The following is a 52,486-nucleotide window of genomic DNA, read 5'->3' as shown; positions in this document are numbered from 1 at the left end:
CGGCCGGGTCACCCTCCGCACCGCCGAACCCCTCGCCCTCGACCCGTACGACCGCTCGCGCCGCACCGGCGCCTTCCTCCTCATCGACCCCGCCGACGGCACCACCCTCACCGCCGGCATGGCGGGCGACGCCCTGGCGGCGTTCTCCCCGGTGGCCCCCGCGGCCGCCGGGGCCGACGACGAAGGCTGGGACTTCTGATGACCATGACGTGTTGTTGTCGCTGACCGCGACGCCTCGCCATCCGTCCCCGAGCCACCGCACCGCCACCGGGCCGCCGTGCGCGCACGCACCGCCCCGGACCGTTCGAGAGGAACGCCCCTCGTGTCTGTCGCAGTTCGTCGTGCCCTGGCGGCCGCCGCCGCCCTCCCCTTGCTGATCGGCGCGCTCGGCGCCTGCGGCTACGGCTCGGAGAAGAAGGAGGACCGGACCGCGAACGCGGCGAAGGGCGCCAAGCTCTCCGCCGACACCGTCCGCATCGGCTACTTCCCCAACATCACCCACGCCACCCCGCTGGTCGGCGAGCAGGAGGGGCTGATCCAGAAGGAGCTGGGCGGGACCAAGCTCCGGTCCACGACCTTCAACGCGGGCCCGTCCGAGATCGAGGCGCTCAACGCCGGTTCGATCGACATCGGCTGGATCGGCCCGTCGCCCGCCATCAACGGCTATGTGAAATCCAAGGGCAAGAGCCTGCGGATCATCTCCGGCTCGGCCTCCGGCGGTGTGAAGCTGGTCGTCGACCCCAAGAAGATCTCCTCGCTCGACGACGTCAAGGGCAAGCGGATCGCCACACCTCAGAAGGGCAACACCCAGGACGTGGCGTTCCTCAACTGGATCGCGACGAAGGGCTGGAAGGTCGACCCGCAGAGCGGCAAGGGCGATGTCTCCGTGGTCCGTACGGACAACAAGGTGACGCCCGACGCCTTCAAGGCGGGTTCGGTCGACGGCGCGTGGGTACCCGAGCCCACCGCGTCCAAGCTGGTCTCCCAGGGCGGGAAGGTCCTGCTGGACGAGGCCACGCTGTGGCCGGACAAGAAGTTCGTGATCACCAATGTGATCGTGTCGCAGAAGTTCCTCGACGCGCACCCGGACGTGGTCGAGGCCGTGCTGCGGGGCTCCGTGCGGACCAACGCCTGGATCAAGGACAACCCGGACAAGGCCAAGGCGTCCGCCAACGCCGCGCTGAAGAAGCTGTCCGGCAAGGAGCTCCCCGCCGGGATCCTCGACCCGGCCTGGAAGAGCATCGAGGTCACCGACGACCCGCTGGCGAAGACCCTGGACGAGGAGGCGGCCCACGCCGTCCAGGCGGGACTCCTGGAGAAGCCGGACCTGTCGGGCATCTACGACCTGACCGCGCTCAACAAGGTCCTCAAGGCCGAGGGCGGCAAGCCGGCCGACGCCGCCGGTCTCGGCAAGCAGTGATCAGCGACACCTCTCGAACGACACCCAGGAGGTGACCGGATGTCCCCGGCACTGACCACCGACAAGGCCGGCCCGGCCGAGGTCGCGGACGACGCGCCCGCCGCCGTCCGGATCGACCACGTCCACAAGAGCTTCGGCCGTCCCGGCGCGGCCCAGCCCGTCCTCGACGACATCACCCTCTCCGTCCGCCCCGGTGAGTTCGTCTGCCTGCTCGGCGCCTCCGGTTGCGGCAAGTCGACGCTGCTGAACCTGGTCGCGGGTCTGGACCGGCCGACCGCCGGCACCATCGAGGTGCCCGGCGGGCGCCCGGCCCTGATGTTCCAGGAGCACGCCCTGTTCCCGTGGCTGACCGCGGGCCGCAACGTCGAACTGGCCCTGCGGCTGCGCGGGGTGCCGCGCGCCGCCCGCCGCCCCGAGGCGGAGCGGCTGCTGGAGCTCGTACGGCTCGGCGGCGCGTACGGCAAGCGGGTGCACGAGCTGTCCGGCGGGATGCGGCAGCGGGTCGCGCTGGCCCGCGCGCTGGCGCAGGACAGCAGGCTGCTGCTGATGGACGAGCCGTTCGCCGCGCTCGACGCCATCACCCGGGACGTGCTGCACCACGAGCTGACCCGGATCTGGTCCGAGACCCGGCTGTCGGTGCTGTTCGTCACCCACAACGTGCGGGAGGCGGTGCGGCTCGCCGAGCGGGTGGTGCTGCTGTCCTCCCGGCCGGGCCGGGTGGCCCGCGAGTGGGCGGTGGACATACCCCAGCCGCGTCGCATCGAGGACGCGGCCGTCGCGGACCTGTCCGTGGAGATCACCGAGGAACTGCGCAAGGAGATCCGCCGCCATGGCCAGCACTGAGGCCCCCGCGCCCCGCCCGCCCGCGGAGTCCCAGGACCTGGCCGGCCTGGAGGCCGGGCTCGACGCCCTGGACTCCGTGCAGATCAAACGCACCCCGTTCACCCAAGTCCTGCTGCACAAGGTGCTGCCGCCGGTGCTGGCGGTGCTCCTCGTGGTCGCCGTCTGGAAGGTCCTGGTCCTGGCCGGGGTCACGGACGACTACAAGCTGCCCGACCCGTCGGCGGTCTGGGACAGCCTTACCGAACTGTGGGTCCAGGGCACCCTGCTGGACATCATCTGGACCAGCGTCTCGCGCGGTCTGCTCGGCTTCCTCGCCGCCCTCGCGATCGGCACACCGCTCGGCCTGCTGGTCGCCCGGGTGCGGTTCGTCCGGGCGGCCCTGGGCCCGATCCTCTCCGGCCTCCAGTCGCTGCCGTCCGTCGCCTGGGTGCCCGCCGCGGTGATCTGGCTGGGCATCACGGACTCGGCGATGTACGCGGTGATCCTGCTGGGCGCCGTGCCCTCGATCGCCAACGGCCTGGTGTCCGGCATCGACCATGTGCCGCCGCTCTATCTGCGGGCCGGGCGCACCATGGGCGCCACCGGGGCGCGCGGCGCCTGGCACATCCTGCTGCCGGCCGCCCTGCCCGGCTACATCGCGGGGCTCAAGCAGGGCTGGGCGTTCTCCTGGCGGTCCCTGATGGCCGCCGAGCTCATCGCCTCCTCCCCCGATCTGGGGCTGGGGCTGGGGCAGTTCCTGGAGAACGCGCGCACCGACTCCGACATGCCCGGGGTGCTGCTCGGCATCATCCTCATCCTGTTCGTCGGCATCGCCATCGACCTGATCGTCTTCAGCCCGCTGGAGCGCCGTGTGCTGCGCGTCCGAGGGCTGGCGGCGGCCGGCGGCCGGTAAGGGGCGGGACGGTGGCTCTCCTGCTCGTCGCGCACGGCAGCCGGGACCCCCGCCACGCGGCGACGATGGAGGCGCTCCGCGCGGTGGTGACGGTGCTGCGGCCGGGGCTCCGTACCGAGCTGGCCTATCTGGACTTCTGCGCGCCGGGCGTGCCGCGGGCCCTGGAGCGGCTGGCCGCGGACGGGGTGCGGGAGGTGGTGGCGCTGCCGCTGCTGCTCGGCCGGGCGTTCCACGCCAAGGTGGACCTGCCGTCGGTGCTGCGCGAGGCGGGGGCCCGGCTGCCCGGGCTGCGGATCCGGCGGGCGGCGGTGCTGGGGCCGTCGCCCCTGCTGACGGCCGCGCTCGAACGGCGGCTGTACGAGGCCGGGGTGGGCCCGGCCGACCGGGAGGGCACGGGGGTGGTGCTGGCCTCGGCGGGCTCCTCCGACCCGGCGGCGGCCGAGGAGTTCGCCGCTTTCGCCCGGGAGTGGCGGCACACGGCCGGCTGGCGCGCCGTCCGTCCCGCGTTCGCCTCCGCCCGTCCGCCCCGCACGGAGGACGCCGTGCGGGCGCTGCGGGCGGAGGGGGTGCGGCGGGTGGTGGTGGCGCCGTACGTCCTGGCCCCGGGACGGCTGCCGGACCGTATCGCGCGGGGGGCGGCGGGGGCGGATGTGCTGGCGGGGGTGCTGGGGGCGGCACCGGAGGTGGGGCGGCTCGTGGTGCGGCGGTACGAGGAGGCGGCGGGGGTGGTGTTCCCCGCCCGGCCTCTTCCCGAACTGTCCTCGACCGCCGGACGGGCCGGAAGACCGGGCCCGTCCGGCGTCTGAGGGCCGGATGTGCCTCCCCGGCACGAGAGCGGGCCCCCGATTCGTGATCGGGGGCCCGCGTGGTCACCGCCCCTGCCCGCTGTTCACGCCCGGCGCAGCGCGGAGCGGCCCGCGAAGCGCGCCGAGTCGCCCAGTTCCTCCTCGATCCGGATCAGCTGGTTGTACTTCGCCGTGCGGTCGGAGCGGGAGAGCGAGCCGGTCTTGATCTGGCCGCAGCCGGTCGCGACCGCCAGATCCGCGATGGTGGTGTCCTCCGTCTCGCCCGAGCGGTGCGACATGACCGCCGTCCAGCCGGCCTGGTGGGCCGTGGCCACCGTGGCCAGCGCCTCGGTCAGGGTTCCGATCTGATTGACCTTGACCAGGACCGAGTTGCCGACGCCGGTGCGGATGCCCTCGCGCAGCAGCGTCTCGTCGGTGCAGAACACATCGTCGCCGGTGAGCTGGCAGCGGTCGCCGACGCGGGCGGTCAGCTCGCGCCAGCCGTCCAGGTCGTTCTCCGCCATCGGGTCCTCGATCGAGACGACCGGGTAGGCGTCGATGAGCCGGGCCAGGTAGTCGGCGTTCTCGGAGGGGGTGCGGCGCACGCCCTCGCCGACGTAGTCGTACACGCCGTCGCGGAAGAACTCCGAGGACGCCGGGTCCATGACCAGGCCGATGTCCGTGCCGGGGCGGTAGCCGGTGCGCTCGACGGCGGACACCACGAAGTCGAGCGCCTCCTCGGCGGTACGCAGCGCGGGGGCGAAGCCGCCCTCGTCGCCGACGCCCGTGGAGTGTCCGGCGGCCAGCAGGTCGCGGCGCAGGGTGTGGAAGACCTCGCTGCCCATGCGGACGGCTTCGGCGAAGGTGTCCGCGCCCATGGGCACGATCATGAACTCCTGGAAGTCCAGTGGGTTGTCGGCGTGGGCGCCGCCGTTGACGATGTTCATCATCGGCAGCGGCAGGAGGCGGGCGTCGGCGCCGCCGAGGTAGCGGTAGAGGGGCTGCCGGTGGGCCGCCGCGGCGGCCTTGGCGGCGGCGAGGGAGACGCCGAGGATCGCGTTGGCGCCGAGCCGGGACTTGGTGGCGGTGCCGTCGAGGGCGACCAGCGCGGCGTCGAGACCCGCCTGGTCCGACGCGTCCCGGCCCCGTACGGACGCCGCGATCTCCCCGTTGACGTGGGCCACCGCGCGGTCGACGCCCTTGCCGTGCCAGCGCGCGGGGTCTCCGTCGCGCAGTTCCACGGCTTCCCGGGCGCCGGTGGAGGCGCCGGAGGGGACGGCCGCGCGCCCCAGGGATCCGTCCGTCAGGACGACGTCGACCTCGACCGTGGGGTTGCCCCGGCTGTCGATGATCCGGCGGGCGGTGACGGTCTCGATGGTGGCGTCGACGGTTCCGGCCGTATGTGCGGACATGGGAGGTCCTTCCCGTTGTCGTGTGCCGTGGCCCCGGCTGCGACAACGCTGGCGCTGAGCCCGACAGGACAAACCATACAGCAATGCTGCGCAGTTTTGCTGAACAGCATTGCTGTACAGCAATGCTGCGCAGGTCAGGTGCACAGCTTTGCTGACCAGCTTTGCCGACCAACGGGGTAAAGTGCCCTATGCCCACCTCGGAAGCCGCCGCCATCGCCGCCGAACTGCGCACCGCGATGGGCAGGCTCCTCCGGCGCGTCAAACACGAGGACAGCATTCCGCTGGGCCAGGCCGCCGTGCTCGGCGCGCTCGACCGCAACGGCGCCATGACCACCAGCGACCTCGCCACCGATCAGCGCGTACGCCCCCAGTCGATGGCCCGGGCGGTGGGGCTGCTCATGGAACAGGACCTGATCACGCGCCGGGCGCACCCCACGGACGGCCGCAAGTCGCTGGTCGAGCTGTCGGACGCGGGCCGGGCCGCGCTCGAAGCGGAGCGCGGCCGCAGGGCCGGCTGGCTCGCGCAGGCCATCGAGGCCGAACTCACGGACGAGGAGCGGGCGCTGCTGGCACGGAGCGCCGCCCTGCTGGAGCGGCTCGCCGCACGCTAGGCGAGCCGTGGGGGATGCCATGCCCCCTCACGACGGCGTCCGGCCCCGCCGCGTCACCTCACGCGACGGCGACGCGCAGCACCTTCTCGTCGCACGCGAGGATCACCAGTTCCCGCCCGGCCCGGCCCGTCCCCGGGAACGACACCGACACCCGTGCCTCGCCCGACATCCGCCAGCGCCCGCGTACGGAATCCGGGGCGTCCCCCCTCCCGAGGGGATGGTCGACGAACACACCGCCCTCGGCGAACTCCATCCCCCTCCTCCCCCGCGCCGGCGGGAAGGCGAACCCGTCCGGGCGGTAGACCGTCGCACCGGGCGAATCCTCCTCGAAGGAGTGCACCCAGTGCTGGAGGAGACCGGTGGGTGGCTCGGTCCCGATGCGCTCGTTCATGCCCCATCCGCCTCTGCCGTCGCCGAGGACACCAAGAAGCGGAAGAGCCTCTGGCACTTGCCCCCGGATTGTGTGATGCCCATCACTTACCTGGCCGAATGGGGGCTACGGTAATCGGTATCGGGCCCGACTTCCCCCACCACAGCCGCGCCACGCGGCCATGCGAGGAGGTCCGGCGTGACCGAGAACCAGGAGACCACGCGTGCGGGCAGGTCCCCCGAGAGTCTGCTCTGCGGGACCATGGAGGTCCACCGTCGGCTGCTCGACGAACAGCCCGAGTACGCCACCGCCCGCGTGGAGGTGGAGAACCGCGCCTTCGCCTACGAGCGGGGCGACGAGGCCACGGCCCGCGCCGGGGTGACCCGGATCCCCGTCGTCGTCCACGTCGTCCACCGCACCGACGCGGAGAACATCGGCGACGCGCAGATCCGCAGCCAGATCGACGTCCTCAACCGCGACTACCGCAAGCGCAACCCGGACGTCGCCCGGACCCCGGCCGTGTGGCAGCCGCTCACCGCCGACAGCAGGATCGAGTTCGCGCTCGCCACCCGTGACCCCGCCGGCCGCCCCACCACCGGCATCACCCGGACCCGCACCACGACGGTGGGCTTCGGCACCGACGACGCCGTGAAGTTCACGGCCCGGGGCGGCCACGACGCCTGGCCCGCCGACCGCTACCTGAACATGTGGACGTGCGTACTGCGCCGGGGCCTCCTGGGCTACGCGCAGTTCCCCGGCGGCCCGCCCGCGACGGACGGGGTGGTGATGCTGCACTCGGCGTTCGGCACGACGGGCACCGCCACCGCCCCCTACGACCTCGGGCGCACCGCCACCCACGAGGTCGGGCACTGGCTCAACCTCTTCCACATCTGGGGCGACGACGGCACCGGATGCAGCGGCACCGACCATGTGGCCGACACCCCCAACCAGGGCGGGCCCAACTTCGGCACCCCCGTCTTCCCGGTCGTCAGCTGCGGCAACGCTCCCGACGGCGACATGTTCATGAATTTCATGGACTACACCGAGGACGCCGCGATGTTCATGTTCACCCAGGGCCAGGCCGCCCGCATGGACGCCACCCTCGACGGGCCGAGGTCCTCCTTCACCTGCGCCACCGAGCCGGAGGGGCCCGCCTGATCCGGTACGGAGCACGGAAGTTGACGCCTGCAATATCAGGTCAAAGAGTGATGCGAACGCGTCACCGGGGTGGAAGTGGCTCCTTCGGCACGGCACCCGGATGCCAGAGTCCGGGTGCGGTGCCCGACCCGGGCACCCGTGCGCGAACTACCTGACACAAGGAGTTCTCCCGTGGGCAAGAGAGCCACCACGCTCCTCGCGACCGCCGCACTCGCCGCCATGACGCTCGCCGGACAGGCGAGCGCCGCTCCCTCGGACCACGCCTCCCCCGCCGCCGCGAACACGACGGTGACGCCGGGGACCCAGGCGTCCCAGACGCTCTACGCGCCGTTCGCCCTCAACCCCGGCGAGTCGGTCAGCTCCGACACGGCCCGGCTCGTCATGCAGTCCGACGGCAACCTGGTCGTCTACGACGAGTTCAACCGGGCCCGCTGGGCGTCCAGGACGGTCGGTCAGGGCTGGACGGCCCAGTTCCAGACGGACGGCAACTTCGTCGTCTACACCCGCAGCGGCCGCGCGGTCTGGGACTCCAAGACCGCCGGTCACCCGGGCTCACGCCTGGCCGTCCAGGACGACGGCAACGTCGTCATCTACGACGGCAGCCAGGCCATCTGGTCGACGCGCACCGCGCACTGACCGCCCGGACCGGGGTCCCGGCGGGCCGGGCCCCCTTTTGGGTCCGGTCCGCCGACGCGGGGGCGTCCCGCGCTCAGAACGCGTGCCAGCGGACCGCCGGGTCACCCTCGCGCAGGGACGCGACCCTACGGCCGAACTCGGCGAGGGCCGCCGGGTTGCCGGGGGCGTGCTGGGCGACCCACGCGCAGCTCGCCGTCTCCCGGGCCCCGCGCAGGACCGCGCAGCCGTCCCACTCCCGGACGTCCCAGCCGTAGGCCGCGACGAATTCGTCGTACGCCCGCGGGTCCAGGCCGTACCGGTCGCGGCTGAGGGCGAGCACCACCAGGTCGTGTTCGCGCAGGTCGCCGGAGAAGGTCTCCAGGTCGACCAGGACCGGCCCGTCCGGTCCGACGTGCACGTTCCGCGTCGAGGCGTCGCCGTGGATCGGGCCGGGGGCGAGGCGCGGGGTCAGCGCGGCGGCGGCCGCCGCGAAGCCGTCGCGGCGCTCGCGCAGATACGCGGCGTCGGCGGGGTCGACGGCGTCGCCCGCCAGCCGCAGCCACCGCTCGACGCCGCCGAGCAGCTCACGCCGGGGCAGCGCGAAGTCCGGCCGGGGCAGTTCGTGGACCAGCCGCAGCACCGCGGCGAGATCCCGAGTGCCGGCCGGACGGGCGGCCCCGGCGAGCCGGTGCCAGAGCGTCACCGGGTGCCCGCCGGCCTCCCGGACCACGGGCTCGGCCGCCCGTACGGCCGGGACGCCCAGCCCGGCCAGCCAGCCCGCGACGCGCAGCTCATGGGCGGCGCGCTCCCGCAGGGCGGCGTCCCGGCCCACCTTCACCACCAGGCCGCCCTCGGCGAAGACGGCGTTCTCGCCGAGGGCGAGGAGCGTCGCGTCCGCCGCGGAGACCTCGGGCACCGCCGCGGCGAGGAGCTCCCGCGCCCGGCGCTCCGTGAAGGGCACGTCCTTCGCGTCCGCTGCGTCCACCACGTTCGTACCTCACTTGCCTTCGAGCCGGTCGCCCCCAGTCTCCCCTCCCGTCGGACGGGGACGGCGGCCGGGGCCCGGAAATGAGATTGCACGATACGTATCGTCTCGCTTAATGTCGGGGCCATGAACCACCCGCAGCCTGCCCATATCGCCATGTTCAGCATCGCCGCCCACGGGCATGTGAACCCCAGCCTGGAGGTGGTCCGCGAGCTCGTCGCCCGTGGCCACCGCGTCACCTACGCCATCCCCGAGTCCTTCGCGGAGCTGATCGCCGGCACCGGCGCCGAACCGGTGATCTACACCTCGACCCTGCCGACCGACGCGGACCCGGACGCCTGGGGAAGCGAGCTCATCGACCACTTCGAGCTGTTCCTCGACGACGCGATCCAGGTGCTGCCACAGCTCGCCGCGGCGTACGAGGGCGACGAGCCGGACATGGTGCTCTACGACATCACCGCCTATCCGGCGCGGGTGCTGGCCCACCTCTGGGACGTACCGATCGTCCAGCTCTGCCCGAACCTGGTCGCCTGGAACGGGTACGAGGAGGAGGTCGGGAACGCGATGCTCGACCCCATCAAGCGGACCCCGCGCGGCATCGCCTACTACGAGCGCTTCACCGGCTGGCTCGCCGACCACGGCATGGACATCCACCCCGACCTGTTCATCGGCCTCCCCGACCGCTGCCTGGCCCTCATCCCGCGCGCCATGCAGCCGCACGCCGACCGCGTCGACGAGGTCCGCACCACCTTCACCGGGCCCTGCCGCGGCGACCGTTCGCACCAGGGCGTCTGGGAGCGGCCCGCGGACGCGGAGCGGGTCCTGCTGATCTCACTGGGCTCCACGTACACCAAGCAGCCCGGCTTCTACCGCGAGTGCCTGACCGCCTTCGGCGACCTGCCCGGCTGGCACGTCGTCCTCCAGATAGGCAAGCACGTCGACCCGGCCGAGCTCGGGCCGGTGCCCGCCAATGTCGAGGTCCGTTCGTGGGTGCCGCAGCTGTCCGTCCTGGAGCAGGCGGACGCCTTCATCACGCACGCGGGCATGGGTGGCTCACAGGAGGGGCTCGCCTGCGGCGTGCCGATGGTCGCCGTGCCGCAGGCCGTCGACCAGTTCACCAACGCCGCGCTGCTGGAGGAACTGGGGGTCGGCCGGCACGTCCCGGCGGAGCGGGCCGACGCCCGGACCCTGCGGGAGGCCGTGCTCTCGCTGGTGGACGACCCCGAGGTGGCCCGCCGGTCGGCGCGGCTGAAGGCGGAGCTGGCGGCCGAGGGCGGCACGCCGCGCGCGGCGGACCTCGTCGAGACGGAGCTGGCTCGGGCGGTCCCGATAAGGGGCTGATGTTGCATCAGCAATGAAACCGCCTGCCCGCAAAGGAAGTTATTACTGTTTCTTTCAAGTAAAACGTGACAGCCCGCGTCAAGTGAACTGTCCAATTTGCCGCCGTTCCAAGGGGTTTGAAGATACGCAAACACGTTGCGTATGTCACACCTGCGTGCGGATGTTGAATTGAGCGCGTCAACCCTGACAGGGTTTCGAACACCCGGAGCAAGAGCTTCCGTTGCTCCGGGTGCGTTGCGAAACGCGCAATTCCCCCCCACATCCGCACGAGGAGGAACCTCGTCATGGCATCACACAAGCGCGCCGGAAAGCGACGGCTCGTACTGGCGATATCCGCCGCGGCGGCCGTCACCGCAGGGGCCACCCTGCTCGCCCTGCCGGCCGGCGCCGCTCCCGCCGAGGGAACCGTCTACGGCACGGACGCCAAGGGCGCGATCGACGGCAGCTACATCGTCCTGCTGAAGGACGGCGCGAGCGCCAAGGGCGCCCACGCGGTCGCGTCCTCGCAGGACAAGAAGGACCTCGCCGCCCGCTACGGCGGCAAGCTCAACCGCAGCTACGACTCGGCCGTCCACGGCTTCTCGGCCAGCGGCCTCGACTCCACCGAGGCCAAGCGGCTCGCCGCCGACCCGTCGGTCGCCAAGGTCGTCCAGAACCACACCTTCAGCATCAACGCCACCCAGGAGGCCCCACCCTCCTGGGGGCTGGACCGCATCGACCAGGCCGACACCAAGGGCGACGGCAAGTACGACTACCCGGACGGCGCCGGCGAGGGCGTGACCGCGTACGTCATCGACACCGGCGTCCGCGTCAGCCACAAGGACTTCGGCGGCCGCGCCACGTCCGGCTTCGACGCGGTCGACGGCGACGACAACGCCGACGACGGCAACGGCCACGGCACCCACGTGGCCGGCACCATCGCCGGAACCGCGCACGGCGTCGCCAAGAAGGCGAAGATCGTGGCCGTCCGGGTGCTCGACGCCAACGGCTCCGGCTCCACCGAGCAGGTCGTCGCGGGCATCGACTGGGTCACCAAGAACCACAAGGGCCCCTCCGTCGCCAATATGAGCCTCGGCGGCGGCGCGGACGAGGCACTGGACGCGGCCGTGCAGAAGGCCATCGCCTCCGGCGTCACCTTCGCCGTCGCGGCGGGCAACGAGTCCACCGACGCGGGCAAGGGCTCCCCGGCCCGGGTGAAGGAGGCCATCACGGTCGCCTCCAGCACCGAGAGCGACCAGCAGTCCGACTTCTCCAACTTCGGCGCCTCGGTCGATCTCTACGCCCCCGGCTCGGAGATCACCTCCGACTGGAACGACAGCGACACCGGCACCAAGACGATCTCCGGTACGTCCATGGCCACCCCGCACGTCGTGGGTGCCGCCGCGGTCTACCTGAGCGGTCACAAGGACGCGACCCCCGACCAGGTCGCGGCCGCCCTCGTCCAGGGCGCCACCCCGGACAAGATCTCCAACCCCAGCGCGGGCACGCCCAACAAGCTGCTGAAGGTCGTCAAGTAGCCCTGGACGAGACGTAGCCGACGAGCAGCGGAGCCCACGGCTCCGACGCGTCCGTCGCATCCCGACACACACGGCCGGAAGGGCCGTCCGGCCGGTCGCCGCGCCCCACCCCCACGGGGCGCGACGGCCGGCCTCGCCGCGTTCCCCTCCGGTTACAGTCGGCCCGGTCAGCCCCTTTCGTATCCCGTATGACAGGAGTTCACCGTGACGGCCGCGATACTCGGCTTCGCCCTCTTCTCCCTCCTGGTGGCCATGGCGCCCGGACCCGACACCCTGCTCGTCCTCCGCAACTGCCTGCGCGGCGGCCGCCGTACGGGCACGGCCACGGCCCTCGGCGCGGCGGTCGGCTCCCTCGCCTGGGGCGTCGCGGCGGCCTTCGGCCTGGCGGCGGCGCTCCAGCGCTGGGACACGGCCTTCACCGTCGTACGGCTCGTGGGCGCCGCGTACCTCGTCCTCCTGGGAGCCCAGGCCCTGTGGGCCCACCGGCCGCGACGTGGCGCCGCCGCCGTCCGCATGGCCGCGGAGGAGGAACCGGCACCGGCGGGCCGGGCGCCCGGCGCGCCCGAGGCGTTCCGTCAGGGGCTGCTGAGCTGCCTGCTCAACCCCAAGGTGGGCGTCTTCTTCGTCGCCGTCGTCCCGCAGTTCCTGCCGGAGGACGGCTCGCCGTTCGGCACGACGCTGCTGTTCGGGGTCGTCGACGCGGTCGTGGCGGCGGCGTGGATGGTGCTGGTGGCGGTCTGCGCGGCGCGGATGGTCTCGTGGCTGCGGCGGCCCCGGGTGAACCGGAATCTGGAACGGGTGACGGGTGGGGTGCTGGTCGCGCTGGGGGTGGGGGCGGCGGCGGAGACGGTCTGAGGTGGTCTCGATCGCCGGACGAGCTGATTTTCAGCCCGTCCGGCGCTTGAGAACCCCGCGCGGCAGCGCGGCCGGGGGCCTAGGGGCTGGGCGGGACAAGGCCCCGCGCAGCGGCCACCACCCCGCACCCACCGCGACCCCGCCCCGTCACCCCTGCTGGTGCAACCCCCGCCCCGCCAACGACAAGAACGCCTCCCCCACCGCCTCCGACAACGTCGGATGCGCGTGCACATGCTGCGCCACATCCCCCGCCTCCGCGTCCCACCCCACGATCAGCTGGCTCTCCGCGATCATCTCCGAGACGTGCGGGCCCACCAGATGCACGCCCAGCACCCGGCCGCCACCGTCACCCCGCTCCGCGACCACCTTCACCACACCGCCCTGACCGTGCACCATGCCCTTCGCCACGGCCGTCAGCGGCATCGAGTTCACCTCGACCTCGTGCCCCCGCTCGCGGGCCTCGGACTCGGACAGGCCGACGGACGCGGTCTGCGGGCTGGAGTAGGTGACGCGCGGGACGGCCGCGTAGTCCACCGGCCGGGGCGAGCCGCCCGCCAGGGTCTCGGCGACCAGCAGGCCCTCGGCGAAGGAGGCGTGGGCCAGCCCCAGGGACGGCGGCGGCAGCAGGTCGCCCACCACATGGACGCCCGGTACGGACGTCTCCAGGCGCGACCAGTCGGCCGGGGCGACGAAGCCCCGCGCGTCCGTGGCCAGCCCGGCCGCCGCCAGGCCCAGCCCGTCGGTGACCGGCACCCGCCCCACGGCGACCAGCAGCCGCTCCGCCACCACGGTACGGAGCTCGCCGCGGGCGTCGCGGACCGTCGCCCGCACCCCGTCCTCCAGCACCTCGGCGCCCTCCAGCCGGGCGCCCACGCGAACGTCGACACCACGCTTCTTCAGACCCCGCGTCAGATGCCTGCTGACGTCGGCGTCCTCCAGCGGCAGCAGCCGGTCGGCCGCCTCCACCAGCGTCACCTCGGCCCCCATGGACCGGTGCAGCGAGGCGTACTCCACACCGATCGCGCCGCCGCCCAGCACCAGCACCGAGCCCGGCAACCCCGGCGCGAACAGGGCGTCGTCGCTGGTCACGATCCGCGAGCCGTCGGGCTCCAGGCCGGGCAGCGTACGCGGCCGCGAGCCCGTGGCCAGCACGACGCCGCGCCGGGCCGTCCACACCGCGCCCGCCTCGGCGCCGGAGTCGATCCGCACCGTCCGGGGCCCCGTCAGCGACGCCGAACCCCGCACCACCCGCACCCCGGCGTGCGCGAGGTGCCCCTCCACGCCGCGGTGGTTGCGGGAGACGATGTCGTCGCGGGTCGCGGTGAGCGCGGACCAGTCGACGGAGTCCAGCGTCGCCTTGACGCCCCAGCGCTCGCGCGCCTCCGCGATGCCGTCGACCAGCTCCGCCGCGTGCAGCATCGCCTTGCTCGGGATGCAGCCCCGGTGCAGACAGGTCCCGCCGACCAGATCGCGCTCCGCGAGGACGACGTCGAGTCCGAGGGCGGCGGCCCGCAGTGCGGTGCTGTAGCCCCCGGTACCGCCGCCGATGACGAGGACATCCGTCGCGTGCTCACGTGTTTCAGCCATGGCTCCACCCTGCGCCGTCAGGGATTATGAGTCCAACGCAATGTTTCGATCGATTCGATGAAGCCTCTTCATGAGCCATGAGGGGCTCTTCGTGAGCCCTCTTCACGGGGCCCGCCAGGGAGGACGCATGAGCCTGCGGCAGATGGAGTACCTCGTCGCGGTGGTCGAGGAGGAGTCCTTCACCCGCGCCGCCGAGGCGCTCAACGTCACCCAGTCCGCCCTCTCCCACCAGATCAAGGCCCTGGAGCGGGAGGTAGGCGGCCCGCTGCTGGAGCGGCGCCCCCGGGGCATCGGCCTCACCCCCATGGGCCGCGCCTACCTGCCGCACGCCGAACTCGCGGTGCGCAGCGCCGAACAGGCCCGGCGCGCCGCCAAGGCCGCCGCCGGCGCCGCCGGCGGCGAGCTGCGCATCGCCTCGCTGCACGCCCTCGCGGTCGGCGTCATGCCCCCGGTCTTCGCCCGCTGGCGAGACGCCCACCCCGCCGTACGGCTCCACCTCCACGAGTACGCGACCACCGAGGAGCTCCGCGACCACATGGAGCGCGGCATCGCCGACCTCGCGATCGGCCCCCGCCCCGACGGCTGGCCCGGCCCCGTCGTCTCCCTCGGCATGGAGCACATCGCCCTGATCACCCACGCCGACGACCCCCTCGCCGCCCGGCCCGGACCCGTGTCGGTGGCCTCCCTCGCCGACCGCGCGTGGGTGCGCTGCGCCCTCGAACCGGTGATCCAGGGGCGGCGCTGGCTCGACTGGGTCTGCGCCCAGGGCGGCTTCGCGCCCCGCACGGCCGTGTGGACCGAGCACTCCTCCACGGCCGTGCGGATGGCCGTCGCCGGGCTGGGGCTCGTCGCCGCCCCCGTGCACATGGCCCGCGACGTGCCCGGCGCCGTCGTCCTCCCCACCGACCCGCCCTGGTGCCGCGAGCAGACGGCCTTCTCCCGCGTCGAGCTCACCGGCACCACGGCCGCCTTCGCCGGCCTCTGCCAGGAGCTGGCCTTTCCGTAGCCGGCCGGTCAGCCGCGCACCGGCAGCGCCACCGGTCGGTCACGGACGGGCAGCGCCACCGGTCGGTCGCGCACCGGCAGTGCCACCCGTCAGTCGCGTACCAGCAGCGCCACCGGCCAGCCGTCCAGCAGCTCCGCCAGCCCCACCCGTCCCGTCACGGCACGGTCCGTCAGCAGCTCCCGCCAGCGGCCGCCGCCCGGCAGCTCCAGGGCCGTCCCCCGCCAGCCGCCCGCCTCCGCGAGCCGCCCGCGCAGCCGCGTCGCGACGGAGACGGCCGCCCCGGACCGGACGAAGGCCACGCAGTGCCCGGCCGCCGGGCCGAGGGCGGTCAGCGGGGTGTACGAGCCGTCGGCGCCGAACCACTCGGGGTGCGCCCGGCGCAGCCGCAGCGCGGTCCCCGTCAGCCGCAGCTTCTCGGCGGACAGGCCGGTGTCCCCGGCGCCGGGGAAGTCGGGCACCCGCCGGTTGTCGGGGTCGACCAGGGCGGTGCGCAGGCGCTCGGTGCCCATGTACACCTCCGGCACGCCCGGCATGGTCAGGTGCAGCAGCGCCGCGCCCAGCGTGTTGGCCCGTACCGCCGGGGCCAGGGCCTCCTCCAGCGGCCCGAGCTCCGCGTGGGCCGGGCCGCACGGCCCCGCGTGCGCGTACGCCTCCACCGCCGCCTCGTACGCGGCGTCCGGCTCGGTCCACGTGGTGCGCAGCCCGGCCTCCCGGACGCTCTTCAGCAGGGCCGGGGCCAGCCGTTCCGGGTCGGGGGTGCCGAGCCCGAAGACGCTCTGCCAGGCCAGCCACGCCACGTGCCGGTCCGGCGCGGCGTCCCCGGGCACCCCGCCGTCCGCCGAGCCGTCCGCCACCCGGTCCATCAGCTCGCCCCACCGGTGCGGGAATTCGCTCAGCGCGGCGATCCGGGCCCTCAGGTCGGCGCTGCGCTTGGTGTCGTGGGTGGACAGGACCGTGCCGGTGGCCGGCCAGTCGCGCTGGATCCGGGCGCAGTAGGCGTGGAAGTCGGCGGGCGCCACCGACGGGCGGTCCGGGACGCCGCCGACCTCCGTGGCCGAAAGCAGGGGCGCGTGCCGGTAGAAGGCGGTGTCCTCCACGGACTTGGCGCGCAGCGCGGACGCGGTCTGGGCGAACCGGGCGCAGAAGTCCCGGTGCTCCGGCCCGGCCCCCAGGCGGCCCAGGGCGGCGTCCCGGACGGTCTCGACCACCAGGGCCTCCTCCGGCACGGCGAAGGCCGCACGCGCCCCCTGCGCCGCCTGGTCCAGCAGTGTGGCGTCCACGGGCGTGACCGGCTTCCCCGGTACCGCGTAGGGCCGGTAGACGGGCAGCCGGACGAGGATCTCGCGCAGGGCGGTGCGCAGCGCCCAGGGGGCGTGGTCGCGCAGCGGCAGCGAGGTCTCGCAGACCCGTCCGGCGGTGCGCACCAGCCGTTCGACCTCGGCGGCGAGCTCATGGGTGATCACCTTGTACGCGGCGCGCCGCTGCGTCGCGGGCCAGTCGCCGCCCCGGTCGGGCGGCAGGCCGGTGAAGGCGCGGTAGCGGGCGCCCAGCTCGGCGGCGCCCGCCGGGTCGACGAACAGGCCGTCGAGGTGGCGCAGGGCGTCGTAGCCGGTCGTCCCGGCCACCGGCCAGCCCGCGGGCAGCCGCTCGTCGCCGCTGAGGATCTTCTCCACCACCGTCCAGCGGCCCTCGGTGGCCTCGGCGAGCCGGCGGAGGTAGCCGGCCGGGTCGGCGAGCCCGTCGGGGTGGTCGACGCGCAGTCCGTCGAGCACGCCCTCGCGCAGCAGCTGGACCACCTTGGCGTGGGTGGCGTCGAAGACCTCGGGGTCCTCGACCCGGACCGCGATCAGCTGGTTGACGGTGAAGAAGCGGCGGTAGTTCAGCTCCGTCCGGGCCAGCCGCCACCAGGCCGGCCGGTACCACTGGGCGTCCAGCAGCTCGGGCAGCGGCAGCCGCTCGGAGCCGGGTCGCAGCGGCAGGACGTGGTCGCGGTAGCGCAGCACGTCGCGGTCACCGCCGCCGTTCCCGCCGCCTTCCGTGGTGCCGTGTTCCACCCGGAAGTGCGCCAGCTCGTCGCCCAGCCGCCCGGCCAGCACCGGCAGCAGCACCTTCCCGCCGTGCTCCGACCAGTCGATGTCGAACCAGCGGGCGTACGGGGACGCCGGCCCGTCGCGCAGCACCCGCCACAAAGGGCCGTTGAGCCGCACGGACGCGGGCACGGCCATGTGGTTGGGGACGATGTCGAGGATCAGGCCGAGCCCGTGCGCCCGGGCGGTCCGGGCCAGCGCCCGCAGTCCCTCCTCGCCGCCCAGCTCCGCCCTTACGGCCGAGTGGTCGGTCACGTCGTAGCCGTGGCGGGAGCCCGGCACGGCCTCCAGCACGGGGGAGAGGTGCAGGTGCGACACCCCGAGGGCGGCGAGGTGGGGCACTGCCCGCTCGGCGGCCCGGAAGGGGAAGCCGGGCTGGAGCTGGAGCCGGTAGGTGGCGGTCGGCGGCGCGGCGGTGTCGGGCGTCATGGGAACGTACGTACCCACTACGGGCGCCGTTGTCGCGGCGGACTACGCCGGGCGCTGCAACACCGTCAGGCTGCGGTCCGTCAGCGTCAGCCGGTCGCCGGCCTGGACCTTGGGCCCGTCGGTCTCCACGCCGTGCGGGCGGGCGGTGTCCACCACGACCTGCCACTGCCGGCCGTGGTCCACGGGCACCACGAAGTCCAGCGGGGCGTCGTGCGCGTTGAACATCAGCAGGAACGAGTCGTCGACGATCGGCTCGCCGCGTGGGCCCGGCTCGGAGATCGCGCCGCCGTTGAGGAAGACCGTGAGGGACTTGGCGTGCGAGGCGTGCCAGTCGCGCTCGCGCATCTCCTCACCCTCATGGGTGAACCACGCGATGTCCGAGAGCTCGTCGTGCGTGCCCTGCACCGGGCGGCCGTGGAAGAAGCGGCGGCGCCGGAAGACGGGGTGGTCCCGGCGGAGCCAGACCATGGCGCGGGTGAACTCGAGCATCCGGCGCGCGCGGGCGGAGGAGCCGTCGGAGGGGTGCGGCCAGCGCACCCAGGAGATCTCGTTGTCCTGACAGTAGGCGTTGTTGTTGCCGAGCTGGGTGCGCGCGAACTCGTCGCCGTGGCTGAGCATCGGCACGCCCTGCGACACCATCAGGGTGGCGACGAAGTTCCGCATCTGACGCTCCCGGAGGTCGAGCACCCCGGGGTCGTCGCTCGCTCCCTCCGCCCCGCAGTTCCAGGAGCGGTTGTGGCTCTCGCCGTCGCGGTTCTGCTCGCCGTTGGCCTCGTTGCGCTTGTCGTTGTACGAGACGAGGTCGTGCAGGGTGAAGCCGTCGTGGCAGGTGACGAAGTTGATGGAGGCCAGGGGCCGCCTGCCGTCGCCCTGGTAGAGGTCGGAGGAGCCGGTCAGACGGGAGCCGAACTCGGCCAGGGTCGCGGGCTCGCCCCGCCACAGATCCCGGGACGTGTCCCGAAATTTACCGTTCCATTCGGCCCACAAGGGGGGAAAGTTCCCCACCTGATAGCCGCCCTCCCCGACGTCCCACGGCTCGGCGATCAGCTTCACCCGGCTGACGACCGGGTCCTGCTGTACCAGGTCGAAGAACGACGACAGCCGGTCCACCTCGTGGAACTGCCGGGCCAGCGTCGCCGCCAGATCGAAGCGGAAGCCGTCCACCCGCATCTCGGTCACCCAGTAGCGCAGCGAGTCCATGATCAGCTGGAGTACGTGCGGGCTCCGCATCAGCAGGGAATTGCCGGTGCCGGTGGTGTCCATGTAATAGCGCGGGTCGTCCGCGAGCCGGTAGTACGAGGCGTTGTCCAGCCCCCGGAAGGAGAGCGTCGGCCCCAGGTGGCTGCCCTCCGCCGTGTGGTTGTAGACCACATCCAGAATGACCTCGATGCCCGCCGCGTGCAGCGCCCGCACGGCCGACTTGAACTCCAGCACCTGCTGACCCCGGTCGCCCCAGGAGGCGTAGGCGTTGTGCGGGGCGAAGAACCCGATGGTGTTGTAGCCCCAGTAGTTGGCCATCCCCGCGTCCACCAGCCGGTGGTCGTGCACGAACTGATGGACCGGCATCAGCTCGATCGCCGTCACCCCCAGCTCGGTCAGGTGCTCGATGACCGCCGGGTGCGCCAGGGCCGCGTACGTCCCCCGGATCTCCTCCGGCAGGGCCGGGTGGCACATCGTCAGGCCCTTCACATGGGCCTCGTAGATGACCGTACGGTGGTAGTCCGTCCGCGGCGGCCGGTCGTCACCCCAGTCGAAGTAGGGATTGACCACCACCGACGTCATCATGTGCGGCGCCGAGTCCATGTCATTGCGCTTCTCCGGGCGCCCGAAGTGGTAGCCGTAGACGGCCTCGCCCCAGTCGACCTCCCCGCTCACCGCACGCGCGTACGGGTCGAGCAGCAGCTTGGCGGAGTTGCAGCGCTGCCCGCGCTCCGGCTCGTACGGGCCGTGTGCCCGGAAGCCGTAGCGCTGACCTGGCATGACGCCCGGCAGATAGGCGTGCCGTACGAACGCGTCGCTCTCGCGGAGCTCCACCGCCGTCTCCGAGCCGTCGTCGTGCAGCAGGCACAGCTCGATCCGCTCGGCGGCCTCGGAGAAGACCGCGAAGTTGGTGCCGGCGCCGTCGTAGGTGGCGCCGAGGGGGTACGCCTGTCCCGGCCAGACCTGCATGAGTCGACTTCTTCCCGTTCGTCGTAGGGGGTGCTCGGGACCGAACCGGCATCCTTGCCCAACCGGAGCCCTCGAGCCGCCCTTTCGGCAGATCTTCCCCAAAAGGAGCGCACCCACGGCTCCCTTCGGCTCGTCCGACCGGGTGACCGGCCCGTACCGGCCGCTGACCGGCCGGTTCCGCCCCACCCGGCGCGGCGGGTCCCTCCGGCTCGCCGACAGGCCGTCAGCGACCCGCCCGGGGAACCGTCGTGGACCTGCCGCTATGAAACCGCTCACTACCGCCGCGCGGGCCCGGGACAACACCTACGAAGCACGGGAGAGTTGATGGAGGACCCTTCGCGTCCGGGTGCAGGGGCCGCCGCCCGCGCAGTAGTCTGCCTTGATCGTTGGACGGGGGCGGAAGGCGGTGCACTGGTGAGCTCGGGCGGGCTGGAGCTGCCCTCTGGAGACAGTTGTCCCGGGGGAGACGGTTCGGCCGACGCACCACCCGGCGCGGTCTCCGTGGCGCGGCCGATGGAGATCGGCGCGGCACTGGACTGGGACGCCGACGCGTGGGGAGAGGTACGCACCCGCGCGCGGCGGGCCGGGCGTGCCTACATCTGGCTGAATCTCGTCGAACAACGGCTGCGGGCGGTCGTCGCCGCCGTGCTGCGGCCGGTCTACGAACCGGTCCACGGCGAGGACGAATGGGTGGTCGCCGCGGCCGGCCCGGCCGGCCAGGAGTGGGTGCAGCGGGCCGTCGCCGTCCGGGAGGTCAGCCGCCGCAAGGGCTATCTGCTCGACCCGGCAGACGACAACGTCCTCAGCTTCCTCACCCTGCCGCAGCTGCGCGAGCTGCTCGTCCAGCACTGGCCGTGCTTCGAGCCGTACCTCGACGACCGCCGCGAGCTGGAGCTGGCGCTGGACGAGCTGGAGGTCACGCGTAACGTCGTCTCCCGCAACCGCGCGCTGTCCGAGACGGTCCTCGCCCAGGCCGAGCGCGCCTCGGCCCGGCTGCTGAACATCCTCGGCGGCGGCACGGGCGCGGGCGCGCCCTCGGCCGACCGGCTGCCCATCGACGCGGTCGAGGACCTCGTGGGCGACCGCTACGCCGATGTGGTGGGCGTCCATCCCGACCGGGTGCGCCTCCAGCGGCAGCTGCCCGTGGAGGACCTCTTCGGCAGCGCCCGCCGCCTCGACGCGGTGGGCATAGGCCTGAACCTCCTCGTGCAGAACTACTCCGGGCGGCGGCTCGTCCGCCTCGCCGAGTCCGGCTGCCGGGCCCGGCTGCTCTTCCTCAACCCCGCCAGCAGCGCCGTGCGGCGGCGCGAGCGGGAACTGGGGATCAAGAAGGGCGAGATGAGCCGGTCCGTCGAGATGAACATCATGCACATGCGGCGGGTACGGGACCGGCTGCGGGACACCGCGGCCTTCGAGATCCGCGTCTTCGACGAGACGCCGCGCTTCACCGCCTATCTGGTCAACGGCGACGGCTCGGACGGCCTGGCCGTCGTCCAGTCCTATCTCCGCAAGGCCCGGGGCATGGAGGCCCCCGTGCTGGTGCTCCGCGGCGGCGGCAACGTCCTGCGGGACAACCGGTCCGCCGACGACGGCACGCACGGCCTCTTCGAGACCTACCGCGAGGAGTTCGAGAGCGTGTGGGTGGACTCGCGGCCGGTGTCCTGAGCCGGCCGGAGGGGCTCCGGGGGCGGCCGGCCCGGACCGCCGGGCCGTCCGCGCGCCGGTCGGCGCGGACTCCCGGGGCCTCCGGTGCGCCTGACGGGCCATGGGACGTTGTCAGTGGGGCGTGCGACGCTGGGGACCAGTCGGGGGAAGCACCACGAAGGGGGAGCGCCATGGGGTGGCATCAGGAGTCGCTGATCGGATTCGACCTGGAGACGACGGGCACGGACCCCACCGAGGCGCGCGTCGTCACGGCCGCCGTCGTCGAGACCAAGGCCGGCGAGGTCATCGGGCGCCGGGAGTGGCTGGCCGACCCGGGCGTCCCCGTCCCGGCCGAGGCCGCCGCCGTCCACGGCGTCACCACCGAGCGCGCGGCGCTGGGCAGGCCGGCCCGTGAGGTGGTCGAGGAGATAGCGGCGACCCTCACGGCGCACTGGGCCACGGGCGCGCCCGTCGTCGCGTACAACGCCTGCTTCGACCTGTCGCTGCTGGCCGCGGAGCTGCGCCGGTACGGGCTGCCGTCCCTGGGCGAGCGGCTGGCGGAGGCGGGCATGACGGGCATGACGGGCATCACGGGAGGGGAGACGGGGCCGGTCGTCGACCCGTACACGATCGACCGTGCCGTCGACCGCTACCGCAAGGGCAAGCGCACCCTGGAAGCGGTCTGCGGGGTGTACGGCGTGGTGCTGGACGACGCGCACGAGGCGGGCGCGGACGCCCTCGCGGCGGTCCGGGTCGCCCGCGCGGTCGCCGAGCGGTATCCGGACATAGCGCGCCGGGACCTGTGGGAGCTGCACCGGGACCAGGAGCGGTGGTACGGGGAGTGGGCGGAGTCGTTCCAGGGGTGGCTGCGGCGCAAGGGGGATGTGGGGGCGGTGATCGATCCTCGGTGGCCGTTGCGGTGACGGTCGGGTGTGCGGCTCGGTGGGGGCGGGGGTGCGGCTCGGCGGGTGCGGTGTGCCGCTGCGCGGGGCCTTGTCCCCTCCCCGCCCCTTCCCGAAACCGAGGGCGAGCCCCCGGGCCCCCTTCCGCGCTGACGCGTGGTGTCCTCAAGCGCCGGACGGGCTGATTTCAGCCCGTCCGGCGCTTGAGGACCGGGGTCCGGGGCGGAGCCCCGGTTCGGGAAGGGGCGGGGTGGGGAAAAAGCCCCGCGCAGCGGCAACCGTCGTCGAGAGGGGCCGGACCGTGCTGTTCGAGGTGTGGGCGCCGGAAGCGCAACGCGTCACCCTGGCCCTGGACGGCCACGAGCACCCCATGGCACGGGACCCGGCCCGCACCGGCTGGTGGCACCGCACCGCTCCCGCCGCGGAAGGCGCCCGCTACGGCTTCGCCCTCGACGGCGGCCCCGTACTGCCGGACCCGCGCTCGCGCCGGCTGCCCGACGGGCCGGACGGGCTGTCCGCCGTCGTCGACCCGGACCGCTTCGTCTGGCGGACGGACCGGCCCTGGGCACCGCTGGCGGGCGCGGTCCTGTACGAGCTGCACATCGGCACGTTCACCCGCGAGGGCACCTTCGACGCGGCTGCCGGCCGGCTGCCGCACCTGGCGGAGCTGGGGATCACCCATGTGGAGCTGATGCCGGTGTGCCCGTTCCCGGGCACGCACGGCTGGGGCTACGACGGGGTGGCCCCGTGGGCCGTGCACGAGCCGTACGGCGGCCCGGCGGGGCTGGTCCGGTTCGTGGACGCGGCGCACGCGGCGGGTCTGGGCGTGGTCCTCGACGTGGTGCACAATCACCTCGGCCCGTCCGGCAACCACCTGCCCGCGTTCGGCCCGTACTTCACGGACACCCACCACACACCGTGGGGGGCCGCGGTCAACCTGGACGCGCCCGGCTCGGACGAGGTCCGCGCTTACCTGACCGGCAGCGCCCTGGCCTGGCTGCGGGACTACCGCCTCGACGGGCTGCGTCTGGACGCGGTGCACGCGCTGGCCGACACCCGGCCCAAGCACTTCCTGGCCGAGCTGTCCGGAGCCGTCGACGCGCTGGCCGCGCGGCTGGGCCGGCCTCTGTTCCTCATCGCCGAGTCCGACCTCGGCGACCCGGCGACGACGGCGCCGCGCGAGGCCCGCGGCCAGGGCCTGCACGCCCAGTGGAACGACGACTTCCACCACGCGCTGCACACCGCGCTGACGGGCGAGTCCCAGGGCTACTACGCCGACTTCGCCGCCGATCCCGCGCACGCCCTGGCCAAGACGCTGGCGGGAGGCTTCTTCCACGACGGCGGCGTCTCCTCGTTCCGCGGCCGCCGCCACGGCCGCCCCCTCGACCCGGCCTCCCCCGCGCACCGCCTGCTCGGCTACGCCCAGACCCACGACCAGATCGGCAACCGCGCGGTCGGCGACCGGCTGTCGGCCCGCCTCTCCCCCGGCCTGCTGGCCTGCGCGGCGGCGCTCGTGCTGTGCGGGCCGTTCACCCCGATGCTGTTCATGGGCGAGGAGTGGGGTGCCCGCACGCCCTGGCAGTACTTCACCGACCACCCGGACCCGGACCTGGCGGAGGCCGTACGCACCGGACGGCGCCGGGAGTTCGCGGCGCACGGCTGGGCCGCCGAGGACGTTCCCGACCCGCAGGACCCCGCCACCCGGGAGCGCTCCTGCCTGGACTGGACGGAGCCGACCCGGGAGCCGCACCGGGCGCTCCTGGAGTGGCACCGGACGCTGATCGCGCTGCGCCGCGCCACGCCGGGACTCACGGCCGGCCCGCTCTCGGACACCGACGTGACGGTCACCGGGGACCTGGTGACAGTGGTGCGCCGGGGCGGCCTGTGCGTCGCCGTCAACCCGACGGGCGGCCCGGCCGAGGTCCCGCTCGGCGGCCCGGACGGCGGGCCGCCCGAGGTGCTGGCGGCGTGGCGCCCGGTGGAGCTGTCCGTCACCGGCGGCGCGCGGTCGCTGCGGCTCCCGGCGGAGTCGGCGGCCGTGCTGCGCGGCTGAGACAGGGCGTGGGCACGGTCCGCGTTGCGGCGGGAAACCGTCCGCGGGACCCTGGAGTAGGGCGTATCCGCGCCTGAGTGTGCGCGGAGCCGGAGCGCCGGGTGCGGTGCGTCGCACCAGAGGGAGTGAGACGCCATGCGCACTCTGCTCAGGGCCCGGATGGACACCCGCGCGGGGAACGAGGCCATCAGGAACGGCTCGATGCCCGAGGCGATCCAGGCGCTGATGGACCAGCTCAAGCCCGAGGCCGCCTACTTCACCGCGATGGACGGCGGACGCACCTGCATCCTCGTCTTCGACATGGAGGACTCCTCGCAGATGCCCGTCGTCGCGGAGAAGCTCTTCCTCGACATGGAGGCCGAGGTCGAGATGCACCCGGTGATGAACTACGACGACCTCAAGAAGGGCCTGAGCTCCCTGTCCAGGGGCTGACCCCGGCCCGTACCGGACCGGGGGCCCACGGGCTCAGCCCTCCGCGGGCTCCAGACGCAGGGAGATGCTGTTGATGCAGTAGCGCTGGTCGGTGGGCGTGGGGTAGCCCTCGCCCTCGAAGACGTGTCCGAGGTGCGAGCCGCAGCGGGCGCAGCGGACCTCGGTGCGGACCATGCCGTGCGAGCGGTCGTCGATCAGCTCGACGGCGGCGGAGTCCTTCGGGTCGTAGAAGCTCGGCCAGCCGCAGTGGCTCGCGAACTTCTCCGTGGACCGGAACAGCTCGGCGCCGCAGGCGCGGCAGGAGTAGACGCCCTCCGTGGTGGTGTCCGTGTACTCCCCGCGGAAGGCCGGCTCCGTGCCCGCCCGGCGGAGCACCTGGTACTCCGCCGGGGTCAGCTCGGCGCGCCACTGCTCGTCCGTCTTCTCGACCTCGTACGCCATGTCGCGCGCCCCTTACGTTCGTGCTGCCGGTGTCAGCTTTCCAGGCGGGCCAGGATCTTCGGACCGAGGTCCGTGACGTCACCCGCGCCCATGGTCAGAACGAGATCGCCGGGGCGGGCCATTCCCGCGACGACGTCCGGGATCGCCGCCATGTCGTGCTCGGGGCGCACATCGGCGCCCGTGGTCCGCGCGGCGTCGATGATCAGCTCGCTGGTGATGCCGGGGATCGGGTCCTCGCGGGCCGGGTAGATGTCCAGGACCACGGAGGCGTCGGCCAGCGCGAGGGCCTGGCCCATCTCGGTGCCCAGCTCCTGGGTGCGGCTGAAGAGGTGCGGCTGGAAGACGACGAGGATGCGCGAGCCGGCGTCGACCGCACCGCGGATGGCCTCCAGGTCGGCGGTCATCTCGGTCGGGTGGTGGGCGTACGAGTCGATGACCTGGACGCCCTTGGCCTCGCCCTTGAGCTGGAGGCGGCGCTTGACGCCGGTGTACTTGCCGAGCGCCGAGGCGAGGTTGTGGACCGGGATGCCGAGCGCGACGCCCGCGGCGAGGGCCGCCACGGCGTTGTGCGCGTAGTGGCTGCCGGGCACGGAGACGGTGAAGGTCAGCATCTTGCCGCCGAGCAGGACCGTGACCTCGCTGGTCAGGCCGCGCGGGTTGATCTTGAGGACGCGGACGTCGGCGTCCTCGGCGGTGCCGTAGGTGACGACCTCGATGTCGTAGCGGCCCGAGACCCGCTCGGTCAGTTCGCGGGCGCCCGCCTGGTCGGCGGAGACGACGAGCGTGCCGCCGGGGCGGATCCGGCCGACGAAGGTGTCGAACGACTCGTAGATCTCGTCCATCGACGCGTAGTTCGCGTGGTGGTCCAGCTCCACGTTGAGGATGATCGCGACCTCGGGCGCGTACTTGTGGAAGCTGCGGTCGCTCTCGTCCGCCTCCGCCACGAAGATCTCGCCGCCGCCGTGCAGGGCGTTGGAGCCGGGGGCGCCGAGGTCACCGCCGATGGCGTACGAGGGGTCGAGGCCGAGGGCGTCGAGGGAGACCGCGAGCATGGAGGTCGTGGTCGTCTTGCCGTGGGTGCCGGCGACGGCGATCGGGCGCAGGCCGTCCATCAGGCGGGCGAGGGCGTCCGAGCGGTGCACGACGGGGATGCCGCGCTCGGCGGCGGCCGCGAGCTCGGGGTTGTCGGCGCGGATGGCGCTGGAGACGACGACGCAGGTGGCGTCCTCGGCCAGGTGCTCGGCGGCGTGGCCGATGTGCACGGTCGCGCCCAGGGCGCGCAGGGCCTCGGCGGTCGCGGAGTCCTTGGCGTCGCTGCCGGCGACGGCCGCGCCGCGCTGCGCGAGGATCTTCGCGATGCCCGACATGCCGGCTCCGCCGATGCCGATGAAGTGAGGTCGGTCCATCGTCGTGGGGACGGCCGGTGCCATGTGCGGTGCTCCCTGGGGTCGGCAAAGGTGGATACGGCTTAGCGCCCCCGATTGTTGCACCCGCCGCCGCCGACCTGATCCACGGGCGCCCGGTATCACCTCGTACGGGTGTTTCGGCGCCGCCACCGGGACCGGCCGGCAGCCGTCGGGGCCGCGCTGTCCGGCGGTCGGCGAGCGCGGGCGGGGCCCTGGGCGGAAACCCTGCCACGCGGGCGTACAGGGGGTGACGGGGGTGGAGCTGTTCCGCTCTCCCCCGCGTTCCCCTTCCGCGGCCGCCCGGCCCGGCTCTGTCGGCGCGTGGGACGGTCAGCGGTCTCCGGGGCCCCGCGGGGGACTCCGCCCCGCCGCCTCACACCGCCCGGATCAGCCCCGCCGCCAGCCCCGCCGCGATGGCCGCCGTGCGGCTGTCGACGCCGAGCTTGCCGTAGAGGTGCACGAGGTGGGTCTTCACGGTCGCCTCGCTGATGAACAGGCGGCGGGAGATCTGCTTGTTCGCCAGGCCCTCGGCGAGCAGGCCCAGGATCTCGGCCTCGCGGGGCGACAGCGTCGGGCGGCCGGCCCGCACCCGGCCCAGCAGGCGGGCGGCGACGGGCGGGGCCAGCACCGTCTCGCCCCGGGCCGCCGCGTGGACGGCCGTGGCGACGTCCTCGGGCGGCGCGTCCTTGAGGAGGTAGCCCGTGGCACCGGCCTCGACCGCGGCGAGGATGTCGGCGTCGGTGCTGTAGGTGGTGAGGATCAGCACGGCGGGCGGGTCGGGCAGGGCGGTGATCCGGCGGGTGGCCTCGACGCCGTGCATGCCGGCGCCCATCTGGAGGTCCATCAGGACCACGTCGGGCCGTACGCCGTCCTGGAGCAGGCGCAGCGCCTCGGCGCCGTCCGCCGCGTCGCCGACGGCCTCGACGTCGGGCAGGTCGTCGACCATGGCGCGCAGCCCGCGCCGGACGACGGGGTGGTCGTCGACGAGCAGGACCCTGATCACGCGGCCTCCGGGGTGTCGGCGGCACCGGGTCCGGCCGGGGAGGGGGCGGCGGTGCGTACGGGCACGGTGGCGGCGACCGCGGTGCCCTCGCCGGGGGCGGACTCGACGGTCAGGGTGCCGCCGAGCTCGGCGATGCGCTCGCGCATGCCGTGCAGGCCGAAGGTGCGGCGGCCGTCGGCGGGGCCCCGGCCGGGGGTGAAGCCGACGCCGTCGTCGTAGATGTCGAGGGTGACCTCTCCGTCGAGGTAGGAGAGGGTGACGGCGGCGTGCTCGGCGCGGGCGTGGCGGGTGACGTTGGCCAGCGCCTCCTGGGTGAGGCGGAGCAGGGCCACCTCGGTCTCGACGGGGAGGGCGCGGGGCTCGCCGTCGAGGCGGAAGGCGGCCGTGGGGGCGGTGCGGGCGGTAACGCGGCGCAGGGCCTCGGGCAGCGGGGTGTCCTCCAGGGCGGGCGGGGTGAGGGCCCGGACGAAGCGGCGGGCCTCGGCGAGGTTGTCGGCGGCGGTCCGGCCGGCCTCGCGCATGTGGGCGCGGGCCGTCGCGGGGTCGGCGTTCTCGGCGGCGCGGGCGAGCAGGACGATGCTGGAGAAGCCCTGGGCGAGGGTGTCGTGGATCTCGCGGGCGAGGCGCTGCCGTTCGGCGAGCCGGCCTGCCTCCCGCTGGGCGGCGGAGAGCTCGTCCCGGGTGCGGACGAGGTCGTCGATGAGGCTCTGGCGGCGGGCGCTCTCGCGGTAGAGGGCGGCGTAGCCGTAGGCGGTCAGGACGGCGACGACGGCCCCGGCGACCGGTCCGATGACCTTGGCCGCGGTGAGCCCGCCGGGCGCGGTGGCCTGGGCGGCCACGACGGCGGCGGTGCTCGCGGCGACGGCGGGCAGCGACCAGCGCACCGGCAGGGCGTGCAGGAAGTGGAAGAACAGCGGGAAGGCGACGTAGCTGAAGCCGTGGTCCAGGGCGAGGAGCGCGAGCCACAGCGCGGTGACGCCGGTCAGCCACAGGCCGGGGCGGGCGGTGCGGCGCACGACGCCCGCGCCGTAGGCGGCGGCGAGCAGGAGGCCGAGGGCCGGGACGGCCGGGGGCTTCCCGAGGAGGGAGGGGCCGAGGGCGAGGGCGAGCAGGGCGTAGAACGCACCGTGCAGCGCGAGGCGGACCAGCCGCAGCGACGGCGCCTCGGCGGCGGCCGCACCGGCGCGTCGCCGCGGGCGGGAGCGCGCGAGGAGGACACGCGCGCGGGCGCGCGGTGCCGTCGCGTGGGGAGCGGGGGTCGGGGTCACCCCATCGAGCGTACGGCTCCCGGGCGTCGGGCCCCTCCGGAAGCCCCTCAACCGTTCGATTGATTTTCGGGTGCACCGGACGGACCGGGTACGGACCAGTCCTTGCCCTGATGGCGGCGCGGCCCGCGCGCGGCACCGTGGAGGGGTCCTGATCAGAACCCGGGAGGGGTCCTTGTTCGTCGCGCTCCGTGACATCCGTTTCGCCCGGGGGCGGTTCGCCCTCATGGCCACGGTCGTCGCGCTCATCACCACCCTGGTCGTCTTCCTCTACGGCCTGACGGACGGGCTGGCCCGCGAGGCCACGTCGGCCGTCGCACGCCTGCCCGCCGACCGCGTGGTCTTCGGCGCGCCCGCCGGGGCCGAGCCGGAGGTGTCGTTCTCGAACAGCACCCTCGACGCCGGGCAGGTACGGGCCTGGCGCACGGCGCCCGGGGTCCGGGAGGCCGAGCCGCTGGGCGTGGCGATGACGCGGCTGACGGCGGGCGGCAAGGCGGAGTCGGTGAGCGCGTTCGGCACGTCCGGGCGGCTGCGGCCCCCGCTCGTGACGGGTGGGGCGCCCGGGGACGGCGGGCTGGCGGTCGGCGAGCGGGTCGCCCGCGAGGCGGGGATCCGGGTGGGCGACCGGGTCACGCTCGGCGCCGAGGCACTGACCGTCTCGGGGATCACCGCGGACCGGAGTCACGGGCACGCGCCGAGCGTGTGGACGACGCTCGCCACGTGGCAGCGCGTGAGCCACCAGGCCGGGCCGACCGCGCTCGCGGTCACGGGCCGGGGCGGCCCCTCGGGGGACGCCGCGCGGACGACGACGGCGGTGCCGGTCGCCGAGGCGCTCGACGGGATCGACGGCTACGCGGCCGAGCACGGCACGCTCCGGCTCGTGCAGGGCTTCCTGTTCGTGGTGAGCGCGCTGGTGGTGGGCGCCTTCTTCACGGTGTGGACGGTGCAGCGGCGCCCGGAGGTGGCGGTGCTCAAGGCCGTGGGGGCGAGCGGCGGCTATCTGGTGCGGGACGCGCTCGGGCAGGCGGCGGTGGTCCTGGTGGCCGGTGCGGGCCTGGGCGCCGCGGCGGGCGCGGCCGGCGGGGCGCTGGCCTCGGCGGCGGTCCCCTTCGAACTGGGGGCGGCCACGGTGGCCGTACCCGTGGCGGCGATGGTGCTGCTGGGGCTGGCCGGCTCCGCGCTCGCCGTGCGCCGCATCACGTCCGTGGATCCGCTGACGGCGCTGGGAGCCAACCGATGACCAGGAATGTCCCCTCTTCCCAGGAGCCGCGGTCCGGCGCCGCCCTCACCCTGGAGGACGTCACCCTCACTTATCCGGACGGCGACCGCCCGCTGACGGCCCTGGACGCGGTGTCCCTGGCCGTGGCCCCCGGCGAGCTGGTGGCCGTCGCCGGGCCGTCCGGTTCCGGGAAGTCGAGCCTCCTCGCCGTCGCGGCGACCCTGCTGCGGCCCGGCGCGGGCCGGGTCACCGTCGCGGGCCGGGACACGGCGCGGATGACCGACCGGGAGCGCACGGCGCTGCGCCGCGAGCGGATCGGCATCGTCTTCCAGCAGGCCAACCTGCTGCCGTCGCTGACGGCCGAGGAGCAGCTGCTGGCCGTGACACACCTGCGGGGCGGGCGGGTGCGCGAGGCCCGGGGCCGGGCGGGCGAGCTGCTGGAGTCGGTGGGCCTGGACGCGGCGAAGCGGCGCCGCCGCCCGCACCGGTTGTCCGGTGGCGAGCGGCAGCGCGTGAACATCGCCCGCGCGCTGTTCGGCGGCCCGGCCGTCCTGCTGGTGGACGAGCCGACCTCGGCGCTGGATCACGAGCGCGGCGAGCGGGTGGTGGAACTGCTGGCCGACGTGACGCGCCGGCACCGCACCGCGACGGTGCTGGTCACGCACGACCGGGCGCTGCTCGGCCGGGCCGACCGGGTGCTGGTGATGCGGGACGGCCGGCTGGCGGAGGCGTGACCGCCACCCGCCCGCGTGCTTCCCGCCGGGGTCACTCCTCGTCGTTGTGGGCGTAGAGCTTCAGCACCGGCACGCCGACCTTGTGCCGCGCCCGGGAGGCCCAGTCGCGGTGGAAGAACTCCTCGACCAGGTGCGGGGCGGTCAGCACGATCACTTCGTCGGCGTGGGTCTGGTCGACGACCGACCGCAGCAGGTCGAGCGGGTGCCCCTCGATCAGCTGGCCGACGGCCTCGCAGCCGGCGTCCCGGAGGGAGCGCAGCGAGTGCTCGAGGGCGAGGGCCGCCGGGCGGCGGGCCTGCTCGCCCTCGGGCTCGTCGGCCTCGTGGACCGCCTGCTCCAGCTCGCCGAGGGCGACGTCGTCGATGGCGCGCAGCAGCCGGTCCTCGGCACCTCTCGGCTGCATGAGGACGATGAAGGACATCGTGTCGTCGTGAAGGGTGGTGACGAAGTCGACGTCCGAGGCGGACAGAGGTTGCTCGATCATCAATACGCTCGTGAACACGGTGGAAGCCCTTCTCCTTCGTGGGCCACCGGCCCAACAGAAACCATCCTGCGCGTGCCCCCCTGGGCCCGCCTGTTTTGATCACGTGCCCCTCGGGGCGCGTTCGACTCAATTCTGCCCATCGGCGGGTAACCGGAAGAGGAAATTCCGCCGATTGTCAGATCTGGTGGTACCGGGTGAAGAGGAAACCCGATTCTTCTATGACCGAGGCCAGGGTGAATCGTTCCGGCACCGCGACGGGCGGGCCGCTCACGATCCGGTCCGCCGTACCGGAGACCGTCACCGGGGCCAGCGACAGACACAGCTCGTCCAGCGCGCCCGCGGCCACGAACTGGCCGAGGAGCCTCGGCCCGCCCTCCGTCAGCAGCCGGGTCAGCCCCCGCTCGGCCAGCACGCCGGGCACCCGCGCGGCGTCGACCCGCCGCCCCTCGCCCGCCACGACCACCTCGGCACCGGCCTCGCGGGCCGCGCGGACCCGGTCCGCGGGCGCGTCCGCGCCGGTGAGGACGAGCGTGGGCACCAGCGGCGCGGTGAACAGCGGAAGCGAGAAGTCCAGGTCGAGACCGGCGCTCACGACCGCGATCGCCGGCGCGGGGCCCTGCCCGAGCGCCGCCCGCCGCGCCGCGAAGGCCTCCCGTGCCCGCGCGGGCCGGTACCCCTCCTTCCGTACGGTCTCGGCGCCCACCACCACGGCGTCCGCGAGGCCCCGCAGGGTGCCGAAGATCCGCATGTCGGCCTTCGAGGACAGCGGCTGGGAACGCCCGTCGTGGTGGGCGGCGCCGTCGAGCGAGGAGACCATGTTGGCGCGCAGCCACGCCTTCCGGGGCCCTCCCCCGCCCACCCCCTGCCCGCCGGGCGCCCCGGGCGTGACGGGAGCCTCGGGGTACGCGTAGGCCTCGGCCAGTTCGGCCAGGTCCCAGGTGCGGTCTTCGATGTCGGACGGGGTGAGCGGGTGGGGGAACAGGCGTCGCATAGGCCGCAGTGTGACATGCCTCGCTGTTCCCGGGCCCGGAGCCCGGCGGACAGCGACTAGGCTGGAGAGCTGTGTCGTCCTCCACCGCATCCGCCTCAGGCGCCCCGGGTACCACCGGCGCCGCCGACCCGATAGCCGGGTCGGCCACCGGCTCCCCGATCGCGCTCACCTCGCGCGCCCCGCACGTACCCGCCGACCGTCTGGTCGCCGAGATGGTGCCGCCGCCGCGCTTCGACTCGGTGCGCTTCGACAACTACATACCGGACGCCAAGCAGCCCAGCCAGGCCGAGGCCGTCCAGGTGCTCGGCGGCTTCGCGGCCGGTCTCGGCGGCGCGAGCGCGAGCGGCACCGGCCGCAAGCGCTGGTTCCGGCGCGAGGCGAAGCCCGCCGCCGGCCCGCGCGGCGTCTACCTCGACGGCGGCTACGGCGTCGGCAAGACCCACCTGCTGGCCTCCCTCTGGCACGCCACCCCCGCGGCGCCCGAGCACAAGGCGTTCGGCACTTTCGTGGAGCTGACGAACCTGGTCGGCGCGCTGGGCTTCCAGCAGACCGTCCGCACCCTCAGCGACCACCGGCTGCTGTGCATAGACGAGTTCGAGCTGGACGACCCGGGCGACACCGTCCTCGTCTCGTCCCTGCTGGGCAAGCTCGTCGAGGCGGGCGTGGCACTGGCCGCCACCTCCAACACGCTGCCGGGCAAGCTCGGCGAGGGCCGCTTCGCGGCGGCCGACTTCCTGCGCGAGATACAGGGCCTGTCCGCGCACTTCCGCCCGCTGCGCATAGACGGCGAGGACTACCGGCACCGGGGCCTGCCGCAGGCCCCGGTGCCGTTCGACGACGACACCGTCACCCGTACGGCGTACGCGACCGCCGGCGCCTCCCTGGACGACTTCCCGTCCCTCCTCGACCACCTCTCCAAGGTCCACCCGAGCCGCTACGGCGCCATGTGCGACCCCGTGCGGGCCGTGTGCCTGACGGGCGTGGAGCCGGTCGGCGACCAGTCCACGGCGCTGCGGCTGGTCGTCCTCGCGGACCGGCTGTACGACCGGGAGGTGCCGGTGCTGGCTTCCGGGCGGCCGTTCGACGAGCTGTTCAGCGAGGAAATGCTGAACGGCGGCTACCGGAAGAAGTACTTCCGGGCGATTTCGCGGCTGACGGCGCTGGCGCGGGACGCGAAGTCGCTGGTGGTGGAGTAGAGGGTACGGCGGGGGCTTTCCCCTACCCCCCTGACGGTGCCGTCCGGCGGACATAAGGTGCTGCGGTGCACTCGCCGACTCGTATCGTCCGATCGTTCGCCGCTCTCGCCCTCTGCGGGAGCCTGGCCGCCTGCGGCGGCGGTGGTTCCGGGAAGTCCTCCGCCGCCGCGGGCACGCCGGCCGCCCCGGCCTCTCCGACGGCCGCGCCTCCCACCCCCGCCGCCTCGCCCGAGGCGTCCGCCGCGCCCACCCTTCCCGTGGGGTCCGACGGCCGGGCCTCCGTGTTCTTCCACGGGAAGCGCGGCGGTGCGAAACGCGTCGCCCTGACCTTCGACGCCGACATGACCTCGGACCAGGGCCCGCGGGCCGCGCGCGGCGAGCGGTTCGACAACCCCGAACTGATCACGACGCTGCGGAGGCTCAAGGTGCCCGCCACGGTCTTCATGACCGGCCGGTGGGCCGAGCAGTACCCGGACCAGGCCCGGTCCATCGGCGGTGACGCCCTCTTCGAGGTCGCCAACCACTCCTACAGCCACCACGCCTTCTCCACCCCCTGTTACGGGCTCCCGGTCGTCCCGCGCGGCGGCGCCCGGGCCGACGTGGAACGCGCGTCCGCGGCCTTCCGTACGGCAGGGGTGCGGCACGCGGTCCCGTACTTCCGCTTCCCCGGCGGGTGTTACGACGAAGCCGCGCTGCGCGCCGTCGCGCCCGCGAAGGTGACGGCCGTGCAGTGGGACGTCGTCAGCGGTGACGCCTTCGCCAAGAAGGCGGGGCCGGTGGCGGACCAGGTGCTGGCGCAGGTCAAGCCCGGTTCGGTCGTGGTGATGCACTGCACGCGCAGCGCGGCGCCCACCACGGAGGAGGCGGTGCGGCGGATCGTGCCCGAGCTGAGGGCGCGGGGCTACGAGTTCGTACGGGTCTCGGATCTGATCGCCGGGACCTGAGCCACGGGCGGCCGGGGCGTTCGCGGACCACCGGAACGGGCCGGTCCGCACCGGTCCGAGCCGAAACCGGAGCCGGAGCCGGGCCGGGATCGGAATCCGGCGCGCTCCCGCTCCCGTCAGCCCGAGCAGGCCGTGCGCTGCGCCTCCTGCCACTCGCAGACAGGGCAGAGCGTGACGCCCGGCCGCTCGGCCGGGTACTCCGTGGGCTCGCCGCAGTGCACGCAGTCCGCGAAGGCCGCGGGGGCGGCAGGGGCCACTGGGGCGGCAGGGCTCCCGTCCGTCCGTTCCGTGCCCGTACGCTCCATGTCTTCCTCCGTCCGTCCGCGCGTCCCTCCATCGTCGCCCATCGCCCGTTCCCTCCTCACGCCCGTCGCCCGGCGAGCGCGCACGCCCCGGCGACCGCCGCCGCCGTCAGCGCCAGGGCTCCGGCCAGGGGAAGCGGCGAGAACGGCACCGTCCCGCTGCGGGAGCCGGTGACGAGGCCGGTCACGGCGGCGCGCGCGGGTGAGCCTCCGGCGAAGAGGACCAGGATCGCGGCGAACCCGGTCGACGGCACCGCCCAGGCGGTGCTGCGCAGCACCGGCCGGTTGCACAGGGCGCCGACGGCCGTGCCGAGCAGGGCGCAGGCGACGGCCGCCGCCAGACCGGCCGCGGTGGCGGGCCAGAGGTCCACCGGGACCTGGTGGTCGGCGCTGCGCGGGTCGCCGATCGCGGCGACGACGGCGGTCCCCGTGGCGGCGAGCGCCGTGGAGGCGCCCAGCGCGGTGAGGATCCCGGCGAGGTGCACCCGGCCGGGACCGGCCGCGGCGGCGGCGCAGTCGCGGGCGGCGGGCGGCTCGTTGGTGACGCACACCCGGACCAGCCAGGCCGCCACGGGCAGCAGTACCCCGGCGGCGTAGCCGAAGGAGTCCAGGACCGGTTCCCCGTGCTGGACCCCGATGACCATGAGGATGCCGTAGAGCATCAGCGGCGGCAGCCAGCGGTGCGAGCGCCACAGCAAGGCGGCCTGGTAGCGGAGGAGTGCGGTCATCGGGCGGCTCTTCTCGGCGGCGGTCGGGCGGCGGGCAGGGGGTGGGGAAGCGGACGGTTGTCACGGGCGCGGGAAGCCGGTGACCGTCACAGGGGTCGGTGGACCGGCGGGGCGTTCACCGGGACGTCCGGATCGGCGGGCGTCACGGGAGCGGCGGCCCGGCGGGCATCACACGGGCAGCGAACCGTCAGGCACCGCAGGGACGGTGGCCGGTAGACACCGTGAGGGCGGCGGGTCGGCGTGCGTCACGCGGGCGGCGATTCGGTCGTCGGCGACGGCGATCCCGCGGAACTCGCCGGCGGCGGGTCTACGGGCCTCACCGCGTGGACGTGCCAGGCGGGCCGGGCCGTGAGGAGGGCTCGTAGCAAGGCGTCCGAGTGGGCGGCCACGACCGTCAGCCGCACGGTGCCGGGCGGAACGGGGGAATCCGCGGGCACGAGGGCGGGGGCGCCGGGCAGGCCCTCGGGCAGCGGGGCCCCGGCCGGGCCCTGGGCCTCGATCAGGACCCTCGGGCCGGCGAACTCGGCCAGGACCCGTGGGTCCCGTGGGTCGGCCTCCGCCAAGCCTCGCGAACCGGCATCGGCCGGTCCCCCCGGCCCCGCCCCGGTGGAAGCCCCGGCCGCGTCCACGGCCCGCTCCGTCGTCAGGCGGCCTCCCGCCACGCGGTGGACGGCGTCGGCTGCGCCCCGCAGGGACGCGGCGAGCCGGCGCGGGTCGTGGTCGACGAAGACGACCGTGCCCCCGGCGGCCACGCGGCCGGTGACCGCGTCGTCGAGGAGGGTGCGCGAGTCGCGGTCCAGGCCGGTCCACGCCTCGTCGAGGACGAGCAGTTCCGGGTCGGCGAGGAGGGCCTGGGCCACGGCGACCTTCTGGCTGGTGCCCTTGGACAGCTCGGACAGGGACGTACGGGCGTGCCGCCCGGCGCCGAAGCGCTCCAGCCACTCCTCGGCGCCCCGCGCGGCGGCCGCCCGGCCGAGGCCGTGGACGCGGCCGAGGTGGGTGAGGTAGCCGGCGGCGGTGAACGGCAGGGCGGCCGGGAACCGTTCGGGGACGTACGCTGTGCGCGGGCGGCCGGTGATCCGGCCGGCCGTCGGGGTGTCGATGCCCGCGAGCAGGCGCAGCAGGGTGGACTTGCCGCTGCCGTTGGCGCCCTCGACACGGAGCAGGGCGCCCCGTGGCAGGTCGAGATCGACGTCGCGCAGCACCCACGGCCCGCGCAGCCCGTACCGGCGTCCGACCCCCCTGAGTCTCATGCGCCCACAGTAACGGGCGAGACGGTCCGTTCATCTGACGGCTGGCAGACTGGGGGCGTGACCAGCCCTGACACCCGCCCCGAGACCGGCCCCGAGACCCGCCCCGCGACCAGCGGAACCCGCCCCGAGACCCGCCCCGAGACCGGCGGTCCCGCCACCGGCGACGCCGCTCCCCCGGAGGACCCCCGCGACGAGGCGCCGCAGTTCGTGCTGCCGCTCGTGGTCAGGATCGAGAAGGACGCCCCGCCGGCTCGTACGGACGCCCTGGAGACGGCGGCCCGCGCGGTGCTCACGCTGCTGTCCGACGCGCGCGCGGCCACCGGCGGCGACGGCGTGGACGGCGAGTGGGCGGCGGCCGTGCGGGACTGGCAGGACGCCCGGATCCGGAAGGTGGTGCGGCGGGCGCGGGGCGCGGAGTGGCGCAAGGCGTCGGCGCTGCCGGGCATCACGGTCACGGGCGAGCGGGCCGAGGTACGGGTCTTCCCGCCCGTACCGCTCGACGGCTGGCCCAAGGAGCTGGTGAAGCTCCAGGTGTCGGGCACGGACCTGGACGACCCGGAGCCGCCGGCCCCGCTCGCCGCCGCCGCGGGCCCGGTGCTGTGGCTCAACCCGGAGCTGGAGATGTCGGCCGGCAAGACCATGGCCCAGGCGGGGCACGGCGCGCAGCTCGCGTGGTGGGGGCTGGACGACGCGGCCCGGCGGGCCTGGCGGGAGTCCGGTTTCGCGCTGGCGGTGCGGACGGCCGATCCGGAGCGCTGGGCCGGGCTGACGACGAGCGGGCTGCCGGTGGTGCGGGACGCGGGCTTCACCGAGATCGCCCCGGGCTCGTGCACGGTGGTCGCGGACCACCCGGCGCTACGGGTCCGACAGTACGACCTGTGATACTGGCGCCAGAACATCTGTTTTGGCGCCAGGGGGTAAGAAGTTGTCGAAAAGGACCGTACGCGGCGCGACGGCTCTGGTCACCGTGGGCGCCGTGGCCGCCCTCGGGCTCGGGCTGACCGCCTGCGACGACGGCAAGGGGAACGACGCCAAGGGCGAGCCCTCGGCGTCCGCGCAGCCCAAGGGCAAGGCGAAGAACGCTCCCGAGACCGAGCCCGACGAGGAACCGACACCGAGCAAGAAGCCCGAGGAGAAGTGGGACGGCAAGGTCCGGGTGATCGGTGACGGTTCGACGTCGTACACCGGCCCCCAGCCCAAGCAGCCCAAGCCGGAGAGGCTGAAGCCGGGTGAGAAGCCGCCGCAGTTCGTGGTCTTCTCCTGGGACGGCGCGCTGGAGGGCGACGACCACCTCTTCTCGTATTTCCGTCAGGCCGCCAAGCAGAACAACGCCCAGATGACGTTCTTCCTCACCGGCACCTATCTGCTACCGAAGTCGAAGGCGTCGCTGTACAAGCCTCCGCAGCACAAGCCCGGCGAATCGGCGATCTCCTACGCGACGGACCCGCACATCAGGGACACCCTCCAGCAGGTGCGCGGCGCCTGGCTGGACGGCAACGAGATCGGCACCCACTTCAACGGCCACTTCTGCGGCGCCAAGGGCGGCGGCGACTGGAGCACGGCGGAGTGGAAGAGCGAGATCGAGCAGTCCTATTCCTTCGTGCAGAACTGGAAGACGAACACCGGTTACACGGACCTGCCGCCGCTGCCCTTCGACTACAAGAAGGAGCTGGCCGGCGGGCGCGCCCCGTGCCTGGAGGGGCAGAAGAACCTGATACCGGTGGCGAAGTCCTACGGCTGGCGGTACGACGCGAGCTCGCCCGGCGACTTCCAGATCTGGCCGTCCCAGATCAACGGCGTCTGGAATTTCCCGCTCCAGCTGCTGCCGTACCCGAAGAGCGAGAAGCAGGTCCTGTCGATGGACTTCAACTTCCTCTACAACCAGTCCGGTGACAACACCAAGGGCGACCCGAAGAAGTACGCGGAGTGGCGGAAGCTGACGCGGGACGGCTATCTGAACGGCTTCGAGCGCGTCTACAACGGCAGCCGGGCGCCGCTGTTCATCGGAAACCACTTCGAGGACTGGAACGGTGGCATCTATATGAAGGCCGTCGAGGACGTCATGAAGTCGGTGTGCAAGCGGGACGGCGTGCGCTGCGTGTCCTTCAAGCAGCTCGCGGACTGGCTGGACGAGCAGGACCCGAAGGTGCTGACGAAGCTGCGCGGCCTGGACCCGGCCCAGTCCCCGGACTGGTCCACCTTCGTCAAGAAGAAGTGATCAAGAAGAGGTGACGGGGCGGAAGAGGTGACGGGCGGGGGTACGGCGCCGTACCCCCGCCCGTCACCTCTTCCGGTCAGCCCGTCCGGGCCGTCATGTACTTCGTCCAGATGTCGATCGGGATCGTGCTGCCCAGGGTGCCCTTCGCGGCCCCGGCCAGGCCGTCCAGCGGCTGGAGCTCCTGCGACTTCGGGTCGATGCGGGAGAGCGAGACGGCGGTCGAGACCTTGTCGCGGTAGCCCGCGAACCACGCCGACTTGTTGTCCTGCGCGGTCCCGGTCTTCCCCGCGGCGCCGGCCCCGGCCGCCTTCGCCGTGGTCGCGCTGCCGCGCAGCACGGCCTCGCGCAGGGCGTCGTCCACCGCGCCCGCGACCTTCGCGGGCAGGACCCGCTCGGCCGCGGGCTTCTCCACGGGGACGGGGTTGCCGTTGCGGCTCAGCTTGTCCACGGAGTACGGCTCGCTGTGCAGGCCACCGGCGGCGAAGGTGCCGTACGCCCCGGCCATGCGGATGGCGCTGGGGGTCGCGGTGCCCAGTGAGAAGCCGGGCAGCTTCTGGCCGAGGCTGTTCTTCAGCAGGCCCGCGGCCACGGCCGTGTCGCCCACCTGGTCCAGACCGACGTCCATGCCGAGCTGCATCATCGGGGTGTTGACGGACTGGGCGACCGCTTCCTTCAAGGTGATCCTGCCCCAGGACTTCCCGCCGTCGTTGACCGCCTTGACGATCTTGCCGGAGCGGGACCAGTACGGGCCCTCGGGGGTGAGCAGCGAGATCTTGTCGTCCCCGTTGTAGACGGTGGCCGGCGAGACCGGGGTGCGGGGCTTGCCGCGCTCCTTCAGGACGCCTTCGCGCAGGGCGGCCGCGTAGACGAAGGGCGTGAAGGAGGTGCCCGCGGGGACGACGGAGGAGTTGGCGTCGTTGAAGCCCTGCTTGAGGTAGCCCGGGCCGCCGTACAGGGCGACGACGCGCCCGTCGGTGGTGACCGATGCGGCGCCGATGCGGACGTCCTTGTCGGCGTCGCGCTTCTCCGCGTCCAGGCGGCCGCTCGCCTCGGCGACGGCCTTGGTCAGCGCGTCCATGCGGGGCTTCTCGAAGGTGGTGCGGATCTGGTAGCCGCCGAGGTCGAAGTCGTGGTCGGAGACCTCGGTGTGGGCGCTCACATAGGCGCGGGCGGTGTCCACCAGATAGCCGGTCTGCCCGGTCAGCCCGGCCGGCTTCGGCGGGGCCTGGGGCTCGGGGAAGGTGGTGTAGCCGGCCCGCTCCTCCTTGGAGAGCTTGCCGATGGTGACCATCCGGTCGAGGATCCAGTTCCAGCGCTCCACGGCACGCTCGTGGTTGTTCGGACCGAGCGAGGGGTCGAACAGGCCGGCGCCCTTGAGCAGCGCGGCCAGGAAGGCGCCCTCGCTGGCGTTGAGCTGCGAGACGTCCTTGCCGTAGTAGGCGTGGGAGGCGCGCTGGATGCCGTAGGTGCCGCGCCCGTACCAGCTGGTGTTGAGGTAGCCCTCCAGGATCTCGTCCTTGCTCATCTGGTTGTCCAGCTTGATGGCGATGAACATCTCGGTGAACTTGCGGCTGAACGTCTGGTCCTGGTTGAGGTAGGCGTTCTTCACGTACTGCTGGGTGATCGTGGAGCCGCCCTGGGTGCTGCCGCCGGTGACCATCCTGGTGACGGCGCGCGTCATGCCGCTGACCGAGATGCCGCTGTCGGAGTAGAAGGTCTCGTTCTCGGCGGCCAGCGCCGCCCAGCGGACCTTCTCGGGGACCTTGCGGATGTCGAGGTCCTGGCGGTTGACCTCGCCGGTACGGGCCATCTCGGTGCCGTCGGCCCAGTAGTAGACGTTGTCCTGCTGGGTGGCGAAGGCGTTGAGGTCGGCGGGTATCTCGGTCCGGACGTACATGATCGCGACGAGGGCGGTCAGCAGACCGCCGGCCGTGAGGACGGAGCCCAGCGTCTGGCGCCACGAGGGCACCCAGCGCCGGAAGCCCCGCCGGCCCGGCCGGGGGTAGGCGGGGCGGAGTCTGCGCGTCCAGGGCACGGCGCGTTTCCTGGAGGCGGCGGCGCGCTTCCTGGGCGCGGCGCGTCTCCGGCGGGCCGGAGCGGCGGCGTGGTTCCGGCGGGCCGGATCGGTGTGGTTCCCGCGGGCCGGAGCGGCGTGGTTCCGGGCGTGCGCCCCTTTTCGACGTTCGAACACGACTCGACCCTACGGCCTGGGGAGCGGCCCAGGGCATGCCGGATGTCCGTGGAATCCGGATCAAGAGGTCTGTTCGGGTACCGTATCGTTTCTACACACCTGTAAATGCAGAAGGATCATCGCACGACATGGAAACCGCCACCCCCGCCGCCGTCCTGCCGCGCCACGGCCGCCGCCGCGCGAACGGCGCTCTGGAGGGCGAGGTGCTCGCCGCGCTCCAGCGGGCCGAGGGCCCGCTCACGCCCCGCGAGGTCCAGGCCCGGCTGGCGGGCGAGCTGACGTACAGCACGGTGGTGACGATCCTGTCCCGGCTGCACGGCAAGGAGGTGCTCACCCGCACCCCGCGCGGCCGCGCGTACGCCTACGCCCCGGTGACCGACGAGGCGGGCCTGGCCGCCCGCCGGATGCGCAAGATCCTCGACGGTGTGCCCGACCGGGAGGTCGTGCTGGCGCGGTTCGTCGCCGAGCTGCCCGCCACGGACGAGGAGCTGCTGCGGGCCCTGCTCGTCGGCGCCTTCCCCGCGCCCCGGCAGCCGCTCCTCTGAGGCACCCGCCCCGTCCCCTTCAGGCCCAGAGCCAGACCCTGCGGTTGCGGGCCACGGTGTGGACGCGGTCGGCGCGCTGCGGGTGGAGCTCCCCGGCCGCGGCGCCGAGCTCCGCCACCTCCGTGTCGCGCAGCACCCGCACATCCTCCAGCGCCGGTGCCACCTCCACGCTCTCGGCCCCCACGAGCACCAGGACCGGCCGCACCCGGACGAGGAAGCCGCACCCCCGCGACAGCACCATCGAGGCGCGCGTGGTGTCGTGCCGGACCTGGCGGACGTACGGCCACGGCTGCCGCTCCCGGGAGAGCCGGACGAGCGTCTCGCCGACGTGGACCCGCGCCCGGCGGCCGGGCAGCGCGGCTATGCCGAAGACGCCCCCGGGGCCGATCAGCAGATGCGGGATGACCGCGTCGCCCGGCAGGACGATGGAGTGCACCACCTCCCAGCCGCCGCCCGTCAGCTCCTCCAGGTCGGCGCCCACCCGCTGCTCGGCCTCCAGCGCCCGCCGCCAGACGTCCTCCACGGGCCGCCGGCCGAGGAGCCGGGCGCACACCAGGCCGAGGCGGCCGGTCCCCGAGGCGTCGAGCCGGGCCCGCAGCGTCTCCCCCGGCCGGTTGGGCGCGAGGTCGTCGTCGGGCGGCAGGAAGAGCCTCTCCGGGTCGTAACTCTTACCGTTCGCACTCCTCTTGCCGTCCGGACGGTCCCGCACGCCCACCACCCCCTCCCGCCATATTGCCGCAGAAGCGGGGGAACCAACCCGTTCGGCGGCCCGTTCTCCCGGTGAGGCCCCGCGACATCCCCCCGATCGCGGGGCCTCACCAGATCCGCCGCCACCCCGCGGGGCGGGCGCCCGGCGGCTCAGCCCCCGGCGTCCGCGGCCACCGCGGCGGCCGCCCGGCGGGCCGCCATCAGCACCGGGTCCCACACCGGGGAGAACGGCGGCGCGTAGCCCAGGTCCAGGGCCGTCAGCTGCTCCACCGTCATCCGGGCCGTCAGCGCGACCGCCGCCACGTCCACCCGCTTCGCCGCGCCCTCGCCCCCGACGATCTGGACGCCGAGGAGACGGCCCGTACGGCGTTCGGCGAGCATCTTGACCGTCATCGGGCGGGCCCCCGGGTAGTAGCCGGCGCGGCTCGTCGACTCCGTCGTCGCCGAGACGAACCGCAGGCCCGCCGCCGTGGCCTGCTCCTCCAGCAGGCCGGTGCGGCCGATCTCCAGGTCGCAGACCTTGCTGACGGCCGTGCCGACCACACCGGGGAAGGTGGCGTAGCCGCCGCCTACGTTGGAGCCGATCACCTGGCCGTGCTTGTTGGCGTGCGTGCCCAGGGCGATGTGCCGGGTCCGGCCGGAGACGAGGTCCAGGACCTCCACACAGTCGCCACCGGCCCAGATGTTCCCGTGGCCGCGCACCCGCATGGCCAGGTCCGTCAGCAGCCCGCCCGACTCGCCCACCGGCAGCCCGGCGGCGCGGGCCAGCGCCGTCTCCGGACGCACGCCCAGGCCGAGCACGACCACGTCCGCCGGGTACTCGGCCGCGTCCGTGACGACCGCGGTGACCTCGCCGCCGGCGCCGGTGCGGACCTCGATGACCGCCGCGCCCGTCACCACCTCGATGCCCATCCCGCACATCGCGTCGCGGACCAGCGCGCCCATGTCCGGGTCGAGCGTCGACATCGGCTGCGCGGCGCGCTCGACGACCGTCACCGCGTAGCCGCGCCGGACCAGCGCCTCGGCCATCTCCACGCCGATGTACCCGGCGCCGACGATCACGGCCCGGCGGCCCGGGGCGCGCTCCAGCCCGTCGATGAGCGCCTGCCCGTCGTCCAGGGTCTGCACCCCGTGGACGCCGCGCGCGTCGATGCCGGGCAGCGACGGCCGGACGGGCCGGGCGCCGGTGGCGATCACCAGGTGGTCGTAGCCGTGCCAGCGCTCCGTGCCGGTCTCCAGGTCGCGGGCGAGGACCCGCCCGCCGTCCACGTCCAGCTCGGTGACCTCGGTGCGCGTCCGCAGGTCGATGCCGCGCTCGCGGTGCTCCTCGGGGGTACGGGCGATCAGCGCGCCCGGACCGTCGACCTCGCCACCGGCCCAGTAGGGGATGCCGCACGCCGAGTACGAGCTGTACCGGCCGCGCTCGAAGGCGGTGATCTCCAGTTCGCCGGGCTTCCTGAGCCTGCGGGCCCGGGAGGCCGCGGACATCCCCGCCGCGTCGCCCCCGATGACCACCAGCCGCTGTGCCGTCATGGCCTACGTCCCTTTCGCCGGTCGAACGGCCAGGCTAGCCACCTCCGTCCCCGGTGGGCGCGGCAGGACACCACGGGGACCACAGGCCGGTGTACTCGTGGGCCAGGGCGGCGACCGTGCCCGGCGAGCCGAGGAGCCGGCGCAGCCGGGCCGTCCGCGACCGGTCGGCGGACTCGTCCCGGTCCGGCCGGGTGTGCAGCAGGTCGGTGAGGTCGCGGGAGAAGCGCACGGCCTGCCGGACGCGGTGCAGACAAGTGTCCGAGTAGGCGTCTATGAGCCGCTCCGTGCCGGTCCGGTGCCACAGGGCGAGCGCCTCCGCCAGCGTCACGGCGTCCGCCACCGCGCCGTTGAGGCCCTTGGCGCCGGTCGGCGGCACGATGTGCGCCGCGTCCCCGGCCAGCAGCACCCGGCCGTGGCGCATCGGCTCGGTCACCCGGGTGCGCATGGGTGTGAGGCTCCTGGCCGTGATCGGGCCGCGGCGCAGCGGCGGGCCGTCACCGGCGGTGTAGCGGGCCGCCAGCTCGTCCCAGATCCGCTCGTCCGGCCAGTCGGCCGGGTCGGTGCCGGCGGGCACCTGGAGGTAGAGCCGGGAGACGGCGGGGGTGCGCATGCTGTAGAGCGCGAAGCCCCGTTCGTGCGCGGCGTAGACCAGTTCGTGGTGGGTGGGCGGCACGTCGGCGAGGACGCCCAGCCAGGAGTACGGGTACGTGTGCTCGTACACACGGGTGCGGTCGGCGGGCAGGGCCCGCCGGGTCACGCCGTACGAGCCGTCGCAGCCCGCCACGTAGTCGCACTCCAGCAGGTGCTCGGCGCCGTCGTGGACGTAGCGGACGGCGGGCCGCGCGGTGTCCGCCCGTTCGACGGCGACGGCCCGGGCCTCGAACAGCAGGGGCTGGCCGTCCTTCAGCCGGAGCGCCACGAGGTCCTTGACGATCTCGGTCTGGGCGTAGATCGTCGCCTGCCGGCCGCCGGTGTGCGCCGCCAGGTCGATCCGGTGGGCCCGGCCGTCGAAGCGGATCTCGATGCCGTCGTGGAAGAGGCCCTCGCGGTCCAACCGGTCGCCCGCCCCGCAGGCGCGCAGGACGTCGACGGTGCTCTGCTCCAGCATCCCGGCGCGCTGCCGGGCCTCGGCGTAGGCGCGGTCGCGGGCCTCCAGGACGACGCAGTCGACGCCGGCGAGGTGGAGCAGACGGGCGAGCAGCAGGCCGGCGGGTCCGGCCCCGACGATGCCGACGGTCGTGCGCATCAGACGTCTCCGTGGCCGGCGTCGGGGCGGGAAGGGGGCTCGGTGAAGTCGAGGAAGACGGTCTCGCGGTCGCCCTGGAGCCGGATGTCGAAGCGGTAGGCGCGGTGGTGGCCGGGGTCCGGGGTGGCGAGCAGGGTCGGCCGGCGGTCGGCGGGCAGGGCGGCGAGCAGCGGGTCGTGGGTGGGCAGGGTGAAGTAGAGGCGGGTGAAGAGGTGGTGGGGCAGGCCGCGGGCGAAGAGGCACACCGCGAGGTAGGGCGCCCCGCCCGGCGGGAGGGTGCGTAAGAGGTAGTGGCCGTCGCGGCCGGTGGTGACGCGGGCGAAGCCGGTGAAGCCGAGGCCGTCGCGGCGCAGGCTGCCGGGGACGGCGGGGGCCGAGCCGTCCGGGCCCGTCTGCCAGAACTCCAGCAGGGCGTGGGGGACGGGGGCGCCCGCGCCGTCGAGGACCGTTCCGTGGACGGTGACGGTGCGCGGGTGTCCGGAGGGCGCCGGGGCGCCGCCGTCGGCGAAGGGCAGGGCGTGGCCGTGGAAGGGGCCGACGGTCTGCGCCGGGGTGCTGTTCGGCGCGGGCGCGGCGGGGGTGAGGGGCGGGGTCATTCAGCGGCCCTCCTCTGCCCAGGTGGCGGCGGGCCCGTCCAGGACGACGTCCCAGCGGTAGCCGAGGGACGAGCCGGAGACGCTCAGGGCGGGGTCGTAGGCGGCCACGAGCCGGGCGCGGGTGGCCTCGTCGCCGGCGGAGTGCCAGATCGAGTCGTACGGCAGGAGCGGGTCGCCGGGGAAGTACATCTGGGTGACGAGGCGCTGGGTGAAGGCGGTGCCGAAGAAGGAGAAGTGCAGGTGGGCGGGGCGCCAGGCGTTGTGGCGGCCGGGCCAGGGGTAGGCGCCGGGGCGGATGGTGGTGAAGTGGTAGCGGCCCTCGTCGTCGGTGAGGCAGCGGCCCGCGCCGGTGAAGTTCGGGTCGAGGGGCGCGGAGCGCTGGTCGAGCCGGTTGGCGTAGCGGCCCGCGGCGTTGGCCTGCCAGAGCTCCACCAGCTGGCCGCGCACGGGGCGGCCCCGGCGGTCCAGGATCCGCCCGGCGACGGTGATGCGCTCGCCCAGCGGGTCCCCGGGGTGCTGCCGGGTCAGATCGGCGTCCAGCGGATCGACGTCGGCCGGGCCGAAGACGGGACCGGTCAGCTCGACGGCCTCGGGACCGGGGGCGACGGGCACGAGCGGGCGGCGGGGGAGACGGAGCGGGTCGCCGGTGTAAGGGGGCGTGCCGGGTGCGGCGGATATGCCGGGTGCGGCGGGGTTCTCGGGCGCCGCTCTGCCGGGGGCGCTGTCGCGGGAGCCGTCGCGGTCGGTTCCCTGGAGGCCGGGGGCGGCGCGGCCTGTCTGTTCCCGAACGGATTCAGATGCCATGGCCGTGACCTACCCCACGGCGATCGGGGTGACCCGCCGGGGGCTCGTTCGCCGGCCTGCCCCCCCGGCCCGCCCTTCCCGAACCGGGGCTGACACCCCGTGCGGGGCCCGCATGGACCACGTTCTCGCCGAATGCGCTCTCAGGTCGAGACCGCCGGGGCTACGGGCTCGGGGAGGTGGGTGGATGACATCTTCGTACCGCTTCGAGAGGGCGCCTGCGCATGAACCCCCGCCCGGATGCCACGAGCGGAAGGACAAGGCAGCCGTGCGGGTCACCAAGGCTCGCAATCGAGAAGGAGAGTGCAGTGGCAACCACACTCACCCGCCCCGCGCCTGAGAGGGTGGCGGAGCGGGCCCGCGAAATCCTGTCGACCATGGAGGCCGACCAGGAGTTCGAGCGTCTGTGGCGGACCTGCGCGCAGTATTCGAGCGACTGGGACGACTTCTACGGGTACCCGATCATCCCCGACTACGACGCGGTAGGAGACGCCCCGCAGCTGTTCAAGGAGACCATCCGCACGATGGCCATCAAGTCAGCCGTCTACGACCTCATGGACGGCGACGAGACTACGGCGACTACACCCACCAGTGTTACCGGCAGGCTTTCGGGCCGGTCAACGAACGGTTCTGGATCGGCCGTGAGGAGACCGAACGGCGCCGGAAAGTGCTGGACAAGGTGTACGCCGGGATCGGCATCACCGAGCGCGGGAAAAGGGTAGCCATCCAGTTCGGCGTCGCCGCTTAGCCATGGGATCCGCCGCCTCCGGCTCCAACGGGACCGGGGGCGGCGCGATCCGGTCGGGCTCAAGGCCCACCTTGTGGGAGTGAACGCAAGCCGGTGTTCCGTCCGGCGCGTAGCGGTACCCGTCCGCCGGGTTGAATGGGCAATCTCCGGTCGGTCGGTCGTAGACCACAAAACCGCACCGGGGAAGCCGCTTCGACGGGCAGATACCGCACGCCGGATGATCGAGGTCATCGGCACTGACGAAAGGCTCGGCCATGGGCGGAGCCTAGTGCCACGGGGCGGACACAGCCCTCCGTTCCGGCTAGGAGCCCCTGGCCACCACTGAGCAGTCGGAACCGCCGTCACGTGGCCTCAGCGTTCCAGGACCAGCGCCTGCCCCTGCCCCACCCCCACGCACAGCGCCGCCAGCCCGACCCCCGATCCCGCCGCCGCCAGCTGATGGGCGATCGACCCCGTCAGCCGGGCGCCGGAGCAGCCGAGAGGGTGGCCGATCGCGAGCGCGCCGCCGCGCGGGTTGACGATGCCGGGGTCGAGTTCGGGCCACTCCGCGAGGCACCCCAGGACCTGTGCGGCGTAGGCCTCGTTGAGCTCGAAGTGGGTGAGGTCCGTGAGCGAGCGGCCCGCCTTGGCGAGGACCCGGCGCACGGCCTCCACCGGCCCGAGGCCGTACATGTCGGGCTCGATGCCGGTGACGGCCGAGGCCCGGACCCGGGCCAGCGGCTCGCGGCCGGTCTCCCGCAGCCCCTCCTCGTCGCACAGCAGCAGGGCCGCCGCGCCGTCGTTCAGCGAGGAGGAGTTGCCCGCGGTGACCGTGCCTCCGGTCTTCCGGAAGGCGGGCTTCAGCCGGGCCAGGGCCTCCAGGGAGGTGTTGTCCCGGATCGTCTCGTCGCGGGCGAGCGGAGCGTCCGGCAGCTGTGTGACCTCGGCGTCGTACGCGCCGTCCTGCCAGGCCCGCGCGGCCTTCCGGTGGCTGGCGAGGGCGTAGGCGTCCTGCTGCTCGCGGGTGATGCCGTACTTGTCGGCGATCAGTTCGGCGCCCTCGCCCAGCGGCACCGTCCACTGCTCGGGCATACCGGGGTTGGTCATCCGCCAGCCCAGGGTCGTGGAATACAGCTCCTGGTGGCCCACGGGGAAGGCGCGGTCGGACTTGGGCAGGACGAAGGGGGCGCGCGTCATCGACTCGACGCCGCCCGCGACGACGACCGAGGCGTCGCCGAGGGCGATGGCGCGGTAGGCGTGCACGACGGCCTCCAGGCCGGAGGCGCACAGCCGGTTGACCGTCACGCCCGGTACGGACACGGGCAGTCCCGCGAGCAGCACCGCCATGCGGCCGACGTTGCGGTTCTCCTCGCCGGCGCCGTTGGCGTTGCCGAACACCACGTCGTCGACGCGTGCCGGGTCGAGGCCGGGCGCCCTGCCGACCACTTCGCGCACCACGTGCGCCGCGAGGTCGTCGGGGCGGACGGAGGCGAGGGCGCCGCCGTACTTGCCGACCGGGGTGCGCACGGCGTCGACGATGTACACGTCCCGGATGCGGTCGTTCATGGCTGCTCCTTGAGCGGTCGGGCGAGGAGGACGGACGAGGAGAGGGCGCGGGGCGCGGCCGGTCCGGCGGCGCCGGGTGGTGCGGCAATCCTCCTCCCCCGGACGGCTGTTCGCCCAGTGAACTTTCGTTCATAATCGGTGCCGTGACGAGTCTCGGCGTGCCGCCAACCGCTGTCAACAGGGCTGAGGAGGCGGCGCTCGTGGGCCCGCTGGTGAGGGGCCTCGCCGTGCTGCGCGCCCTCGCCGGCCACGAGGCCGGGGCGCGCGTCCGCCCCGCGGACCTCGCCCGCGCCACCGGGCTCGCCCGTTCCGTCGTCGACCGGGTGCTCACCACGCTCGGGCACCTCGGGTACGTCCGCGCCGACGGCCGTGAAGTCGTCCTGGCCGTGGGCCTGATGGAGCTCGGCAACGCCTACCTGACGGCGAGCGGGGTGCCCGCCGCGCTCGGCCCGCACGTGGCGAGGCTGGCCGCCGCGCTCGACGCGTCCGTCTCGGTGGCAGTGCCCGACGCGGACGGCGTCCGGATCGTCACCCAGGCCGCCCGCCCCCGGGCGGCCGCCGCGGGCTTCCGGGCCGGACTCCGCATCGGCGATCTGCTGCCCGCCGGCCGCTGCGCCCCCGGCGCGCTGTTCGCCGCCGCGCCGCCGGACTGGGCCGTGGACGACCAGCTCCTCGAACCCGGTCTGGTGGCGGTGGCCGTCCCGGTCCGCGACCCCGCCGGACGGACCGCGTGCGCCGTGACCGTCACCAGCCACACCAGCCGGCACTCGGCGGACGGCCTGCGGCAGGAGACCCTGACCGCGCTGCGGGCCGCCGTCCCGGCGATGGAGGCGGCGCTGGCGGACGCCGGGACGGGCGGGGCCCCCGGTGCGGAGGGCGGCGGCGCGGCCCCGGCGTCGTACGGCATGCCGTACGACGGCCCGGCGACCGCCCTCAGCCCCGCGCCGGACCTCCCCCGGACCGGCCCCGGCACTGCCCCCGCCTCGGACGGCGACGAGAACGGCCCGGCCGCCGCCCCCGACGGCACACCACGCCACCCCCGGACCGCCCCCGGCACGACCCCCGCCTCGCACACCCACGAGGACAGCCCCGCCGGGGGATCCGCCGTCCACGGCCACGCACCGGACCGGCCCGGGGCCGCCCCCGGCCCCTCCCCTGTCGAAGGGCCCGCCGAAGCGCCCGTCCCTCCCCTCCGGTCCCTCGTCCGGGGGCTCGCCGTCCTGCGGGCGTTCGGTGGGGCCGCCGCGCCCGGCCGGGGGGCGACGCTGTCCGAGCTCGCGGCGGCGGCCGGCCTCGCGCGGGCCACCGCGCGCCGTGCCCTGCTCACCCTCGCCCACCTCGGCTATGTCGCCGCCGACGGCGGCCGTTTCCGGCCGCTGCCCCGGGTCCTGGAGCTGGGCCACGCCCCGCTCGGCGAGCTGACCTTCGCCGACCTCGCCGTACCTCATCTGCGCGCGCTCGTGGGCCGGGTCGGCGAGTCGGCGTCCGTGGCCGTCCTCGACGGCGCGGACATCCGTTACGTCGCCCGGGTCCCCACCGTCCGCATCATGAGCGTCGACATCACCGTCGGTACGCGCTTCCCGGCCCACGCCACCTCCATGGGCCGGGTGCTGCTCGCCGGGCTGGACGCGCGGGCCCGCGCGACATGGCTGGCCGGCGAGGCCGTGACGCGGGCGCCCACCCGGCGCACCGTCACCTCGCCCGCCGAGCTGGCCGGTCTCCTGGACCGGGTGGCCGGGGACGGGTACGCGCTCGTCGACCAGGAGCTGGAGGAGGGCCTGCGCTCGCTCGCGGTGCCCGTCCGGGACGGCGGCGGCCGCGTCGTCGCCGCGCTCAACGTCGCCACCCACGCCGGACGCGGCGGCGCCCGGGACACCGTGCGGGACTTCCTGCCCGCCCTGCGCGAGACCGCCGCCCGGGTCGAGGCCGACCTCCGTACGGCCTCGGCGCACCGCGCCCTCGGCACCGGCTGACCGCCCGGCCGGTGCCACCGGGGCGTTTGAGAGAGTGGTCCCATGAGCGCAACGGACACTCCCAGGCACCATGTGGTCGTCGTCGGCGGCGGGATCTCCGGGCTGGCGGCGGCCCACCGGCTGGCGGAGGGGGGCACGCGCGTCACCCTCCTGGAAGGCTCCGGGCGGGTCGGCGGCAAGCTGCTCGCCGGTGAGATCGCCGGGGTCCCCGTCGACCTGGGCGCCGAGTCCATGCTGGCCCGCAGGCCGGAGGCGGTGGGCCTGGCCCGCGCGGTCGGGCTCGCCGACCGGCTCCAGGCGCCCGCCGCCACCGCGCTGCTGTGGACGCGCGGCGAGCTCCGGCCGCTGCCCCAGGGCCACATGATGGGCGTGCCCGGTGACCTCGGGCCGCTCGCCGCCTCCGGGGTGCTCTCGCCCGAAGGACTCGCCCGGATCTCGCGGGACGCGGAGCTGCCGCGCACCGAGCTCGGCGAGGACGTCGCCATCGGCGCGTACGTCGCCGAGCGGATGGGCCGCGAGGTCGTGGACCGGCTCGTGGAGCCGCTGCTGGGCGGCGTGTACGCGGGTGACGCGTACCGCATCTCCATGCGGACGGCCGTGCCGCAGCTGTTCGAGGCCGCGCGGACGCACCGCACGCTGACCGGGGCCGTGCGCGACCTCCAGGCCCGCGCGGCGGCCCGGCAGCAGTCCGGCCCGGTCTTCATGGGCGTCGAGGGCGGCGTCGGACGGCTGCCGCTCGCCGTCGCGGACGCGGTGCGCGCCCGGGGCGGTGTGATCCGCACGCACACACCGGTGGCCGGCGTCGAGCGTACGGCGGACGGCTGGCGGATCGTCCTGGGCACGGGGAACGGCACCGGGAGCGGCTCGGCGGCGGAGACGCTGACCGCCGACGCCGTCGTCGTCGCGACCCCCGCCCACGACGCGGCCCGGCTGCTCCGCCCGCACGCGCCCGCCGCCGTCGACGGCCTGTCCACGGTCGAGTACGCCTCGATGGCGCTCGTCACCATGGCCTTCCGCCGCTCCGACGTGGTGGGGCTGCCGCACGGCAGCGGCTTCCTCGTGCCGCCCGTCGACGGCCGGAAGATCAAGGCGTCCACGTTCTCCAGCAACAAGTGGCGCTGGAACGCCGACGCGGACCCGGACCTCTTCGTCCTGCGTACCTCGATCGGGCGGTTCGGTGACGAGGCCGACCTGGAGCGCGAGGACGCCGAGCTGGTGGCGATGTCGCTCGCCGACCTCGGCGCGGCGGTGGGCCTCGCGGCGGCCCCGGTGGCGAGCCGGGTGACCCGCTGGCGGAACGGCC

General features: G+C 74.1%; 48 protein-coding genes (1 of these 48 running past the window's edge). 26 read left to right on the top strand and 22 right to left on the bottom strand.

The window, feature by feature from the left end; all coding sequences use genetic code 11:
* From LUZ64_RS17745 to LUZ64_RS17725, 5 genes are all read left to right on the top strand, one after another.
* The coding region (locus LUZ64_RS17745) for an elongation factor 1-alpha C-terminal domain-related protein (protein WP_420877591.1) at window positions 1-199 on the top strand (199 nt) is incomplete at its 5' end.
* 123 nt (window positions 200-322) lie between these two features.
* Window positions 323-1,420 (top strand): aliphatic sulfonate ABC transporter substrate-binding protein, encoded by a 1,098-nt coding sequence (locus LUZ64_RS17740; protein WP_095584454.1) that lies wholly within the window; start codon window positions 323-325, stop codon window positions 1,418-1,420.
* A 39-nt stretch (window positions 1,421-1,459) separates the two neighbouring features.
* Window positions 1,460-2,263, top strand: a complete 804-nt coding sequence (locus LUZ64_RS17735) for an ABC transporter ATP-binding protein (RefSeq protein WP_095584455.1) — start codon at window positions 1,460-1,462, stop codon at window positions 2,261-2,263.
* Window positions 2,250-3,155: an ABC transporter permease gene (locus LUZ64_RS17730; RefSeq protein WP_095584456.1), complete on the top strand. Its 906-nt coding sequence runs from the start codon at window positions 2,250-2,252 to the stop codon at window positions 3,153-3,155. Before LUZ64_RS17735 ends, LUZ64_RS17730 begins: the two co-directional genes overlap by 14 nt.
* 11 nt (window positions 3,156-3,166) lie before the next feature.
* Window positions 3,167-3,961 (top strand): sirohydrochlorin chelatase, encoded by a 795-nt coding sequence (locus tag LUZ64_RS17725; protein ID WP_308251406.1) that lies wholly within the window; start codon window positions 3,167-3,169, stop codon window positions 3,959-3,961.
* Window positions 3,962-4,044: 83 nt separating this feature from the next.
* Here LUZ64_RS17725 and eno read toward each other — a convergent pair whose 3' ends face one another.
* On the bottom strand, window positions 4,045-5,352 hold the full coding sequence (gene eno / locus LUZ64_RS17720) for a phosphopyruvate hydratase (protein WP_095580133.1): 1,308 nt from the start codon (window positions 5,350-5,352) through the stop codon (window positions 4,045-4,047).
* 188 nt (window positions 5,353-5,540) lie between these two features.
* On the opposite strand from eno, the gene LUZ64_RS17715 reads away from it, so the two are divergent.
* Complete coding sequence (locus LUZ64_RS17715) at window positions 5,541-5,963, top strand: MarR family winged helix-turn-helix transcriptional regulator (RefSeq protein WP_095580131.1); 423 nt, start codon at window positions 5,541-5,543, stop codon at window positions 5,961-5,963.
* Window positions 5,964-6,021: 58 nt separating this feature from the next.
* Here LUZ64_RS17715 and LUZ64_RS17710 read toward each other — a convergent pair whose 3' ends face one another.
* Window positions 6,022-6,354, bottom strand: coding sequence for a hypothetical protein (locus LUZ64_RS17710; RefSeq protein ID WP_095580129.1), 333 nt, complete (start codon window positions 6,352-6,354; stop codon window positions 6,022-6,024).
* A 177-nt stretch (window positions 6,355-6,531) separates the two neighbouring features.
* Here LUZ64_RS17710 and LUZ64_RS17705 point away from each other — a divergent pair, with 177 nt between their 5' ends.
* A complete protein-coding gene (locus tag LUZ64_RS17705; RefSeq protein WP_232389805.1) occupies window positions 6,532-7,491 on the top strand; it encodes a zinc metalloprotease in 960 nt (319 codons plus the stop codon).
* 171 nt (window positions 7,492-7,662) lie between these two features.
* Window positions 7,663-8,127: a lectin gene (locus LUZ64_RS17700; protein ID WP_095580127.1), complete on the top strand. Its 465-nt coding sequence runs from the start codon at window positions 7,663-7,665 to the stop codon at window positions 8,125-8,127.
* Between the two features lie 73 nt (window positions 8,128-8,200).
* Here LUZ64_RS17700 and LUZ64_RS17695 read toward each other — a convergent pair whose 3' ends face one another.
* Window positions 8,201-9,091: a phosphotransferase enzyme family protein gene (locus LUZ64_RS17695; RefSeq protein ID WP_267897164.1), complete on the bottom strand. Its 891-nt coding sequence runs from the start codon at window positions 9,089-9,091 to the stop codon at window positions 8,201-8,203.
* Window positions 9,092-9,217: 126 nt separating this feature from the next.
* Between LUZ64_RS17695 and LUZ64_RS17690 the strand changes: the two genes are divergently transcribed.
* From LUZ64_RS17690 to LUZ64_RS17680, 3 genes are all read left to right on the top strand, one after another.
* Window positions 9,218-10,432, top strand: coding sequence for a macrolide family glycosyltransferase (locus LUZ64_RS17690; RefSeq protein ID WP_232389807.1), 1,215 nt, complete (start codon window positions 9,218-9,220; stop codon window positions 10,430-10,432).
* Window positions 10,433-10,716: 284 nt separating this feature from the next.
* Window positions 10,717-11,949, top strand: coding sequence for a S8 family peptidase (locus LUZ64_RS17685; protein ID WP_095580124.1), 1,233 nt, complete (start codon window positions 10,717-10,719; stop codon window positions 11,947-11,949).
* A 204-nt stretch (window positions 11,950-12,153) separates the two neighbouring features.
* Complete coding sequence (locus LUZ64_RS17680; RefSeq protein WP_308251407.1) at window positions 12,154-12,804, top strand: LysE family translocator; 651 nt, start codon at window positions 12,154-12,156, stop codon at window positions 12,802-12,804.
* A gap of 147 nt (window positions 12,805-12,951) precedes the next feature.
* Here LUZ64_RS17680 and lpdA read toward each other — a convergent pair whose 3' ends face one another.
* Window positions 12,952-14,391: a dihydrolipoyl dehydrogenase gene (gene lpdA, locus LUZ64_RS17670; protein WP_232389808.1), complete on the bottom strand. Its 1,440-nt coding sequence runs from the start codon at window positions 14,389-14,391 to the stop codon at window positions 12,952-12,954.
* Between the two features lie 127 nt (window positions 14,392-14,518).
* Between lpdA and LUZ64_RS17665 the strand changes: the two genes are divergently transcribed.
* Window positions 14,519-15,397, top strand: coding sequence for a LysR family transcriptional regulator (locus tag LUZ64_RS17665; protein WP_095579030.1), 879 nt, complete (start codon window positions 14,519-14,521; stop codon window positions 15,395-15,397).
* Window positions 15,398-15,486: 89 nt separating this feature from the next.
* On the opposite strand, the gene treY is transcribed toward LUZ64_RS17665, so the two are convergent.
* Complete coding sequence (gene treY / locus LUZ64_RS17660) at window positions 15,487-17,913, bottom strand: malto-oligosyltrehalose synthase (RefSeq protein ID WP_095579031.1); 2,427 nt, start codon at window positions 17,911-17,913, stop codon at window positions 15,487-15,489.
* A gap of 42 nt (window positions 17,914-17,955) precedes the next feature.
* Entirely contained in the window at window positions 17,956-20,082 is a 2,127-nt protein-coding gene (gene glgX, locus LUZ64_RS17655) for a glycogen debranching protein GlgX (RefSeq protein ID WP_095579032.1), read from the bottom strand.
* A 414-nt stretch (window positions 20,083-20,496) separates the two neighbouring features.
* On the opposite strand from glgX, the gene LUZ64_RS17650 reads away from it, so the two are divergent.
* The 4 genes from LUZ64_RS17650 (at window position 20,497) to LUZ64_RS17635 (ending at window position 25,113) form a co-directional block, all read left to right on the top strand.
* Window positions 20,497-21,747: a DUF5919 domain-containing protein gene (locus LUZ64_RS17650; protein WP_095579033.1), complete on the top strand. Its 1,251-nt coding sequence runs from the start codon at window positions 20,497-20,499 to the stop codon at window positions 21,745-21,747.
* Window positions 21,748-21,917: 170 nt separating this feature from the next.
* The gene (locus tag LUZ64_RS17645) at window positions 21,918-22,649 is read left to right on the top strand and encodes a 3'-5' exonuclease (protein WP_095579034.1); all 732 of its coding nucleotides are present in this window, start codon (window positions 21,918-21,920) and stop codon (window positions 22,647-22,649) included.
* A 160-nt stretch (window positions 22,650-22,809) separates the two neighbouring features.
* Window positions 22,810-24,681, top strand: a complete 1,872-nt coding sequence (gene treZ / locus LUZ64_RS17640) for a malto-oligosyltrehalose trehalohydrolase (protein WP_372471951.1) — start codon at window positions 22,810-22,812, stop codon at window positions 24,679-24,681.
* Between the two features lie 135 nt (window positions 24,682-24,816).
* Window positions 24,817-25,113 (top strand): hypothetical protein, encoded by a 297-nt coding sequence (locus tag LUZ64_RS17635; protein WP_095585159.1) that lies wholly within the window; start codon window positions 24,817-24,819, stop codon window positions 25,111-25,113.
* A gap of 33 nt (window positions 25,114-25,146) precedes the next feature.
* Here LUZ64_RS17635 and msrB read toward each other — a convergent pair whose 3' ends face one another.
* From msrB to LUZ64_RS17615, 4 genes are all read right to left on the bottom strand, one after another.
* A complete protein-coding gene (msrB, locus tag LUZ64_RS17630; protein WP_095585158.1) occupies window positions 25,147-25,554 on the bottom strand; it encodes a peptide-methionine (R)-S-oxide reductase MsrB in 408 nt (135 codons plus the stop codon).
* Between the two features lie 32 nt (window positions 25,555-25,586).
* Entirely contained in the window at window positions 25,587-26,984 is a 1,398-nt protein-coding gene (gene murC / locus LUZ64_RS17625) for a UDP-N-acetylmuramate--L-alanine ligase (protein WP_095585157.1), read from the bottom strand.
* 349 nt (window positions 26,985-27,333) lie between these two features.
* Complete coding sequence (locus LUZ64_RS17620; protein ID WP_095585156.1) at window positions 27,334-27,963, bottom strand: response regulator; 630 nt, start codon at window positions 27,961-27,963, stop codon at window positions 27,334-27,336.
* Entirely contained in the window at window positions 27,960-29,231 is a 1,272-nt protein-coding gene (locus tag LUZ64_RS17615; protein WP_308251408.1) for a sensor histidine kinase, read from the bottom strand. The genes LUZ64_RS17620 and LUZ64_RS17615 overlap by 4 nt, the downstream gene beginning before the upstream one ends.
* 172 nt (window positions 29,232-29,403) lie before the next feature.
* Here LUZ64_RS17615 and LUZ64_RS17610 point away from each other — a divergent pair, with 172 nt between their 5' ends.
* Window positions 29,404-30,468 (top strand): ABC transporter permease, encoded by a 1,065-nt coding sequence (locus tag LUZ64_RS17610; RefSeq protein WP_095584792.1) that lies wholly within the window; start codon window positions 29,404-29,406, stop codon window positions 30,466-30,468.
* Entirely contained in the window at window positions 30,465-31,181 is a 717-nt protein-coding gene (locus LUZ64_RS17605) for an ABC transporter ATP-binding protein (RefSeq protein ID WP_095584793.1), read from the top strand. Before LUZ64_RS17610 ends, LUZ64_RS17605 begins: the two co-directional genes overlap by 4 nt.
* A gap of 31 nt (window positions 31,182-31,212) precedes the next feature.
* Here LUZ64_RS17605 and LUZ64_RS17600 read toward each other — a convergent pair whose 3' ends face one another.
* Window positions 31,213-31,683: an indole-3-glycerol phosphate synthase gene (locus tag LUZ64_RS17600; protein WP_095584794.1), complete on the bottom strand. Its 471-nt coding sequence runs from the start codon at window positions 31,681-31,683 to the stop codon at window positions 31,213-31,215.
* A 157-nt stretch (window positions 31,684-31,840) separates the two neighbouring features.
* Window positions 31,841-32,656, bottom strand: a complete 816-nt coding sequence (locus LUZ64_RS17595; protein WP_095584795.1) for a pyrimidine reductase family protein — start codon at window positions 32,654-32,656, stop codon at window positions 31,841-31,843.
* A 71-nt stretch (window positions 32,657-32,727) separates the two neighbouring features.
* On the opposite strand from LUZ64_RS17595, the gene zapE reads away from it, so the two are divergent.
* Both zapE and LUZ64_RS17585 read left to right on the top strand, forming a co-directional pair.
* Window positions 32,728-33,852, top strand: a complete 1,125-nt coding sequence (gene zapE, locus LUZ64_RS17590) for a cell division protein ZapE (RefSeq protein ID WP_095584796.1) — start codon at window positions 32,728-32,730, stop codon at window positions 33,850-33,852.
* Window positions 33,853-33,917: 65 nt separating this feature from the next.
* The gene (locus LUZ64_RS17585; protein ID WP_372471943.1) at window positions 33,918-34,796 is read left to right on the top strand and encodes a polysaccharide deacetylase family protein; all 879 of its coding nucleotides are present in this window, start codon (window positions 33,918-33,920) and stop codon (window positions 34,794-34,796) included.
* A 116-nt stretch (window positions 34,797-34,912) separates the two neighbouring features.
* Here the strand turns inward: LUZ64_RS17585 and LUZ64_RS17580 are convergent, their stop codons facing one another.
* The 3 genes from LUZ64_RS17580 to LUZ64_RS17570 form a co-directional block, all read right to left on the bottom strand.
* Complete coding sequence (locus LUZ64_RS17580) at window positions 34,913-35,101, bottom strand: hypothetical protein (RefSeq protein ID WP_095584801.1); 189 nt, start codon at window positions 35,099-35,101, stop codon at window positions 34,913-34,915.
* A gap of 56 nt (window positions 35,102-35,157) precedes the next feature.
* Entirely contained in the window at window positions 35,158-35,826 is a 669-nt protein-coding gene (locus LUZ64_RS17575; protein ID WP_095584797.1) for an ABC transporter, read from the bottom strand.
* A gap of 245 nt (window positions 35,827-36,071) precedes the next feature.
* Window positions 36,072-37,079, bottom strand: coding sequence for an ABC transporter ATP-binding protein (locus LUZ64_RS17570; protein ID WP_095584798.1), 1,008 nt, complete (start codon window positions 37,077-37,079; stop codon window positions 36,072-36,074).
* A gap of 207 nt (window positions 37,080-37,286) precedes the next feature.
* On the opposite strand from LUZ64_RS17570, the gene LUZ64_RS17565 reads away from it, so the two are divergent.
* A complete protein-coding gene (locus LUZ64_RS17565; RefSeq protein WP_233447258.1) occupies window positions 37,287-37,961 on the top strand; it encodes a peptidyl-tRNA hydrolase in 675 nt (224 codons plus the stop codon).
* Between the two features lie 43 nt (window positions 37,962-38,004).
* A complete protein-coding gene (locus LUZ64_RS17560) occupies window positions 38,005-39,297 on the top strand; it encodes a polysaccharide deacetylase family protein (RefSeq protein ID WP_095579657.1) in 1,293 nt (430 codons plus the stop codon).
* 76 nt (window positions 39,298-39,373) lie between these two features.
* On the opposite strand, the gene LUZ64_RS17555 is transcribed toward LUZ64_RS17560, so the two are convergent.
* On the bottom strand, window positions 39,374-41,488 hold the full coding sequence (locus LUZ64_RS17555; RefSeq protein WP_372471944.1) for a transglycosylase domain-containing protein: 2,115 nt from the start codon (window positions 41,486-41,488) through the stop codon (window positions 39,374-39,376).
* Window positions 41,489-41,616: 128 nt separating this feature from the next.
* Between LUZ64_RS17555 and LUZ64_RS17550 the strand changes: the two genes are divergently transcribed.
* The gene (locus tag LUZ64_RS17550; protein WP_095579655.1) at window positions 41,617-42,033 is read left to right on the top strand and encodes a BlaI/MecI/CopY family transcriptional regulator; all 417 of its coding nucleotides are present in this window, start codon (window positions 41,617-41,619) and stop codon (window positions 42,031-42,033) included.
* A gap of 19 nt (window positions 42,034-42,052) precedes the next feature.
* Here the strand turns inward: LUZ64_RS17550 and LUZ64_RS17545 are convergent, their stop codons facing one another.
* From LUZ64_RS17545 to pcaH, 5 genes are all read right to left on the bottom strand, one after another.
* A complete protein-coding gene (locus tag LUZ64_RS17545; protein ID WP_143593042.1) occupies window positions 42,053-42,742 on the bottom strand; it encodes a nuclease-related domain-containing protein in 690 nt (229 codons plus the stop codon).
* Window positions 42,743-42,891: 149 nt separating this feature from the next.
* Complete coding sequence (locus LUZ64_RS17540) at window positions 42,892-44,274, bottom strand: FAD-dependent oxidoreductase (protein ID WP_095579653.1); 1,383 nt, start codon at window positions 44,272-44,274, stop codon at window positions 42,892-42,894.
* 34 nt (window positions 44,275-44,308) lie between these two features.
* Complete coding sequence (locus LUZ64_RS17535) at window positions 44,309-45,520, bottom strand: 4-hydroxybenzoate 3-monooxygenase (protein ID WP_095579652.1); 1,212 nt, start codon at window positions 45,518-45,520, stop codon at window positions 44,309-44,311.
* Complete coding sequence (pcaG, locus tag LUZ64_RS17530) at window positions 45,520-46,116, bottom strand: protocatechuate 3,4-dioxygenase subunit alpha (protein WP_232389812.1); 597 nt, start codon at window positions 46,114-46,116, stop codon at window positions 45,520-45,522. The genes LUZ64_RS17535 and pcaG overlap by 1 nt, the downstream gene beginning before the upstream one ends.
* The gene (gene pcaH, locus LUZ64_RS17525) at window positions 46,117-46,920 is read right to left on the bottom strand and encodes a protocatechuate 3,4-dioxygenase subunit beta (protein WP_095581952.1); all 804 of its coding nucleotides are present in this window, start codon (window positions 46,918-46,920) and stop codon (window positions 46,117-46,119) included.
* 305 nt (window positions 46,921-47,225) lie between these two features.
* On the opposite strand from pcaH, the gene LUZ64_RS17520 reads away from it, so the two are divergent.
* Window positions 47,226-47,639 (top strand): hypothetical protein, encoded by a 414-nt coding sequence (locus LUZ64_RS17520; RefSeq protein WP_095581953.1) that lies wholly within the window; start codon window positions 47,226-47,228, stop codon window positions 47,637-47,639.
* Window positions 47,640-48,016: 377 nt separating this feature from the next.
* Here LUZ64_RS17520 and LUZ64_RS17515 read toward each other — a convergent pair whose 3' ends face one another.
* On the bottom strand, window positions 48,017-49,210 hold the full coding sequence (locus LUZ64_RS17515) for a thiolase family protein (protein ID WP_095581954.1): 1,194 nt from the start codon (window positions 49,208-49,210) through the stop codon (window positions 48,017-48,019).
* A gap of 143 nt (window positions 49,211-49,353) precedes the next feature.
* On the opposite strand from LUZ64_RS17515, the gene LUZ64_RS17510 reads away from it, so the two are divergent.
* Window positions 49,354-51,183: an IclR family transcriptional regulator domain-containing protein gene (locus tag LUZ64_RS17510; RefSeq protein ID WP_232389813.1), complete on the top strand. Its 1,830-nt coding sequence runs from the start codon at window positions 49,354-49,356 to the stop codon at window positions 51,181-51,183.
* Between the two features lie 42 nt (window positions 51,184-51,225).
* On the top strand, window positions 51,226-52,486 hold the 5' portion of the coding sequence (gene hemG / locus LUZ64_RS17505) for a protoporphyrinogen oxidase (protein ID WP_095582089.1). The gene runs 200 nt beyond the window's last position; the window shows 1,261 of its 1,461 coding nt (coding positions 1-1,261); its start codon is at window positions 51,226-51,228; its stop codon lies off the right edge, out of view.

The sequence above is a fragment of the Streptomyces albireticuli genome (assembly GCF_021228125.1).
Taxonomy (GTDB): Bacteria; Actinomycetota; Actinomycetes; order Streptomycetales; family Streptomycetaceae; genus Streptomyces; species Streptomyces albireticuli.
Note: the sequence above shows the minus strand (reverse complement) of the source record. Positions and strands in the feature narration are given on the sequence as shown.

Excerpts from the sequence above, each read along its gene's own strand:
- LUZ64_RS17735 (WP_095584455.1), top strand. The coding sequence starts at position 1,460 with ATGTCCCCGGCACTGACCACCGACAAGGCCGGCCCGGCCGAGGTCGCG.
- LUZ64_RS17730 (WP_095584456.1), top strand. The coding sequence starts at position 2,250 with ATGGCCAGCACTGAGGCCCCCGCGCCCCGCCCGCCCGCGGAGTCCCAG.
- eno (WP_095580133.1), bottom strand. The coding sequence starts at position 5,352 with ATGTCCGCACATACGGCCGGAACCGTCGACGCCACCATCGAGACCGTC.
- LUZ64_RS17715 (WP_095580131.1), top strand. The coding sequence starts at position 5,541 with ATGCCCACCTCGGAAGCCGCCGCCATCGCCGCCGAACTGCGCACCGCG.
- LUZ64_RS17710 (WP_095580129.1), bottom strand. The coding sequence starts at position 6,354 with ATGAACGAGCGCATCGGGACCGAGCCACCCACCGGTCTCCTCCAGCAC.
- LUZ64_RS17690 (WP_232389807.1), top strand. The coding sequence starts at position 9,218 with ATGAACCACCCGCAGCCTGCCCATATCGCCATGTTCAGCATCGCCGCC.
- LUZ64_RS17685 (WP_095580124.1), top strand. The coding sequence starts at position 10,717 with ATGGCATCACACAAGCGCGCCGGAAAGCGACGGCTCGTACTGGCGATA.
- lpdA (WP_232389808.1), bottom strand. The coding sequence starts at position 14,391 with ATGGCTGAAACACGTGAGCACGCGACGGATGTCCTCGTCATCGGCGGC.
- LUZ64_RS17665 (WP_095579030.1), top strand. The coding sequence starts at position 14,519 with ATGAGCCTGCGGCAGATGGAGTACCTCGTCGCGGTGGTCGAGGAGGAG.
- treY (WP_095579031.1), bottom strand. The coding sequence starts at position 17,913 with ATGACGCCCGACACCGCCGCGCCGCCGACCGCCACCTACCGGCTCCAG.
- glgX (WP_095579032.1), bottom strand. The coding sequence starts at position 20,082 with ATGCAGGTCTGGCCGGGACAGGCGTACCCCCTCGGCGCCACCTACGAC.
- LUZ64_RS17645 (WP_095579034.1), top strand. The coding sequence starts at position 21,918 with ATGGGGTGGCATCAGGAGTCGCTGATCGGATTCGACCTGGAGACGACG.
- LUZ64_RS17635 (WP_095585159.1), top strand. The coding sequence starts at position 24,817 with ATGCGCACTCTGCTCAGGGCCCGGATGGACACCCGCGCGGGGAACGAG.
- msrB (WP_095585158.1), bottom strand. The coding sequence starts at position 25,554 with ATGGCGTACGAGGTCGAGAAGACGGACGAGCAGTGGCGCGCCGAGCTG.
- murC (WP_095585157.1), bottom strand. The coding sequence starts at position 26,984 with ATGGCACCGGCCGTCCCCACGACGATGGACCGACCTCACTTCATCGGC.
- LUZ64_RS17605 (WP_095584793.1), top strand. The coding sequence starts at position 30,465 with ATGACCAGGAATGTCCCCTCTTCCCAGGAGCCGCGGTCCGGCGCCGCC.
- LUZ64_RS17595 (WP_095584795.1), bottom strand. The coding sequence starts at position 32,656 with ATGCGACGCCTGTTCCCCCACCCGCTCACCCCGTCCGACATCGAAGAC.
- LUZ64_RS17580 (WP_095584801.1), bottom strand. The coding sequence starts at position 35,101 with ATGGAGCGTACGGGCACGGAACGGACGGACGGGAGCCCTGCCGCCCCA.
- LUZ64_RS17575 (WP_095584797.1), bottom strand. The coding sequence starts at position 35,826 with ATGACCGCACTCCTCCGCTACCAGGCCGCCTTGCTGTGGCGCTCGCAC.
- LUZ64_RS17570 (WP_095584798.1), bottom strand. The coding sequence starts at position 37,079 with ATGAGACTCAGGGGGGTCGGACGCCGGTACGGGCTGCGCGGGCCGTGG.
- LUZ64_RS17550 (WP_095579655.1), top strand. The coding sequence starts at position 41,617 with ATGGAAACCGCCACCCCCGCCGCCGTCCTGCCGCGCCACGGCCGCCGC.
- LUZ64_RS17540 (WP_095579653.1), bottom strand. The coding sequence starts at position 44,274 with ATGACGGCACAGCGGCTGGTGGTCATCGGGGGCGACGCGGCGGGGATG.
- LUZ64_RS17535 (WP_095579652.1), bottom strand. The coding sequence starts at position 45,520 with ATGCGCACGACCGTCGGCATCGTCGGGGCCGGACCCGCCGGCCTGCTG.
- pcaG (WP_232389812.1), bottom strand. The coding sequence starts at position 46,116 with ATGACCCCGCCCCTCACCCCCGCCGCGCCCGCGCCGAACAGCACCCCG.
- pcaH (WP_095581952.1), bottom strand. The coding sequence starts at position 46,920 with ATGGCATCTGAATCCGTTCGGGAACAGACAGGCCGCGCCGCCCCCGGC.
- LUZ64_RS17515 (WP_095581954.1), bottom strand. The coding sequence starts at position 49,210 with ATGAACGACCGCATCCGGGACGTGTACATCGTCGACGCCGTGCGCACC.